This window comes from Terasakiella pusilla DSM 6293 (assembly GCF_000688235.1).
GTDB classification, from domain to species: Bacteria; Pseudomonadota; Alphaproteobacteria; order Rhodospirillales; family Terasakiellaceae; genus Terasakiella; species Terasakiella pusilla.
Genome location: NZ_JHYO01000033.1, coordinates 1 through 40,832, shown reverse-complemented (window position 1 = coordinate 40,832; position 40,832 = coordinate 1). Strand labels below are relative to the sequence as shown.

Sequence of the window (40,832 nt, the reverse complement as noted above, 5' to 3'; positions counted from 1 at the left end):
ACAATCCCCACATCCACATGAATGGTCTCAGGGCCACTCAAGGCCTTGTCACTATTCATGCTTTCTGTCGTTTCGCTATAGACGCGCAGGTCAAAGTCATCACTGACATTGTTGGGGGAGCGAACCTGTAAACCATCAAGGTCGTCCTTATCCATCACCCATGTGCCGGCAGGCAAGATGGTACCGTCATCCAGCGTGACCGGAGCGGTCAGTTTTTCCCCGGCGCTAAAGGTCACGCCGTCCGGTGCATCAGCAATATAGACTTTCAAGGATTCAGAGCCATCGGCATCAACCAAGGCAGATGTGATATCCACATCAATCCATGTATTTTCCATCCCCGCGCTGTCTTCAACGCTCAAGGGCGGCTTATCTGCGACCGCTTCAAAATGAACTTCGAGTGTTTCTGTCGTTGTTGCCGTATCACCGCTTGTGGTTTCCGTCACCACAACGCTGAACGTCCAATCCATATCCCCGCTATAATGTTCCCGCGGGACGGCGTAGAGGTCTTTTACCTCTTCCTCCGTAAAGGTCCAAATGCCACCGCTGAGCTGTCCGATGCTCTCGCCTGCGGCATTTTCAAACGTAAAGCCATCCGGCACATTCGTAATGGTCAGATTGACAGTTTCTGAACCGCCATCACCATCAGACCCCGTGATATCCAGATCAAGATACAGTCGATTGTCTTCAATGCCCGGCTGAATATCGATCTCAAGGCCGCGCGCCTGGGCTTCCAGAATAATTTCTTCTTCCGGCTCCGGCGTTGGCTCATCTTCTTCCGGCACCTCTTCTGGGAGCGGGGCATTAGCCGCGTTTTGCGGGCCGCGGCTCTCATCGCGTCCTTCAAACAACTCTTCTGGCAAATCACGTGGATCTTCCGGCAGCTCTGATGAACGTTCAATCTCGCCCTTCTGGCCTTCTTCCTCGTCCGCATTGCCTCCCTCGCCCGGGGCAAAGGCGGGTTGTACGTTATCAAATTCAACGCTCACACTGTCATCCAGACCTTCAACCTTGAAGTCGTCCTTCACAACATTGACGTCATCTTTAACAACGTCCTGCTCGCTATTTCCCGCATCATCACGACGATCCTCCATCTGACGATTGGAGCCCTGAACATTGGCGTTGTGCACCGCATCTTCCTGCATCGGATCCTGATTATTGATCAGGGTGTTATCTTCTGCATCACCAAGGGAAGAGAACCCTTTTCCATCCAGCGACAACTCATCGTAAGAGGTGTCTGTGTTCTGTCCAGAGTCCAATTTTTGGTCTTGATCTTGTTCAGCCATGTTTGCCTCGCCGGAACGTCTTAGCGTTCTCTGAATGATTGTTGAAGTGAGACGTAAATCGGTTTCAACAGATATTGAAACAGCGTTTTCTCCCCGGTCATGATGTCGGCTTGCACCGTCATCCCCGGAAGAATTTTATTGTGATTGGGATCATCCCCCACGTAAGGATGCTCCAAATTGACGATGCCCTTGTAATAAGGCGCACCGTTGGTTTCATCGATGTAGGTTGTCGCAGAAATATTTTCCAAAACCCCCTCAACCGAGCCATAACGGGCAAAATCGAAACTGGCGACTTTTACCGTAACTTCTTGGCCCTGATTAACATGCCCCACATCCTTGGTACTGATGCGGGTTTCCACACGTAGCTCATCATCGATTGGGACAACATCCATCACGACCCCACCTGCCGGGACAATGCTCCCCTTACTTTTCACCTTAATGTCTTTCACAAAACCTTTAACCGGTGAAACAATTTGCAAACGTTCAAAGCGGTCTTGCAATTGGTTGATTAGTTCCTGCACCTGCACGATTTCGGCTGTCACGACACCCAATTCCGCCAGCGCGTTTTTACGTTCGGTCTTTTCAAGATCCTCAACGCGGTCTTCAATTTCTTCCACAGCTTCCATGGCGGCCTGTTCCTGCCCGACCAATCGGCTGAGTTCACTTTGCATTGCCGCCATCGCGCGCTTAACTTCAAGGTAAGATACCTTGCTGCCATGTCCACGCTCAAACAGATTGCCGCGCATATCCACTTCTTCCTGAATCAGGACAAGTTGACGCTCGACCGCTTCGATCTGATTGCGTGTGGCGTTGATTTGTTCGTTTTTCTGATCAAGCTGTTGTTCAAAGACGTTGCGTTGCGACTGCATACGTTCAATTGTGGACGAATACATATCCACTTGATCCTGAATCAAACTGATCGGCATCTCCGACCAACCGGAGAAATCAAGCTCGCGCCCATACGAGGTCGCGCGCAATCGTTCTTCACGCAGTCTCAACGATAACAAACGGGCGTTGACCTGTTGCAGTTCCGCCCCGACTTGTGCGCCGTCTAGTTCAACCAGCAACTGACCTTCTTCGACGATCTGGCGTTCCTCGACCAGAACGGCTTTGACGATCCCGCCTTCTAAATGCTGCACGGACCTTACAGACCCTTTTGGCACCACTGACCCGAAAGTAACCGCGACTTCATCCACTTTCATAAAGTTGGACCAGACGACAAACGCCACCAGAATCAAGGTCACCAGCACGATAGCCGCACGTGACAGACCTGATACGCCCTGTTCTTCCAACTGGACATATTGCGCCATATACCGAATTTGGCGAGAGGCTTTTTTCTTTTGGATTGAGCCTGTTTCTATGTTTGTTGCGTTACTCATTTTAAAACCTAAAAACCACCCTGAGGAATACGATCCAGCACCTGTGCGGCAGGTCCAGCCATTCGAACAACCCCGCCGTCAAGGTACACAATTTTATCCGCTATACGCAAATGACTCGGCCTGTGGGAAATCATTAAGATCGTTGCATTGCCCTTAATCCGCTTCAATGTTTCCATGAAGACCTGATCGCTTTCAAAATCCAGCCCATTTACAGGCTCATCCAACAATAAAATCGGAGCGCGGCGCAGATAACCCCGCGCCAGGGCGATACGTTGGATCAAGTTATCCGGGATCAGGTCGGATCGCTGATCCCCCAGACGGGTCATCAGTTTTTCTGGCAATTCCTGGATATCATCCCACACGTCGGCCTGACGCAACGCCCATTCGACTTCCTCGTCCGTTGCGGTTGGGTCTGACAGACGAATATTCTGCGCGATGGTGCCAAAAAAGACTTCGTTGGTTTGCGGCACATAAGCCACCGACTGACGCAACTGGATAGGGTCCATCTGGCGGATATCTACATTATCAATCGTAATGGCACCCGCTTGGGGTAAATACATCCCCAATAACATCTTCATCAAAGTGGATTTACCACAGCCGTTCGGCCCGACCAGCGCGATCAATTCTCCCGGCTTGGCTTCAAAACTCACCCCGACCACAGCCGGATCCGTATCCGCCGTATAACGCATGGACACCCGGTTAAACGTCACATGACCTTTCAAGGGCTGGCTCAGGGTCGGGCTTTCCCCTTCTTCACGTTCGTTTCGGATTTCCATCAGACTATCAATCTGCATCACCGAAGAGCGCACCTGTTCAAGCTGCGTCATCCCGAGGAAAATCACCTGAATAGGTCGTAAAATCCACCAGACCATAATCATGGAAGCGAGCAAAGCCCCGACCGTCATCTCACCGGCAATCACTTTATGCACCCCGTATGTCAGGGTAGCAACGCCTGCAGCCATAATGACCCCTTGCGCCAAAGCCATACAAAGGGATGAAATCTGCGAAGATTTATACCCTTTCAGGCAGGTGTCTGCAGAAAGGTGACGATAGCGTTCCGCCCAGACAGACTGCACGCCCGCATCCTGCAAGGCTTCCTTTTTCGTGATGGCTTCGGTGACGAAGTCATGCCGCTTTGTCGAGGCCCGTGACGAAACGATGACGCTATCGCGCAAAACCGGCAAAAACAGCTTCAACAAAACCGTAAAGACAACCAGTGCCCCCAATGGTACGAGCACCAGCGGACCGCCCAGAATGGCCATCGCAATCACAAAGATAATAACAAAGGGCGCTTCAAAAACTGTGGAAGCAATCGGACCGGAGAAGAAATCACGTACTGTTTCAAAATCACGTAGGCGTGAAATTTGCGAACTGGTATTCGACATTTCCGTAAAGGACGGTGCCAAGAACAGCAACTGACGAAACACCGCACGCCCAATAATATGGTCCAAACGCCCGCCGATATATGCAATCATGCGCGACTTCAACCCTTTCAGGAAAAAATCTCCCAAAAGCGCAATCGACACGCCCGCAATCATCAAATAGAGCATCTCGTTTGAACCGGTCGCCACATATTTATCGTAAACCGCCATGATAAAGAGCGGCGTCGCCAGCGCGAGAATGTTGCAGATCATGCTGATCATCAGGGTACGCCAGACAAGCCCGCGAAAACGTCCAAAGATTTTGGAGACAAAGCCCACCTTTGGCGCCGTGGCAAGGTTTTCCGTGTCTGCCGGGATGAACACATAGGCCGTCCCCTGCAAAGACACCGCCTCAATTTCCCGAACAGACTGTTGCTCTGGATCGTAGATCTTGCACAAGTCCCCGTTGCGGCCCAACACCACAATCGCGTCGGCATATTTCGGCAAGAACAGACAGGGCATAATTCGCGGATCAATATCTTTCAAAGAAATATTGATTTTTTGACTTTTGAAGCCCAGCTTGCCAACGATATTGAGAAAATCCGTTAAATCCAGTTCATTGGCAAAATGGGGCAAAGCTTCGGACAGCGTGCGCTGCGAACCTTCCCATTCCAAGGCAGTCAACAACGGCAACAGGCAGGCGGCGATATCCGTAACCGCCTTAAAACCGCCCAGTTGACCGGACATAATCTGGTCCTGCGACAATTCTGCGCGCTGAACCCGTTGATCCCAGGAAATTTGTTGAACAGTCTCTGTCATTTTACCAATGCCCTACCCTGTTCGCTTAACGTCAGAAGATTTTTCATCACGCGACACTACTTTTTTTTTAGGATCAGTGGTGGTTGCCGGCACCGGTCCCAGTTGCTTCGGCACAAGCGTCGCCCCCTTTATTTCAAAGGCACGATCTGCAATGCGCAACAACGAAGGACGCGATGAAATCATAATCAGCGTGGTCCGCCCTTTCAGGCTTTCCAAATATTCACGCAAAAACACGTCACCGGGTCCGTCAATCGCGGCGTTGGCTTCGTCAAACAGCACGACCTTCGGCGTTTTAACCAGGGCGCGCGCAATCGAGATACGCTGGCGGATACCACGCGGCAGCGAGTCACTGCCACTATTCCCAATCACGGTTTCATAACCTTGTGACATTTTCGCCACCACCTCATTCAACCCCAGACCATCTGCAAGGGCCAGTGCTTTGTGACGGTAGCGCTTGTCAAACATCGTCAGGTTATCAAGGATCGTGCCGTTAAACACAGTCCCGCTTTGAGGGAGATAGGCGATCCCCTCCCCCCGCAAGGCTTCAACGCTATATTCCCCTAGGCTTACGCCATCGATTTTGATTTGCCCTTGCGTTAACGGATAAATGCCGCGCAACAAAGCCAACAAGGTTGTTTTCCCAACCCCGTTGCCGCCGACAATCCCGATACATTCTCCCGCTTTGATATCCAGCGACACATCTTCAAACAACGGCGCATGGCCATTATACTGAAAGGTCACATTTTCCAATGTGACACGCCCCTCATCAATTTTAGCTTTGGCGTTCGGCGCATCTTCGCGAACGGGTAAATCAAAGATGCCATTGATACGTTCGCGCGCAATCAAGACGTTTTGCAGGCGGCTCCATAACCCTGTGAGCCGTTGAAACGGCTGCATGGCACGACCAGACAGCAGGGTACAGGCCGCCAACACACCAACCGTGATCTGTTGATCTACAACAAACATACTGCCATACGCGGCCACCGCAACCATGGTAATCTGCGCGAAAACCGCGCTGATATGCTGGTTTGCCGTATCAAGCTGAACCATCTTTTGGTCTGCTTCCGCAACACTGTCTTGCAAGCGGGAGTAACGCTGCTCCATCTGGGCCTCAACCCCCAGCGCCTTGATGGTGTGAATACCTGACAGCGCCTCAATTTGGAAATTCAGGCGACGGTCGCGCCAGACGTTGTAATTGCGGATCGCTTTCCCCAAACGGGTGCCGTAAATAAAAGACACCAGACCAAACAGGGTCAAAATGCTAATCGGCACCCACACAATCGGGCCGCCCAAGATGTAAACCATCCCCAAAAATATAACGACAAAAGGAATATCGATTAAAGAGGCGACCATCTGCCCGCTATAATATTCACGGGAAGAACGCAGGCTGCCCAATCTTTCCAGAGTGTCGCCCACGGCTTCACGGCTGGAACTATCGCGCTCACTATTCAAGACACGTTCAAACGCGGCACATCCCAAACGATGCTCATACTTGGTCCCAAGCCAGCTAATCATATTGCCACGTGCAACACGTAAGACCGTTTCAAGCAAAATGGCGCACAACACCCCGGTCACCAGAACAATCAATGTTCCAAATGATGTATTTGGGATGATACGATCATAAACCTGAAGTAGAGATACCGGCAGAGCTAAAGAGAGGACGTTCATTGCGATTGAGGCAATGAGAATATCCGGTAAAGAGCGTTTGAAAGAGGAATATTGCGCTAATCTATCTTTCTTTTTCCGCATCCCGAATGATTACACCTTTCTATTCCAACATCTTATATTTGATTTTTTGTATGTAATATTATACACCGTAATCACGGATTCTTTAAGTAGGGGAGAATACCTAAGACCTGTTAATATTTGATTTAACCAATCTGTTAGAACTTCTTTTATAGTAATCAGCCCCCTGCCAACACACCCATTCAGGTGAATATTACTGAATTCAACCCAATGACATTCAATTACTTACAATACAGGTATGTTAGGTCATAAAAATCTATCTACGATAGAGCAAGCTTACAGATTCTTACAAGATAAACAAAAAAAGCCCCGCACAAAGCGGGGCTTGATCACCATGCAAATTCATTCTTAAACAGATTTGTCGCGAATCGCCTGAATATTTGTTTTATAATCACCACCAAAGACTGCAGAACCTGCCACGACCACAGTCGCCCCGGCGTCGACAACACTCTTGATTGTATCCGGATTTACCCCGCCATCGACCTGAATATCAATCTGGCGATCTCCAATCATGTCCCGTAGGCGACGGATTTTATCAAGCTGTGAGGGTATGAACTTTTGCCCGCCAAAACCGGGGTTCACACTCATGACCAAAATCAGATCAATATCGTCCAACACGTACTCAAGCGCGCTTTCCGGTGTCGCAGGGTTTAAAGATACGCCCGCTTTTTTGCCCAGACTTTTGATATATTGCACAGAACGGTGCAAATGCTTATCCGCTTCCGCATGGACCGTGATCAGGTCTGCCCCCGCATCGGCATAATCTTTCAGGTACGGTTGCGCCGGATCAATCATTAAATGCACATCAAACGGCTTGTCCGAATACTGACGGATCGCTTTAATCACGCACGGCCCGAAGGTCAGGTTTGGCACAAAATGACCGTCCATAACGTCAATATGGATCCAGTCGGCACCCGCTTTATCAACAGCGGCAACCTCTTCACCCAGTTTGGCAAAGTCAGCGGACAGAATGGAGGGGGCGATTTTTAACATGATATACTCGTCTTAAAACAACGGTCCCCGCATAAAGCGGGGACACATTTTAGGAATTAACCCAGAACCGGATCAAGCGAGCCGCTTTCATAACGGCTTGCCATATCGTTCAGAGAGATCGGCTTGATCTTGGAACCTTGACCCGCGCAGTTAAACAGCTCGTAACGCTGGATACATTCTTTCTCCATCGCTTCCATCGCCGGCTTCAGATAGAAGCGCGGGTCAAACTGTGTCGGATCAGACTGCAAGGCCTTACGGATCGCGCCTGTGATCGCCATACGGTTATCCGTATCAATGTTCACTTTGCGCACACCGTTTTTGATGCCAACCACGATCTCTTCCAGTGGCACACCGAACGTCTGCTTCATTTCCCCACCAAATTCATTGATGATGTCTTGCAGTTCTTGCGGCACAGAGGAAGAGCCGTGCATCACAAGATGGGTGTTCGGCAGTTTAGCATGGATCGCTTTGACAACGTCCATCGCCAAGATATCGCCATCAGGTTTACGGGTAAACTTGTACGCGCCATGGGATGTCCCCATCGCAATTGCCAACGCATCGACCTTTGTCTTTTTCACAAAATCAACAGCCTGTTCCGGGTCTGTCAGCAAAGCTTCTTTATCGAGCTTACCTTCAAAACCGTGGCCGTCTTCTTTTTCACCTTCGCCTGTTTCCAAGGAACCGAGGCACCCCAGCTCGCCTTCCACAGAGACACCGATCAGGTGAGCCGCACGTGTCACATCAGCCGTCACATCGACGTTATATTCGTAAGACGCTGGTGTTTTGCCGTCCGCTTCCAATGACCCGTCCATCATGACGGAGGAAAAGCCGTTTGCCATTGCTGACATACAGGTGCGCAGCTCGTTCCCGTGGTCGAGGTGCATACAAACCGGCACGTCCGGATAAATTTCAACAGCCGCCTGAATAAGGTGCTTCAACACAGCATCGTTGGCGTATTTACGCGCACCACGGCTTGCCTGCATGATAACCGGGCTGTCCGTCTTGGACGCGGCAGACATGATCGCCAGCATTTGTTCCATGTTGTTGATGTTAAAAGCCGGCAGGCCATAGTCATTTTCAGCTGCATGATCCAGTAGCTGACGCATGGAAACGAGTGCCATAGGAATTCCTCCAAATTAAATACGTCTATCTAAATCGTTGAGGCGGTCTGCTTGCGCAAACCGCCCCCTAAATTATTTATACTCTTGCTTTTACTGCAGCGACGACAGCTTCTGCCGTGATGCCAAAATGCTTATACAGGTCTTCCGCCGGTGCAGAGGCACCAAAGCCTGTCATGCCAATAAAGGCACCGTTGGACCCGATATAACGATCCCAGCCCATTTGCAGACCCGCTTCAACGGCCACACGGATGCCATCACCCAGTGTGTCATGTTTGTAGTCGTCGGACTGTTGTTCAAACAGTTCCCAACATGGCATGGACACAACAGCCGTCGGCACACCATCCGCTTGCAACGCATCACGCGCGGTCATGGCGATTTCCACTTCAGACCCTGTGGCGATGATGGTCGCTTTGCGCGCCCCTTCAGCTTCACGCAGAACGTAAGCACCGCGTGCACATTTGTTTTCTTCCGTATATTCCGTACGGACAGCCGGCAGACCTTGACGGGACAATGCCATCGCAGACGGTGTCTTTTCGTTTTGCAGGGCCAGCATCCAACATTCAAACGTTTCAACCGCATCGGCAGGGCGGAACACGTTTGTGTTCGGCATCGCACGCAGGGACGCAACCGTTTCAACAGGTTGGTGAGTCGGGCCATCTTCCCCCAGACCGATAGAATCGTGGGTCAATACGTACACAACGCGCTGTTCCATCAACGCAGACAGACGCATCGCAGCGCGCATGTAATCTGCAAAGACAAGGAATGTGCCGCCGTAAGGGATAAACCCGCCGTGCAGCGCAACGCCGTTCATAAACGCCGCCATCCCAAATTCGCGGATACCGTAATGCATGTAGTTGCCGGTGAAATCGTCTGGTGTGACAGATTTTTGGCTATCGGCTTTAGTCAGGTTAGACCCTGTCAAATCCGCAGAGCCGCCCAGCATTTCCGGGATGATTTCTGCCAATGTGTTGAGCGCCATTTGGGACGCCTGACGGGTCGCCTTTTTCGGGGCTTCTTCACAGAGTTGTTTTTTGAATGCGTTGGCTTTTGCTTCCCACCCATCCGGCAGGCCACCGTCGTTGGTGCGAACGAATGTTTCTTGCGTATCCAGGTCCAGATCGTTGAAACGCTCTTGCCAGGCTTCGCGTGTTTCTGCACCGCGTGCACCGGCTGTGCGCCATGCGTTCAGGATATCGTCGGGGATTTCAAACGGCGCTGCGGTCCAGCCCATTTGCTCGCGCATGGTTGCGATTTCTTGATCACCCAACGGCGCACCGTGGGTTTTGTGGGAGCCTTCAAGGGTCGGCGCGCCCTTACCGATCTTGGTTTTACACGCAATCAAAGACGGCTTGTCAGATTTTTGTGCTTTTTCAATCGCAGCCGCGATCTCTTCGGGGTTATGCCCGTCAATCGCTTGTGTGTCCCAGCCGCTGGCTTCAAAGCGTTTCAGCTGGTTGTCACTTGCCGCAACGTTCAGGTTACCGTCGATGGTGATTTCGTTATCGTCCCAGAAGACGATCAGTTTGTTCAGACCCAAGTGACCCGCTGTGGAAATTGCCTCATGGGAGATCCCTTCCATCAAGCAGCCATCGCCTGCGATCACATAAGTATAGTGGTTGACGATCTCTTCACCGTAGCGCGCATTTTGCAGTTTTTCTGCCAGCGCCATGCCAACAGCCGTGGTAACGCCTTGCCCCAACGGACCAGTTGTTGTCTCGATCCCGGTTGCATGACCATATTCAGGGTGGCCCGCGGTTTTAGCGCCCAGTTGACGGAAGTTTGACACTTCTTCAATGGTCATATCTTCATACCCAGTCAGGTAGAGATAGGAATACATCAACATGGAGCCATGACCGGCAGACAGCACGAAACGGTCACGATCGGCCCATTTCGGTTGCTTCGGGTCAAAGTTCATATATTTGGTGAACAAAACGGTTGCAACGTCAGCCATACCCATGGGCATCCCAGGGTGGCCGGATTTGGCTTTTTGAACGGCATCAGCGGAGAGAAAACGAATGGCGTTCGCCATATCCATATGCGAGGTCATCGACTAGTGATCCTTTGGCAAAATAAAAAGGCCTGTAAACGTGGGCGCACACTACCTGAGAGTCATTTTATAAGCAAGCAAAGAAACTGGCAAATAATCCGCATGTTTCCTTGCACTTTTTTGTAAAACAGTGCTTGATGGGACACACAAATAATTATGTATAAACGTTAGTATTTTTCTTATGCCTCTCGAAATCATTGAACTCAAAGCGGAAAAAGGCATCAAGAAAAAACGCCCTCTTCTGTTCGTCCACGGCTCCTTCTGTTGCGCAGCCATTTGGCGCTATCGCTTCATGCCCTATTTTGCCAGTCTGGGCCACGACTGTTATGCCGTCTCCCTCAGCGGTCATGGACAAAGCGGGTCCAGTTGGTCGCTGCATTTTTACGGACTTGCCGATTATGTGGAAGATGTCAAAAACGCCGTCGCACAGATTGACGGCAATCCGGTCCTGATTGGACACTCCCTTGGCGGCATGGTCGTGCAGAAATATATGGAAAAGCACACGCCTCCTGCCGCCGTGCTGATGAATTCCGTTCCGCCTAGCGGGACAAACGGTTCAGCCATGCATATGCTCAACACCGCACCGGACCTATACTGGGCGCTAAGTCAGGCCATCTTGTTCAGCAGCCCGGAAGTGGTCCAATTTGATCAGTTGCGCCGCCTGTTGATCACACAGGATACCCACCCCGCCAGCCTCGCAGATGCCCATGGATTTTTTCAGCCGGAATCGTTGCGCGCGATCATGGACATCGCCCTTTGGGACATCCCGCGCCTCCCCTCTGTCACCGCGACCCCGACCTTTGTCATTGGGGGCGATGTGGATGTGATGATCCCAACGTCTTCCCTGCAAGAAACGGCTGACTTTTATAAAGCCGACCTACATATTGTTAAAGATGGCCCCCACGCCCTCATGCTAGATAAATGTTGGCAGGACGTGGCCGACACCATCGAAGATTGGATCAACCGGAAGGCCCCATGACGAAACGCTGGTTTGTCTATGTCCTATTGAACGAGCGCGGGGAAGCCTATACCGGCGTCACCTATGACGAGACGCCGGATCGCCGCCTTGAAGAACATAACGGTCTGAAACCGGGCGGGGCCAAATACACCCGCGCGCGCCGCCCCTGGCAACTGATCTACGCCGAAACCGGCTTTGATGGTCGCAGCGATGCCCAAGTGCGCGAGTTACAAATCAAGAAAGATCGCAAATTTAAAGCGAAACTGAAAACGCCTTAAGCGCCTCTGTGCCTTTGTCTGTAAGGCTGACGTCCAGATTAAAGAAATCCATATAGTCCATGCCGTCTTGATAGGCGCTTTTAAATAAAGGATCGGGCGCTGCGAGATAGCCTTTGAGCAGATGATAAAAGGATAAATCCCCCATAAACTTGGCTTCTTCCGCCGCCTGCATGGCCCGAAACATCTCTTTGACCTTCATCGGCCCCTCAAGCAAGGGACGGGATGCATAATATAAAGACAGCGGGAAGTCTTGACGTTCGCCCTGTAGTCGCTTCAGCGCGCTTGGGACATAAGGTAGAGGCGCTTCGACTTGATCCGCGAAGGGCCAGTCTTCCGATACCACTGCCGCCCACGCTTTAACCGCATAGTCTTTCTGCGCCTTGCTCAACAAACGGGCATGTGATGGCAGGGCTGCAAACTCCATATCCGGCAGCTCACATAAATATGTGTCAGCTTGCACCACATACAGCGATGTATCCGGTAACTGCTTACAGGCCGCATCAATGATTTGCAGCAATTGCAACTGATCGTACAAATCCTGCTCAAACCACAGCTCCACACGCTCATAGCTGCCCGCCTGCAAAAAGACCTGATCGCGATGTTCAAAATCGCGCACCACATCTTCCGGCGCCATATCGGCAAATTCTGCGATAAAGGCGGCACGGTGGATCGACTGATCCTGCAAGCGATCAAAGTCCCCCAATGGCCCATCATGCAGCACATCACGCCACGGCAACACCGTCACTTCCGGCTGGAGGGTCTGTATACGTTCAGCCGCCATATCGCCGTTTGTGATAATCAGTCGGTTCACGACAACGCCTCATCCAGATCACGGATAATATCGTCTGCTGTTTCCAGACCAATAGACAGGCGCAACACATCCGGCCCTGCCCCTGCGGCGATCTGTTGATCTTCGGTTAATTGGCGGTGCGTGGTGCTGGCGGGGTGAATAATCAGACTGCGAGTATCCCCAATATTGGCAAGGTGAGAAATCAGGTTCACGCTTTCCACCAATTTTACCCCAGCTTCGTAGCCGCCTTTCACCCCAAAGGTGAAGACGGAGCCTGCCCCCTTCGGCATATATTTTTGCGCCAGTTCATAATAAGGGCTGGAAGGTAGGCCCGCATAAGAAACCCAGCTGACCTTAGGATGGTTTTCCAGAAAGTTCGCAACCTTCAGCGCATTTTGCACATGGCGTTCCATGCGCAGGTGCAACGTCTCAATCCCCGTGATGGTGTTAAAAGCGTTGGTCGGGCTCATGGCGGGGCCAAAATCGCGCAAGCCCACACAGCGGGTCTTCATAGAAAAACCGAAATCGCCAAAGGTTTCAAAAAACCTCATGCCGTGATAGGCGGGATCAGGTTCACAGAGCGTGGGATATTTACCCGCCGTTGCCCAATCAAACGTGCCTTTTTCCACAATCGCACCGCCCATGGACGTGCCATGCCCGGCCAAAAACTTGGTCGTGGAATGGGTAATAATATCCGCCCCATGGTCAAAAGGTTGAAACAGCATCGGGGTCGCCAGTGTATTGTCCACGACCAACGGCATGTTATTTTCGTGGGCGAGGTCTGCCAAGGCTTGCGTATCCAAGACCACTCCCCCCGGATTGGCCAGCGGTTCAATAAAAAAGGCTTTATGGTCCGGTGTGATGGCTTGCTTAACCGCCTCAAGGTCGGTGGCATCGACAAAATCCACATGCCAGCCCAACCGTTTAAAGCTGGTACCAAATTGCGTGATCGATCCACCATATAGGTTGCGTGACGCAAGGAAGCGATCCCCCGGTTCCATCAACGAAAAGAAAGCCAAAAACTGCGCGGAATGACCAGAGGCGCAACAGACCGCCGCGCGTCCATTTTCCAGATTGGCGATGCGTTCTTCCAACACTGCTACGGTCGGGTTGGTCAGGCGGGAATAGATAAAGCCAAACGTCTGGAGGTTAAATAAATCCGCTGCATGATCCGCATCATCAAAGACATAGGATGTGGTTTGATAGATCGGTGTATTGCGCGCCCCTGTCTCGCTATCCGGGCGGCTTCCGGCATGAATGGCGCGGGTTTCAATCCCGTAATTTTTGATCGTATGCTTGCTCATCGCTTCAACCTTTTTGACGAAATAATACCCGAATTGATGCCGCCCCAGCTCAATTCCCCAAACAAGCGCCCGTATTCTATCTTCGGGCAGCGGTCCATGATCACATCAAGTCCGGCATCTTCGGCCCGCACGCACGCTTCATCATTGCGCACAGTCAATTGCATCCAAATGACCTTGATGCCCTTTTCTTCCCGCAGGGCAATCGCTTCATCTGTGATTACGCCTGCGGCTTCGGAATTTCTAAAAATATCCACCATCTCAAACGTATGAGGAATATCGCTGAGGCTGCTATAGACCTTCTCCCCCAAAATCTCGCCGCCCGCCAGACCGGGATTCACCGGGATGACCCGATAGCCCTTACCTTGCAGATACTTCATCACAAAATAGCTTGGACGGTTGGTTTTTGCCGAAGCCCCGACCATGGCAACCGTCTTCACCGATTGCAAAAGGTCGGTCAGATATTCGTTTGCATAACTTAAAGCTGTCATAGCCTCACCAATGTCAATTTTTATTATTTTTCAATAACATAGAATCAAATCTTTTATCATAATTACTTAAAACATCCTCCATTTGGGTGATGTTTCTTGCGCCCTGCCCCTATACAGTTTTAGGACTTGAGGGAACTAGTCAGGAATGAACCATATCAAATGTCAGATCCACGTAAAACTGCATTTGAGCTCTATAAAGAACATGGCTTAAAAAATGCCAGCTTTATCGCGTTTCATAAAATGCAGATTACAAATCAAGAACATGATGCCAGCTTCTGGCTGAGTGTGGTCAACCAGCTGACCTTGTTGGATGTGATGGGTGACGACGCAGCACTGGCCCCCACCCAAAACACAGGCGAGTGATCAGCGCCCTTTCCAGGCAGGCATCGGCTGTTTTGCAATAAAGGCATCGACACCAGCTTGCGCATCTTCTGTCAACATATTGCACGTCATGGTTTCCGCCGCCATATCATAAGCCGCCGCCCGCGCGGCTTCCAACTGCTTGTAAAACAACTGCTTGCCATAAGCGATGGACACAGCCGGTTTTGAGGCGATCTTACGCGCCATATCCATGACCGTTTCATCCAGTTTTTCCGCAGGCACGACATGGTTAATCAAGCCATACTGCAAAGCCGTTTGCGCATCCAGAAAATCACCTGTTACCAGCATTTCAAACGCCTTCTTCGGCGTGACATTGCGGGTTAACGCCACCATCGGTGTGGAACAGAACAAACCCACATTAATGCCGGATGTGGCAAAGCGCGCTTCTTCCACCGCAATCGCCAGATCACAGGTCGCCACCAGCTGGCAACCTGCCGCCGTCGCGATCCCGTGGACACGCGCGATCACCGGCTGCGGAATCTGACTGATTTTCAACATCACTTCCGAACATTTACCAAACAGCGCTTGCATGGCTTCACGTGAGGTATCTTCGCGCATTTCCTTGAGGTCATGGCCTGCGCAAAAGGCTTTGCCTTCGCCCGCCAGCACAACCACGCGCACGGATCGGTCCTCTTCCAGCTTAGTCAGCTCTGACAGCAAAGCTTCCAACACCGCCATAGACAGCGCGTTAAATTTAGTCGGACGATTTAGAGTGATCGTCGCGATCCCGCCTTCGTCGTTTCGTGTCACCAGTGGCTGGTCTTCCAAATGGGCGGCTGCAGTCATTTTAAACTCCCTGTCTTATTGAATTCATGATTTCGCGCCATCTTATATAAAATTGACGTTTACGTAAACGTAATATAGAGTCAGATAAAAATTATGACAAACACAGGGTGCACCAATGGCAAAAATAAGCAAAGAAGATTTCGACCACATCATCAAAACAGAACTTCCCTGGGCAGAAGAGATCGGCATGAAGACCGATCGCATCGGTGACGGTAGCGCGGTTTTGCGCCTGCCCTTCAATGATGTGATGTTACGCCCCGGTGGCACGGTCTCCGGCCCGACCATGATGGCCCTTGCCGATGCCTGTATGTATGCAGTCATCCTGTCTGCCATTGGTCAAGTCAAGCTGGCCGTTACCACAAACCTGAACATCAACTTCATGCACCGCCCCGCCCCCGGTGATTTAATGGCAGAAGGTCGCATCCTCAAACTGGGTAAACGCCTTGCCGTGATGGAAGTAACGCTCCATTCAGACGGTCACGACGAACCCGTTGCGCACGCCACCGGCACCTACTCCATCCCACCTAATCGATAAAATCCTCCTCTTCCATCCATAGAGCCTAAAAGTTCCATCCCTCTATGGAGATCCCAAGATGACCATCACCAACGCGACCCCCACGGACGCGACAGCCCTTGTTGAGCTGCATCGGGCACTCGCAGATCAGCACCCCTTTGTATCCACCGACTTAATCGACGAGGACAAGCGGTCGTGCTGGATGTCTTATTATATAGAGACGCAAAACGACTGGCAGCAAATCTACCTTGCCAAACAAGCAGAAAGGCTAATCGGCAATCTCTGGATCATGCGCGAGAGGACATCATCAGGCCTGCACATCGCCCATCTTGGCCTTGCCGTCTTGCACATGCACTGCCGACAAGGGGTGGGGACCCGCTTGCTTTCTCAGGCAGAAAAATGGGCCAAATCACAGAACTGCCGCAAGGTTAGTCTGAATGTGGTTGCCGACAATCTCCCTGCCGTCCTTTTCTTCCTCAAACATAACTATCGTTTTGAAGCGCTTAAAAAAGAAAGCTATTGCGACGCAAATGCAGTATACGATGAATATGTTATGTCAAAATTTCTGACATGACCTCTTACTTAATTTACTGACATTTTTAAAGGCCAGAGTCTGCATGCAACAGGTTCTTACAATTATCTTTCCCGTCTTTGCCGTCATCGGCCTTGGCTATATTATGGTCAAGCGCGGGTTATTCAGCCAAAGCGGCGTTGATGACCTCACCCGCTTTATCTTTTATCTTGCTGTCCCCTGCCTGCTCTTTCGCACCTCTGCCAGCGGTGTCATGGCGCAGCGGCTCGAACTTTCCATTCTGTTCGCCTATTATGGCGTGGGCATCCTGATCCTGTTTTCGACCTTCTTTATCGCGAAACGGTTTGGGCAAGAACGCGCCATCGTCACCGGGATCTCTTCCTCCTTCTCAAACCTTGCCCTTATTGGCTTGCCGATTGTGCAGACCGCGTTTGAACCGGAAGCCCTCGTCCCCCTCATGACGATCATTACCTTCAACGCCATGATCCTTTTCACCATCCCGTGCGTGATGATGGAAACCGGGCGCAACCCCAACGCCAATCTGTTTGGCATTGTCCTTGGCTCCATCAAAAGTGTGGTCACAAACCCGCTGGTCATCGGACTGGTCGGTGGCTGGGCCTTCGCCACAAGCGGCCTTGAACTGCCAACCATGATTGATCGCACAACCGACCTCTTTGCCAAAGCAGCCCCCACTTGTGCGCTCTTTGCTGTGGGGGGTGGCATGGCGCGATATTCCCTAAGGCTGGAAGAAACCCGCGGCCCTGTCCTCATTGCCAGTTTCGCCAAGCTGATTGTGATGCCTACCCTCGTCTATCTGACGTGTCGCTATGTGCTCAATGCCTCCGCACTCTGGACTATGATCGCCACGTTGGGCGCGGCCATGCCAACCGGGGCCAATCCTTTTGTCTTTGCCACCCGTTATGGCGTTGGCGACAGAATTGCCGGGAACGCGATTCTCATCACCACAACGCTTTCCATTCTCACGTTGAGTATTTTGCTACTCGTTTTCCCCCACAAATAAACCATGTATCAGCGGGTTTGAATAAAGCTAACACATTGAAAATATGCATTTTTCAGACCCGTCGGAACACCGCAGTTTTATGCGGGATACAGAAACGGTATTCTGATACCGCAAAAATAAGATGCTGTTTTTAAACGTTTTTTTGCTGTTGACTTATCCTCAAAAATACACATAATGCGCCCTCATTCTTGGTAGCGCGATTTACCTCGCAAAACCGGAACCCAGTTTTAATCCGTATGCAAGTGGACTGAAATGAAAACTTACACTGCTAAGCCGAGCGAAATTGAACGCAAATGGTTCGTGATCGACGCCGAAGGCGTTGTTCTGGGCCGTTTGGCTGCAATCGTCTCGCAATATCTGCGCGGCAAACACAAGCCGACTTACACACCGAACATCGACACTGGTGATAACATCATCATCATCAATGCTGAGAAAGTTCAACTGACTGGCCGTAAGCGCACTGACAAAGTGTACTACTGGCACACAGGTCACCCGGGCGGTATCAAACAACGCACAGCTGAACAAATTTTGGATGGCGATCATCCGGAACGCGTGATCGAAAAAGCTGTTCAGCGTATGATCACACGCAGCCCGCTGGGCCGTCAGCAAATGAAAAAGCTGCACATCTATGCTGGTGGCGAACACCCGCATGACGCCCAAAAGCCGGAAGTCCTCGACGTGGCTTCTATGAACGACAAGAATAAACGGAGCGCATAAGCCATGGCTGAAGAAAAGAAGACTTTGGAAGATTTGGCTGCAGTTTCCACAACTGAAGCAGTTGCTCAAGAAGCAGCAGCTCCTGCTGAACCGAAAATCGACGCACAAGGCCGTTCTTACGGTACAGGTCGTCGTAAAAATGCCATCGCTCGTGTATGGATCAAGCCGGGTTCCGGTAAAATCACCGTAAACGGTCGTGACATTGCTGATTACTTCGTACGTCCGGTTCTGCGCATGATCCTGAACCAGGTATTTGAAGTAACAGAACGCGAAGGTCAGTTTGACGTTGTTGCAACAGTTACTGGCGGTGGCCTTTCCGGCCAAGCTGGTGCGGTTCGCCACGGCCTGTCCCGCGCCCTGAACAACTACGAGCCAGCCCTGCGCCCGGCTCTGAAGAAAGCTGGCTTCCTTACTCGTGACTCTCGCGTTGTTGAACGTAAGAAATACGGTAAAGCAAAAGCCCGTCGTTCTTTCCAGTTCTCCAAGCGTTAATCACAACGATTACTGCTTTCCGAGACATACGGATACGAAAAACCCGCAGCCAATTGGTTGCGGGCTTTTTGTTGTTTATTCCATAGCTCGCATTAATTTATATCCGTTCGAGATAGATACTGCCAATGGACTAATAATTGATAAAAGGAAATAAGTTTCTAAAAAGTTATGAAATATCAGATGGTTGGCGATTTTCTTAGATGGTTTATTGCTGACACTTTTTAGTCAAATCCTCTGCGAGCATCAGCGGATTGCCATCAAGATCATAAAATGTGGCGGTCTTGGCCATTCCTTCAATGACTTCCGTTTCGCCATCAAATTTGACATTGGCCTGTTCTAGTTTATGCCGCGCAGAATCAAGGTCAGCAATCTCAAAGACTGGAACGCAACTACCAGGTATCGGTTTTGTATGATCACCAAGACCAATTACAACACCAGACGTATTCGTCTGAATTTCGGACCAACCTGCTTCATCGGCATGATAGATCAGATCAAAACCTAAAATCGTTTTGTACCAATTTGCACTTGCATGGCGATCTTTAACAGACATTGCGATTGTAATCGTTTTTTCTACAGAAATTACCGACATAATTTTTACCTCCCTTAATTTTAAGAAAATTATTGTAATTTTGCCCCGTTATCACGTCAACAAACTCAATCAGTCCAACAAAAGACGAAGACCAAGCTTCATCTTTCGGCTTAAGTCCTAGATGACACACAAAACCCGCTCCTTTTCAGCAACGGGTTTCGTTCTTTGCAACAGGCCTCAAAGTAGACGCAACATATCAAAGCGAGCGCTACTTCTTACCCTTATTCCCTTTGTCTTTGGACTTCTCTTTATCCTTAGACTTCTTATCCTTCATCTTATCTTTGGATTTTTCTTTTCCGTCTTGGGCTTTTTCGCCCAGCGCCCCTTTGCCATCATCTTGGCGATGATCTGCATCTTTGCGCTTACCTTCACTCTTGCCCTGTGCAAAAGCCGGAACACTGAGTGCGGACACAGCGGCCACACCCAAGAGAGTTTGAATAAATTGGCGGCGATTTACTGTTTTCATGACAACCTCCTCTTCTACACTGCGTTTAGTATGACAAATATTAGCGTCACTGTAAATTTGCCGAAACAGATACCCCGCTCTTCTTCATGCCCCCCAAAAAAAATATGAAGAAAGAAAACGCAATTTAAACAGATGCATCGCTCACGGCTTTCAGGCTATAGTCCGACCAACGATCACCTACTCAAGAGTTTGTTTTATGGATTGGTTTCTTCTCGTCCCCGTTTTTGTTATTGGCGTGTTCTTGTTTATTATCTGGAACAGCATTTCTCCCATACACTTTATCCAACAACTTTGTGGTGATCGCCAAAAACGTAAAGACCAATGGCGCGCCCAACAAGAAGCGTTGATCAAAGAAGAAGAAGAAACACTCAAAGCGCTTAAAAAATAAGATAATCACCTGATTACCCTTACCAAGACGGCGAAATCCAACCTAAAGTTAAGATTTGACAACAATAACTTGACCCTCTCAATACTTATTGGTATCGCAAACTCAGTCCAAACAGGGTCTCTCTTTCTCCACCATTTAGTGTCGTAAAATGATTACAAACATTGACAAGCTCCATAATTGGAAACTGCGTGATGGCAGCACAATTGGCTTACAGAAATTTGCCATCCAAGAAGCCATGAGCCACTTTGCGTCTTTTGACGCACCGATCCTGCATATCGGCAGTAAAGCCAGCATTCTGGATACGGACGGCGGCAAATGGCGCAAACATTTTGTTGGGAAAGAGTTTATCGGTGTTGACTTGGAAATGGGCGACAATGTGGATCATGTCTTCGACATCACCAAAAACATCAGTACCTTGCGCAAAAAGACCGGCATCAAACAATTTTCCACCATCATCTGCCCGCATGTATTAGAGCATGTAAAAAACCCGTTTGAAGTTGCCTCAAATATCGAAAAGCTTTTGAAAAAAGGCGGACGCGCAATCATCAGCGTGCCTTGGGTACAGGGCTTCCACGAGTTTCCCAACGACTACTGGCGGATTTCCTTTGAAGGGCTGAAGCAGCTTTTCCAAAACTGCGACTTTGAGCTGGAATACTATAGCGATGCCAAGGAAGAAACGGCCTATCAACTCACCTATGACGGTATGGTCGAACATAGCGTGCGCACCTGCCGGATTGAGCGCAATATCTTTCAGTTCCTGATGGATGACATGCCCTCCCAACCCATGTTCAGTGACCATGAAGGAGAAAAAATCCACCTCTCCAGCATGTACATGCCCGCCATGTCGGTCAATGTGGTTGTTGTTAAAAGGTAAAGAGCGGCCTAGCGATACTTTGCGTGAATATCATCAAGCCGGCCGCTTTCCTTTAACTCGAGCATAACAGCATTGAAGCGGTCTAGCTGAGTCAAAAGGGCGGATTTGTTCGAAATGGCGAAATAGAGGGGTATTTTGTTATCCGGCATATACGCCGCGATTTCAAACTTTCCCTTATGCCGATATTTCTTGATCTGATATTCCAAATTCGGGCTGGTGCCGATGATGGCATCCACCCGGCCTTTCTCCAATAACGTGAAGAGCATTTCTTCTTTCGGGACCGCGATTTTCTTGATCCTGTCATCCGAATTAAATGGCTCAAAATAATGTGACGCCGTGACCATACCCACCCTGATCTTGTGCAAGTCATCATAGGATTTCAAACGGTATCCTTCGCCTTTTCGCACATAAAACCGCGCCGAAACTTCCCCATAAGGGGTGGACAGATAGGTCATAAATTGTGCGCGCTGTTCGTTAAAAGCGATACCGCTTTGAAGGTCAAGGCCGCCACGTTCAATCTCCGTCAGGCACCGTTTAAAGGGGCAGTGACGCATGGTCAAAATAAAACCCATCTGCTCTGACAGCAGACGGGCAATCTCGTAATCAATGCCTTTTTGCACGTCCCCTTCCAAAAACATAAAGGGCTCCCACGTGGTTGCCGCCATACGCGCCACATACTCTTCTGCGGCCTGTGCTGAATTCGGCGTGAGCGAAAAACAAAAGATCACGCCAATCAGTACTCGCAAACATGATCTAAAACCATACGTCATGATTTTAGAGTATATCAAAAAACTAAAAGTTTCAATTTACTGATAATTTTTCTTAAAATTTTCTATATCCTCTAAACTTCTTAGATGGAAAAACTTTTTCACCTTCGCTTGCTCCGCGACATAGGCCCGGTAACGCGGTGTCAGTTTTTGATGACACAGCCACAAGACCCGATAGCTTGTCCATGTGCTTCGCCAGATCGGACTGCCTGCGGGCCAGCCTTGCGGTGTTTAAAAATGCCCTTTGATAAAGCGTTTCAGGATCCACCACGCCATTTGGCTCAGCGATAAATCCAGATACACCAATGTATCCGCGGCCTCAAAACGCTGCCACGCGGACGTGACACATCCAAACCCGTCAATGACCCAGCAAGACGTTTCCAGCAACTTTTTATGTGCTGTCAGATAATCTGCGTGGTCAACCTCTTCCCCGCCGGGACGATATTTCATCTGATCAATGGAATGTAAGGGCAGACCTGTGGCCTCTGCCAACTGTTTGGCGAGAGTTGATTTCCCCGCACCTGCATTGCCGAAGACGGCGACTTTCTTCATTTTCAGTCTCCTTGGATCTTTAAAAATTGCCCAAGAAGCCAAAAAAAACCGCCTTCTCAGGCGGGTTACATTCTCGACACGACAAATCCCACCATTCCTATGGAATGATGATAATAATCTGAGACAGTTGATTTATGACGTGTACCTTCATATCTCTTGGATACAGACCCTCTCGGCAAAAATCAACCCTGTTTGACAGTTCATGCTCAATAGCCTCGAAAAACACAAAAACAAACTCCTAGAAGACCTCTACCAACTCATCATCGATAAAGTCGATCCTGCCACCGAGTTTACGGATGCCCAACCCCTGCTGGAAGCCCTCTTTCCAGAAGCCGAACCGGCTGTCCTCTCCACACAGGAAGTGCACTATATATTCCAGCATTCGCTAGACTTGATCCAAATCTATCGCACCGATGAGGGTAAAGCCATGTTATGCCTCACCCCACCAGATAAATCCCACACCATCGCGGAACTCGTCCCCCTGCTGCAAGAGCTAAAGCACAGGCTGGAAAAGACAGATTAAATCCACTTCTTCCATTTAAAATACATAAACTCGGCAATCCCGATCACCAGAATAATCAAGGAGACCAGCCAGAACGCGTTCTGATCCTCAACCCCCGGCATGCCGCCAACATTGATCCCCAAAAGCCCGGTCAAAAAGCCCAGCGGCAAGAAAATCCCTGCCACGACTGACAGGACATACATTGTATGTTCAATCCGGCCATTCGATTGCTTTTGCAGCTGGTCATTGAGGATTTCCATACGTTCTTTCAACTCTTTGATTTCGTCGAGATAGAGCATCACACTGTCTAAGGCCTGGCGAATACTCGTCTTATGTCCATCTGACAGCCAATCGGCCTCCAGCGTGCTGAGTTTCAACAACGCCTGCTGTTGTGGGGTGATGTAACGGTTTAGACGCGCGGCATTCTGACGCTGTTCGATCAGTTCGTCATCCACGCCCCGCTTTAGATAATCCATATCTTCAAAGCTGGTGATTTGGTCATCGATCGCTTCCAAAACCGGTAACATCCGCACCGTCAACAAATTGGACACCCGCGCCACAAAATCACCCTGCCCTGTTGGCCCTTTTCCCCGCGCCAACTGTTCACGCAAATCATTAAACGCCATCATACGCTGCCTGCGCAGCGAGATAATCATATTGCCGGAAATCCACAACCGCGCTGAAATCATGTCAACCGGGTCTTTGCCTTCATTGACATTGACGCCGCGCAGGTTGATTAGACAGCCATCCTCAAATTCGTCCGCACGGGGGCGTGTGTTGCTGGCAAACAAGCTGGCCTCCACATGCACATCCAGCTCGCAAAACTCTTTCAACAACGGCTTTGCCTCAGGGTCCATGGCATCCAAATGAACCCAGACGATTTTGTCCTCTTTCAATTTGGAGGCAATCTGATCTTCCCTTAGCTCTTCACCACCGCCCGATGCGTTTAATTGCCATGCTGTGACGAGTGCACTCATGATCTATTTCTTTCCAGTCTAGAATTATTCAACACCTTATACTATCCGGTCAAACCTTACGAAAAGCAACGAATTTGAAGCCCTCTTCGCGCACATATTCAAGGTGTTATACATTCCCATACAGCTGTGATAGCATCCCTTTAAGAAAACAGGAAAGGGGCGTCTCATGTTTGCATATGTTGAAGATGGTAAATTAATCAAAATTGCCAAACACCCCACCCACCCTGAGACTGGGGAACCACTCAATCATTCAGCACAGGGAACCTTGCGAAATCTTGGATGGTTGCCCGTCCTGGTTCAGACCTGTGAGATCGGAGAAGAAGAAGCGCGCAGCGACGACATTATCTATATTGACGGGGATATCGTGCGCGTCATTCAAACTGTGCGGCCCTTAAGTGATGAAGAAGTTTTTCATAAGATCAAAGACAATATCATCGCCATGATCGAGGGGCTGGAAAGCGGGCAATCCGACCGCGCTGAACGAGAACTTTTGCTGGAAGTCTCTGAACATCTGGGCCTGACCAAAAGCAAAGCCTATGACATTTTGAAAAATATCGACAACACGATTGCCGCCAAACGCGATTTGATGAAGTCCTGAGCCCAAGACACAAAAAAGGGCGATGCCTGTAACGCTCGCCCTTGCCTGTCTTCATCAGAAAAAAACGCGTCGTTAGACCACGTGAATTTCCACCTGATCGCCATAGCCGCCTTGCAGCAGTTTTTTTGCATGGGCGATCATGTTGTCGCGTTCTGACTTACGGATATAAAACACGTTCTTGCCGCCTTCTAGGGCACAGCTGACGAAGTTATGGATACCGTATTTAATCAGGAAGTTTTGTTCTTTACTCATAATCTTTCTCTCACATCTTTCGTACATTTCATCCCCTACAGATTAAAGGATGAAGATTAAGGATACCCTAAAGATTTATGACGTTTTTGTTTTATCTCAACCCGTGCATTCACAAAAAGAGTGGATTTCTTGCTTAAAAGTGATAAAAACGTAGTCACTAATATCTTATTCTTTAGGAAAGACAGAGCCATGCGACGATTCACCTCCCCAGTTTACTAACTACGGAACGGGTGTTTTTGGACTCAGTCATGAGGACCCGTTCGGGTCCTTTTTTATTTTCAAGCCACAATAGAGAAAAACATGAACAAGATTAATGCAGCAATTGTCGGTGCCAGCGGCTACACAGGGGCAGAACTGGTCCGTCTACTCATCAACCATCCCAACGTTGCAATCACGGCGATGACCGCAGACCGAAAAGCCGGCATGCGCATGGCTGATGTTTTTCCCCATCTTGGCGGTCTCGACCTGCCTGACCTTGTGACGATGGAAGAGGTTGACTGGTCCGCAATCGATATCTGCTTTTGCTGTCTGCCCCACGGCACCACGCAAGCCTTTATCGCAAGCCTACCGCAGAATGTGCGCATCGTGGACCTGTCCGCCGACTTCCGCCTGAAAGATATTGAAGAATACGCAAAATGGTACGGTGATGAACACCGCGCACCGGAACTGCAAAAAGAAGCCGTCTACGGCCTGACAGAACTGAAACGTGCCGAAATCGCCAAAGCGCGTTTGGTCGCCAACCCCGGTTGCTACCCGACCTCGGCACAACTGCCTTTGATCCCACTGATCAAAAATGCCCAAATCAGCCCGAACGGAATCATCATTGACTCCAAATCCGGCGTCACAGGGGCGGGTCGTTCGCCAAAAGAAGGCAGCCTGTTCTGCGAAGTTTCAGATGCGATCCATGCGTATGGTGTGGGCACCCATCGCCACGGGCCGGAAATTGAACAAGGCCTCAGCGAAGCATACGGTGAACCGGTTACAGTCACCTTCACCCCGCACCTTATGCCCATGAACCGGGGAATCCTGTCCACAATCTACGTCAAAATGGACAATGGGGCGAGCGTGGACGATCTGCGTGCAACCCTGAAGGAAACCTACAAAAATGATCCGTTCGTACGCGTTGTCGAAGAAGGACAAAGCCCCGCAACCCGTCATGTTCGTGGGTCTAACTATTGCCTGATCGGTGTCTTTGCCGACCGTGTAGAAGGCCGTGCGATCCTGATTTGCGTTGAAGATAACGTGGTCAAAGGCGCATCTGGTCAAGCCGTGCAGAACATGAACGTCATGTTCGGTTTCGATGAAACCGCAGGCCTGATGCAACAGCCGATGTTCCCATAAATCCGCTAAAGATCAAAAAAGGCTCCCTTCTTGACCGAGGGAGCCTTTTTTATTTCTTAACAAGGTGGCTTGCGACAACTGCTACCCCATTCCTGACGTTCATATGTTGGATCAGTCAACAAACGATAGGCGGCGCGATAAAAAGCGTCGAAAGCTTGCGTCCCGCGAACTAAGGGATTTTCCAAAGAAGTTGCACTTACATATCCATAGCTCAGATCATTATAGCAAAGAGACAGGGTAATTTTTGTATCTTGGCGTCCCGCCGGCGCAAACCCTTTCTCGCTGAGCTGGCACAACTTATCACCAAAGACCTTAGGCTGCGGGTCCTTATACAGCACGACCCGTGCCCCCTTCTCTTGCGGCATTTGCGCTTTCAGGGAAACCACCGGACCATAATTATGCCCATCCATCGCCGCAACAATGGCTGCGCGTTCTAACGCATCCGGCACGTTATGAAATTCAATGCCCAACTGGCCTTCAGCCGCCGCCCCGCGCATCCATCCTTGCATACCAAGTCGTATTTGATCGCGTTGCATAATGGATGGCACGCAAGCACTAACCGATAGAGCAATCGTAAGAGGGAACAGATATTTCACGCAACCTCACTTTCCGCCACATTTAAACGTCAAGGTCTTCCACAAACTTCGCGCGTTCCTGAATAAACTGAAAACGCAGTTCCGGCTTTTTACCCATCAACTGATTGACCAGATCCTTGGTTTCTTTAGCAGCATCTTCGCCTTCATCCCCATGGCCCTGAATGGTGACGCGCAACAGCGTGCGTTTCTTCGGGTCCATGGTGGTTTCCTTCAACTGAGCCGGTGGCATCTCCCCCAGACCCTTAAATCGGCTGATATCCACCTTTTTGTTTTTAAACTCGGTTTCCATCAATTTATCTTTTTCCAGATCATCCATGGCATAGATGCTCTTGGCCCCATTGGCCAGACGATAAAGCGGCGGCTGAGCCAGATAAAGGCGACCGGACTCGATCAGCCCCGGCATTTCCTGATAAAAGAAGGTCATCAGCAAGGAGGCAATATGCGCCCCGTCCACGTCCGCATCGGTCATAATAATGACTTTTTCATAACGCAAATCATCCAGCTCAAAGCCTTCGCGGGTGCCGCAGCCTAGGGCTTCCCCCAAATCATTCAGTTCTTGGTTGGCGTTGATTTTATCGATGGAGGCAGACGCCACATTCAGCACTTTACCGCGCAACGGCAAGATCGCCTGATTTTCCCGGTTACGCGCCTGCTTTGCAGACCCGCCTGCTGAGTCCCCTTCCACCAGAAAGATTTCAGTCCCGTCGGAGACGGAACGGGTGCAATCCGTTAACTTACCCGGCAAGCGCAAGCGTTTCGTTGCGGACTGACGTTTCATCTGTTTTGCATTTTTGCGGCGCAGACGCACTTCGGCGCGTTCTACCAAATATTCGACCAACTGCGACCCGATCTCGGGATTACCCGCAAGCCAGTGATCAAAATTGTCACGGATCGCTGTTTCTACCAGCTTCGCTGCTTCTTGAGTGCCCAGCTTTTCCTTGGTTTGGCCCTGAAACTGTGGATCGCGAATAAAGGCGGACAGCATAATACAGGCCCCATTAATCACATCATCTGCCGTGATCTTGGAGGCGGCTTTGTTGTTGATCAACTCACCGTAGGCACGTACGCCTTTCGTCAGGGCATTCCGAAACCCCTGTTCGTGTGTTCCACCCAACGGGGTCGGAACTGTATTACAGTAAGAATTAAAGAAGGCTTCTTCATCTTCCGGCCAGGCGATGGCCCATTCGACCTTGCCTTGCTCGTCCGGGAATTTTACATCCCCCGCAAAAGGCTGATCAGTCTTGGCTTCACGCCCTTCCAGCATATGAGACAGATAATCAGACAAACCACCGGGGAAATGCAGCACACCTTGCGCCGGGGTCTTGTCACCGTCCTTCAACAGGCTTTCCGCACATTTCCAGCGGATTTCCACGCCCTTGAACAAATAGGCTTTTGAACGCGCCATCTTATAGAGTAACGCAGGCTTAAAATAAAGGCGGGAGCCGAAAATCTGCGGGTCAGGATGGAAAGAGATGGTCGTGCCACGGCGGTTATTCACCTGCCCTTCGTTGGTCAATGTCGTCTGGGCAAGGCCGCGGCTAAACACCTGACGCCATAGCGTGCGATCACGCGCGACCTCTACGGTCAAATCATCGGACAAGGCGTTCACCACCGACATCCCCACCCCATGCAAACCGCCGGAGGTCTGATAGGCCTTGCCGGAGAATTTACCACCGGAGTGCAGAGTCGTCATGATCACTTCAAGGGCGGATTTATCTTTAAACTTGGGGTGCGGGTCGATCGGAATGCCCCGCCCGTTATCACGGATCGTGACATAGCCGTTCTCATCCAGCTCCAATTCAATGCGGCTGGCGTGTCCGGCAACCGCTTCATCCATGGAGTTATCGAGAATCTCGGCAACAAGGTGGTGATAAGCCCTTTCGTCCGTCCCGCCGATATACATACCGGGTCGCTTACGAACAGGCTCCAAACCTTCCAGGACTTCGATGTCCTGTGCGGTGTAGTCACCCTCAACTTTTGGCGTGTTGTTCTCAAATAAATCCGTAGACAATTTACTTTATACCCCTGATAAACACATTGCTTGGCGATGATAGGAAGGATGCAGCCTTCGGGCAAGCATGATATTATCCCTGTCATCCGCTTTTTTTAAAAACAAATAAAATCTGGACCCGATATGAACGAGAACGGAACCTCCCCCCAAGGCACCCCCGCAATCCGTACACTGGCGATGCCCGGTGACACAAACCCCAACGGCGACATTTTCGGCGGCTGGGTCATGTCCCAAATGGATTTGGCTGGCGGCATTACCGCAGGATGGCGCGCCCAAGGTCGCGTTGCCACGGTTGGCGTTGAAGCGATGTCGTTTCTGAAACCCGTCAAGGTCGGTGACGTTGTGTGCGTTTATACCGACATTGTGCGCGAAGGCAACACCTCCATGTCCATCAAGGTCGAATTATGGGCCTTGCGCCGTGCCACATTAGTGCGTGAGAAAGTAACCGAAGGGATTTTCACCTTCGTCGCCATAGACGAAAATGGTCAAAAACGCGCCCTGCCACCTGTGCCGGACGCCGCCCTCTCCCTGAACTAAGATAAAAAGGCGAAACGATGCCACGCGCGGGCTGCGTACTGGCGGCATCGTTTCGCCCACAATCAAACAAGGCAGTGCACCGATAACTATCGGGCCGTCACACAAGCCGGTTTGACATGCTGTAAAAACTGCGTAGTCGCTTGACCTAAAGATTGCCAATCTTCCTTCGTCGCCTTCGGCACCACCGGGCGGCGGGCGGGGGCAAGATAGTCGCTTTTGTTATAGCGTTTGAGGATACGGGCCTCACCCAATTCACGGTAACTCATTTTTAAATTCCCGTTTTGTTCTCATAAAAAACTATAAAATGAAAGACCACGCATAACCCGCAACAAAGATGCTGCCCAGCGCGAGGAACTCTTTTGCAAAAGTTGGAATATACATTTTCACTCTCCAGATCATCGACTCGTTAAAAGAACATTAGCGGAACATATCTATCTTGTCAATAAATGTTCTTTCTATGTTCCTTTCGTTCTTTTTTTTGATGGTTGAAAGAGTTTCCGGTTTGTCGCACTCTGTTTAAAAAACAGGGACTTCCAAGATGACAAAAAAACAAGATCAAATAAAAGACTTCACCTCAGCCGAACTCGGCGCCCTTGCCCACCTTTATCGGGGCGAGGTCTATCGATCGACCACCTGGCGCACGCGATTGGACAACACCACCAACTGGGCGGTTGTCACCACCGGGATCGCCTTTTCCATCACCTTTAGTGGACAGAACGCCTCCCCCTTGCCCTTGGTGCTTGTGGGCTTGCTGGTGATCGTCTTTTTGGTGTTTGAAGCGCGGCGCTATCGTTACTTTAACGTCTGGCGGGCACGCGCACGACATATAGAGACCGAACTCTACGCCCCCATGCTGTTGGGGAAAGACTATGAACGTCATGGCGATTGGCACACCATCCTTGCCAACGATTATATAAACCCTCGCCATCATATCAGTATGCTGCGCGCCATTGGTCGACGGCTGCGGCGCAGTTATGCGTGGCTGTTAAGTATTCAGGCGATCGCCTATTACGGCAAGCTGACCATTCACCCCACCCCTGCCCTTGGGATGACAGAGATTTTCCAGCGGGCCTCCATCGGGCCAATTTCTGGGGAACTGGTGATCTTTATGCATGTGGCGTTTCATGCCTCATGGGTCATCGTTGCCATCGCAACGCTGTATCACGACAAAATTTCACGACTTAACCGACGCTACAAAGGCGTTGGCATGGGCTAATTTATATGTGTTAGGGAGAAAGTGGGGGTCTCTGTTGCTAGGTACCCCCGAACCCCACCTACATAGACTCACCCATGCAGGAATTGAATTTGGTCAAGCGACTGCGTTACGCAGCAGCTGCAACCGGAGCCATACGATTGTCGTTGGCATTTAGTAATGTTTGCACCGATGTCGGTGGTAGCTCACCGAGCGCAACCGCGTATCTTTACTACCGCTGTCGATCCTATTTCGCCCCCCTCACAAACCGACCAATCTGATCGGCTTATGGTGGAGGCGCCGGGTACCGCCCCCGGGTCCAGTCAGCTTATTCCATACAGGCCTCTAGCGCCATAGTCCGCCCGAAAGCGAACACCCTAGATGTAAGGCGATTTCCCCCGCAGGTCAAGGGGCGTGATGGGGGATGTTGAATTGGGATCTGAGTGTACGAACTGTAAGAGCCTCTCACCTTGGTCGTTGCGAGTTCTTTTAGACAGACGTGAAAGATAATTTCGTGTGCGTCCCCGTTATTCGCTAAAAACAGACCTCAAAGTTTGGTACAAAGCCTCCCTCTCTCCTTTCCTCATTGGATAAGAAGGATGGTATGTTGAAACAGCGCGATATTTGTGGCCCTCTAATTTCACGTCAGCTACAGAAATACTAAGCCTCCTATCAGACGTACCAATTTTCTCTACCCTACCATTTAGGTACTTCATTGATACTTGCGTATCCAAAATGCGATTAAGATATAAGTTCTCGGCGATACTTTTAGGTAATATCACCAAGTTAGGTTTTAAGTTTTTAATCATAAGCTGATGAATATCATTGCAAAAGACGAGTACTTTACGGAGCAATTCCGAGTCATACTCTGAAACCTTTTTTAAGAACTCATTAAAATCAGTGCTACCCCACGGCACGAAATTGGCCATTAGTATTTTATTTCTATCATATTTTTCGCAAACCAGATTCCCAAGATAACGCCATTGCCAAGAAACCTTATTATCAGGATTAACTGGGTCCCAAGTTGGCTGCAATGTATCTAAATTTATTTCGGAAAAATAACCAGTTTCTATTTGCTGTATGTATTCAGCATATGAAGTGAAATCACCTTTTTGAGCCAGCACAGCAGCAAGCGAATTTGAGACATTAGGGTTAGAACCCAACCATAAAACATCAACCCCAGACTCACCCAACCGTTTTTCCGCTTCATTACTTTTTCCCGTCCCCATAATAGTTCCGCGAAAAAAAGAACTGTATCGACCGGTCCCCATCTTCAAAGAAGGGTTTTCATTCAAAAACACATTAGTTTTCTGATAAACCTCATCAAAAAATGTCAATATTCTCTCCGCTCTTCAAGGTGCGTTACCTAACACTTTCAACCATAAACAAGCATGCTATAATTGATATTACCCTCAATTAAACGACTTTAAAGAAGGACAAAATCGCAGGCAATAAAAAAGCCCGCTGAACTTAATCAGCAGGCTTTTTAAAATGGCGAGAGTGACGGGACTCGAACCCGCGGCCTTCGGCGTGACAGGCCGACGCTCTAACCAACTGAGCTACACCCCCACAATATGTTTATATCACCTGTCACCGTGATATAATGTGGTTCTTCGAAACATGTCCGAAGTCTAAATGAAGTGGCGAGAGTGACGGGACTCGAACCCGCGGCCTTCGGCGTGACAGGCCGACGCTCTAACCAACTGAGCTACACCCCCATCTTCATTTATACACCTGATACCAGCGTGAGAGTGGTGGAGGGAGTTGGATTCGAACCAACGTAGGCGTAGCCAGCGGATTTACAGTCCGCCCCTTTTAGCCGCTCAGGCATCCCTCCAACGAGATCCCTTAACACCGGTGTATCTTGGTGTGGGGCGGGTTATAACAGTGGCTTAGGAGGAGCGCAATAGGATTTTTCATTTTTTTTACATTTTTTTCAAAACCGCAGAAAACTGCCAAAAATAAAAGCCCCCCGACCTGCGTCACCGCTGATCGAGGGGCTTTTCTTACATGGGGCGATTGAGGGGACTCGAACCCCCGACCACCGGTACCACAAACCGGTGCTCTAACCAACTGAGCTACAATCGCCATCGCTGTGGGCGCTTATGTACGCCATGCGCCCACCCCCGTCAAGCCACTATTTCAAAAAAATTAATCTGAAAAGTGATCCTTCAGGCGACGCACCGCTTCCTCTAACAAAGACGGCTGTTTACAGAAGCAAAAACGCACAAAATGGCTCGGCCCATCCTGCTGGTAAAACGCCCCTGTCGGGACCGCTGTCACCCCTGCCTTTTCGGTAATATAGCGACAGAAGGCCGCATCATCGCCGTCAAAGCCTAAGGGAGAGAAGTCACAGGTCAGGAAGTAGGTGCCGTGGGTATCCAACACCTTAAAGCCAACCTCGCGCAAGCCCGCTGCCAATTGGTCGCGTTGATCCTGCATTTCTTGGGTAAAGGTTTTGTAATAGTCATCCCCAAATTCCAAGCCATGAGCGATCCCCAGCTGCAAAGCAGGCGGAATCGTAAAGGTCAGGAACTGATGCGCCTTCATAATCGCCTTCATCAAGGCAGGGGCAGCGGTGATATAACCAATTTTCCACCCCGTCAGGGAGAACGTTTTCCCCGCCGAGCCGATTTTCATGCAGCGATCACGCATGCCGGGATAGGTCATCAAGGGACGATGTTCATGACCTTCAAAGACCAGATGCTCGTAAACCTCGTCACAGACCGCATAGGCATCGTATTTTTCGACCAATCCCGCCAAAAACGCCAATTCATCGTCGTTAAAAACTTTGCCCGACGGATTCATGGGGGAGTTCAGCACCAGCATTTTTGTTTTTTCGCTAAAGGCGGCTTCCAACTCTTCGCGCGGCAACTCCCAATGCGGCGGCTCCACGCGCACCAGTTTAGGAATCGCCCCAATATGGCGGATAATCGGCAAGTAGGAATCGTAAAGCGGCTCAATCAAAACCACTTCATCACCCGGATTCAACAGCCCCATAAAACAGGCGCACAGAGCCTCTGTCGCACCAGAGGTAATCACCACTTCGCTGTTAGGGTCCACATCCAAGCCATAAAAACGTTTATTGTGGCGTGCAACGGCCTTGAGCAGTTCCGGCACACCGATCATGCTGGGATACTGATTGGGGCCGTCTATCAGCGCCTTGGCGGCAACCTCGCGAATTTCCTTCGGGCCATCCACGTCCGGCGCCCCCTGCCCCAGATTGATGCTGTTATGTTCCTGCGCCAAGGCCGACATGGTCGCAAAAATCGTGGTGCCATATTCGGCGAGAATGGTGTTACTGTTTTTCATATTTTCTTTGCCTATGAATTAAGGTGAGGCCGCAAGCACGGGCCAGATAACGTGCCAATAAAAAGAAGCCAAGACAACCATAAAACTGTCTTGGCTTCTCTCATACGCTTCTAGCTGATGGGAAGTTTACTGGAGTTTTTCCACTTCTTGCAGGAAGGTGCTGATATCATTTCTCAGCTCCTCATTGCTGCGGCTCAGTTCTTCCACAATATCGCGCTGACCGTTGGCAAGGGACCCGGTCTCGTCGGCGGCATGCGCCACGGACCCGACCACGTCGGCAACCTGATTTGCACCTTGGGCGGCTTCGTCAACGTTGCGGGCAATCTCGCTTGTTGCCGCGCCTTGTTCTTCCACCGCACTGGCGACAAGTGCCGTCAACTCGTCAATGGTGCGGATGGTATTGCCGATCCCCAGCACGGCACTGGCGGCGGTGCCGGTTTCCTGCTGAATTTCGTTGACCTTCAGGCGGATTTCCTCGGTTGCGCGGCTGGTCTGGTTGGCGAGATTTTTCACCTCGCTTGCCACAACTGCAAACCCTTTACCCGCTTCCCCCGCACGCGCGGACTCGATAGTGGCGTTCAAGGCCAACAGGTTGGTTTGATCCGCAATGTCGTTAATAATCTGCACGACCTGCCCGATACTGTTTGCAGCTTCGTTCAACGCTTCCACACGGGCGTTAGTTTCTTCAATATCCTGCACAGCAGCGCGCGATACTTCAGACGCTTTAGAAATCTGGCTGGAAATTTCACGAATGGAGGCTGACAGCTCGGTTGACGCGGCCGACACCGTATTGATATTCGCACTGGCAACCCTGATCGCGCCAGACGCATCTTGTGACAGCGTGCCCGTCTCTGTGGCATTCCCCGCCATTTTGGACGCAGACTCGCGGACCTGCTGAACGGAATCGGAGACGACCATCAAGCCCTTTTTCATTTTGGCATCAAAGTCCTGAGCCAAGCGTTCCATCGCATGGTGACGCTGACGTTCCAACTCCTGCATTTCGGCATCACGTTCCAGCATTTCCTTTTGCTGGATTGCATTTTGTCGGAAGACTTCCACTGCACGAGCCATCCCGCCAATCTCATCCTTACGATCATTGCCACGAATCTCCACGTCCAGCTGGCCATCTGCCAACTGATCCATGACACCCGTGATGCGCGAGATCGGATTTGCGATCACCCGTGTCAACATCACACCCAGCACAACTGCCGTAACGATCAACAATCCAATCGATACGACAATCGCGATCACAAACCGGTCAAGCGCGGCTTGTTTATCTTTTAAGGACTGCGCAATAATGGCCAGCAATTCTTTATCCAACGCGTGCGCGGTTTGATCAAATTTACTCAGCACTTCCTGCGGCAGGCCTGTCACCTCGATTGCGCGGGCCTGATTTGTCGTCAGATAATTGCGCATCAGACGGATTTGCTCCTCCGCAAACCGCGACGTCCATTCATCTTTATAGATCGCCAACTGCATCACAATTTTATTCAGCGTCTCATTATCGGCCGACGTTCTTTTTAGTTCAGCGAAGCGCTCCATAGATTCTGCAGCCAGACGATTATATTCCTCCAATCCCTCACGATCCCCGGTCAAGAGGTAATAGACCAGTCCCTGACGTTGATCCGCGTAGGTTTTTTGATAGAGGTTATTTGCTGTTTCCGTTTCGCGTGCTGCTTCACTGGCGAGATCGGCTGTCTTGATATCGTTGATCGACAGATAGGCAACCAAAGCCATAAAAACTGTAAAAGAAATCAGGATGACGAACACAAGCGTCAGCTTATGGGCGATTTTCATATGTCTTAGAAACTTCATGACGTTTTGATCCTTCTTTCTTACAACATGCCGCGACGACGAGCGAGTTCGGTCAGATTATACTCTACCGTCACCGCGCCAATCGGCGTGTTGTTCTGGTCATTGACCGTCAGGTTGACTTGTGCGCGCCATGTTTTGGTTTCGTCATTCAACTCGGCTTCATCAATAAAGATAGCATCTGCCCCGTTTGGAAATGTCTTTTGAAACTTGGCTTCATCGCCTTGCCAGAAGTCACCTGTAATCGCGCTCTGCCCGACGTTCAGGCCATTGGCATCCATAACAAAAATTTCTGTAAACAGCCCCCCGGAGGCCGCTTGAATTTGAGTCAGATAATTTGAGAGAGGATTGCTCAGGATCGCAGCAACCAGCGGCTGATCCTCGCTTTTGCGTTCTTCACGCCACTGCTTGTCCAGCTTGTCGATTTCTTCCTGCGCAAGCTGTTTGTACTTTTTATTTTGTGCCGCAATCGACATTTCAACGACCGGGTTTTTAAGCCAGTCTCTAATTTCCTGAATTGCTTTCGCGTCGATAATAGACACGGATGGCGCGTCTTGCTGCGCTCTCGCTTCACTTGATAAAACGACGCACACTAGCGCCAAAAACAAGGAAACCCATTGTTTGCCCAAAACCATTTTATACCCTCCCAACCGAGTCTTCCACTACTTTAGCGTTTAAGGGAAGTAAGGACCATTCCGTAGCAACCCTTAAGTGCTACCCATATAGATAAGACTCTTACAGACATGACATGGGTTAGGCAAACATAATATTCAAGAGAAACCTTTAACCTTCAATAACTTAAAATAATTTGCAGTTGCAAACACAACCTCAAATATCAGCCCATCACATCCAGATAGCCACGGTCAATTGCCGCCTCTAACGCTTGTGACGCTTTGAGCAATTCTTCGTAAGTTTCGCGCGCGTCTTGCAGGCGTTCCACCTGCGCTGCGGATGGCAAATGAACCCCCGCACCTTGCGTCACGGCAAAAAGCTCTTTCAAATAAGCTGCGCGCGTTCGGGCTACCAGACGCAAAACAGGCTCCAGATCTTCCAGTTTCACTTCTGGGATTTCAGGGTTAATAATCTCCTGATTCAATTCACGAATAGTTTTATCCAGCCGTAATTTAAGACGGCTGCGTACGATATCTTGCCCGGACATATATTTTCACCCTATAGTGCCTGAAAGTGCGCTAACCTAACACACTCCTTTAAAGATAGAAAAGGATTCAGAAACCTAAAATGAACTATCTTTCATTTGGTAAAATTGCCGTAAAACCAGACCAGATCGACGCCTTTATCCAAGAGGGGCAGTGCAAGGGCCTAAAAATCACCCATGTCTCTGCCAACATTTATGAATTTGGCATCCAACTCCCCACCCTGATGGATCAAAACCACCTGCGCAAAACCGCAGGTCTTCTGGGCCTGAAATACAGCACTGATTAATTTTTGAGCAGGTCTTCCAAGGCCGCCAGCGCCGACGCGGCGTCCTTATATTTAGATAAGTCCAAGGCATATCTGATTTCTGGCAGAGGACCGAGTTTTTCTAAAAACGCTTGTGTATCCAGATCATGTTCCTGAACATACTCAAATTGCGCGGATGTCATTTCATAAGGGCGACACAACAAGGTAAAGGCGGGATTGGGCTGGAACATATAAGTGGTGCTGATTAACGTGTTAAACGTCTTTTCACATGGTCCGGTATTCAGCCCGTAATCATCACCATCCCCTTGCGCATCCCTCCAACCAAACAGAAATAATTCCAGCTTTTCCTCCGCTGGGGTTGCGCGTTTGTGATATTGGGCGATGTGATCCATATTTTCCTCATGCGCCCAACTGTTGGGCATTTTTTTTGATAACACTGCTGTCTTTTTATTCAGTTCGCACACGTGATGCAACTTCTCACGTTCTGCGAAAACCGAGTCGGCGAACTAAGTCAGCCACGCACCTCCCAGGCGGCCGCGATTATCTTAAAAATTAACCCTTATTTTCAAGAGATTAAATGAATCCGCACGGTTCTTATTTTTTTAATTTTGGCTTTATCTTTTTAAGCCTTACCATACCCTGGTCGCGTCAGAAAGCAGGAAAGGGAGAGACTTTCAGCACGAAATCTTAAGTGGCCTTCTGCATATTTAATGAACATGTGATTAAATTTTAATCACGGAGATTGTCTGAAATTGAGGCAACTTTTACCCCTTAAATCTGCGACTCCTTATTATTCCTTGTTTTTCTCCCTATTCTAAAATCTGGCACGATACATGCTTTATAAACGGCGAAGGCGGCGAGAGCGATGAACGCGGCTCCTGTCCTCCTTCATCTGGGAAGTTAGACTTTTAACAACAAGAGGCGCCACTGATGAAAAAGATCGAGGCCATTATCAAACCGTTCAAACTGGACGAAGTAAAAGAAGCACTCCATGAAGTTGGATTGCAAGGCATTACGGTTGTCGAAGCTAAAGGTTTCGGTCGTCAGAAAGGTCACACCGAATTGTATCGCGGTGCCGAATATGTTGTTGATTTTCTACCCAAAGTAAAAATTGAACTCGTCGTTGACGATGCCATGGTCGAAGGCGCCGTTGAAGCCATTCAACAGGCAGCCCACACAGGCCGCATCGGCGACGGTAAAATTTTCATCTCCACAATCGAAGAAGCGATCCGCATCCGTACCGGCGAAACCGGTGCTGAGGCCGTATAAGCCGCTTCGACACACTCATCTTTTTTCACCACACTCTCAAATAAGGGAAGGCAAATATCATGGCCTTGGATTGTAAAACTCCTGCAGATATCTTCAAAGTCTGTAAAGAAAACGAAATTGACTACATCGACCTGCGCTTCACCGACCCGCGCGGCAAGTGGCAGCACCTGACCATGTGTGCCGATGTCATGTCTGAAGACGACTTCGAAGACGGCATCATGTTTGATGGCTCCTCCATCGAAGGTTGGAAAGAGATCAACGAGTCAGACATGGCTTTGATCCCTGACCCGACCTCTGCGACGATCGATCCGTTCTCTGCACAACCTTGCCTGATCATCAACTGCGACGTTTACGAACCGTCTACAGGTGAGCGTTACAACCGTTGCCCACGTGGTATCGCGAAAAAAGCAATGGCATACCTGTCCACAACAGGTATCGGTGACTCCGCTTACTTTGGTGCTGAGCCAGAATTCTTCGTCTTTGACGACGTGCGCTACACCAACGAAATGAACGACACTGGCTTCAAAATCGACTCTGACGAAGGTCCGTACGTAACGGGTAAAGAGTTCGACGAAGGCAACACAGGCCACCGTCCGGGCGTCAAAGGTGGTTACTTCCCGGTACCGCCAGTTGACTCTGCTCAAGACATGCGTGCAGAAATGGTTACCATTGCGAAAGAAATGGGCCTGCCGATGGACAAACACCACCACGAAGTGGCACCGTCTCAGCACGAACTGGGCATGATGTTTGGCGATCTGATTTCTACAGCCGACAACGTTCAAACTTACAAATACGTTGTTCACATGGTTGCTCACGGCTTCGGCAAAACAGCAACATTTATGCCGAAACCGATCTCTGGCGACAACGGCTCTGGTATGCACGTTCACCAGTCTATCTGGAAAGATGGCAAGCCTCTGTTCGCTGGTAACGGCTATGCAGATCTGTCCGATATGTGCCTGTACTACATCGGCGGTATCATCAAGCATGCTAAAGCGCTGAACGCCTTCACAAACCCATCTACAAACTCTTACAAGCGTTTGATCCCGGGCTTCGAAGCACCCGTTCTGTTGGCTTACTCTGCCCGTAACCGTTCTGCATCTTGCCGTATCCCGTTCTCTCCGTCACCAAAAGGTAAACGTGTTGAAATCCGCTTCCCGGATCCGACCGCTAACCCATACCTGGCCTTCGCAGCAATGATGATGGCTGGTCTTGACGGTATCAAAAACAAAATCCACCCGGGCGATGCTATGGACAAAAACCTGTACGACCTTCCGCCGGAAGAGTTGGCAGAAGTCCCGACAGTTGCTGGTTCCCTGCGCGAAGCTCTGGAAGCTCTGGATGCTGACCGTGAATTCCTCAAAGGCGGCAGTGTATTCGACGACGACATGATCGACGGCTACCTCGACCTCAAGTGGGAAGAAGTTTACAACTTCGAACACGCTCCGCACCCGATCGAATTCAAGATGTACTATTCTTCTTAATCGTTATTCTGCTTTATTATCAATAAGATAAAGCAGAAAACGTTAGACAGGATTGTCTACATTTAAAAGGATTAGGGCGTAAGCTATTACAATAGCTTACGCCCTTTTTCTTTGCCTGAGTCTAACGTTTTTTATGTTTGCCATACGAACAGAGTCTAACGCTGTCTAACGCAACATATAGTTTTTTAAAAAAAAGTTGTGTGCACGGCTCTGCCGCAGATCGTGCCAGTGAATACTTGCATCAAGCTAAACCACCAAAAACAAAACTTCTTCTTCGAAGTAAATCAACTGTTTTGATTTGCCCTTCTCCATACTCTCTCAAGTAAAACGTCTTAATTGATGGATCATTCAGACACGTGCGATAACCCTTTCAGTAATTAATTTCCAAAAAGGATAAACGTATGCCAGACATTCACATCTACCACACTGACCATACCGTTTGGCCAGAGGGTCTATTCGAGGTGGACTTGGAGTTCGAAACTCGCGGACACCTTAACATCAGCATCCATGCCGATATGCTTTTAGACTTCCTTCGCGTCATGTACGGCACAAAGTGCAAAGCTGAAATTGAAAAAGAGATTAGGCCCTAGACTCATAAATTTTTTATCCAAATGCGAACTGATGCCAGTTTAACAGCAGCGAGGAAATTCTCAGGGTTCTTATCATAACGTGTGGCAATGCCTCTGAATTGCTTGAGTTTGTTGAAGAAGCGCTCAACCAAGTTTCTGTAGCGGTAAAGGAATTTGCTAAAGGCAAAAGACTTTCGTCGATTGCTTTTAGGTGGGATATTTGCCCATGCTTTTTTATTTTCAGCCAATTGCCGAATAGCATCGCTGTCGTAGGCTTTATCGGCCAAAAGAATTGTGCCTTCCCGCATAGCTTCC

General features: G+C 49.8%; 45 protein-coding genes, 4 tRNA genes and 1 other RNA gene. 18 read left to right on the top strand and 32 right to left on the bottom strand.

Annotation, left to right across the window (positions count from 1 at the left end):
• The 7 genes from Q397_RS0117445 to tkt form a co-directional block, all read right to left on the bottom strand.
• Positions 1-1,283: hypothetical protein (locus tag Q397_RS0117445; protein WP_028880510.1), on the bottom strand; the 1,283-nt coding region annotated here is incomplete at its 3' end.
• A 20-nt stretch (positions 1,284-1,303) separates the two neighbouring features.
• Positions 1,304-2,662 carry an HlyD family type I secretion periplasmic adaptor subunit gene (locus Q397_RS0117440; RefSeq protein ID WP_028880509.1) on the bottom strand — a complete coding sequence of 453 codons (1,359 nt, stop codon included), beginning with the start codon at positions 2,660-2,662 and terminating at the stop codon, positions 1,304-1,306.
• Between the two features lie 8 nt (positions 2,663-2,670).
• The gene (locus tag Q397_RS0117435) at positions 2,671-4,842 is read right to left on the bottom strand and encodes a peptidase domain-containing ABC transporter (protein WP_051610256.1); all 2,172 of its coding nucleotides are present in this window, start codon (positions 4,840-4,842) and stop codon (positions 2,671-2,673) included.
• Positions 4,843-4,854: 12 nt separating this feature from the next.
• Positions 4,855-6,591: a peptidase domain-containing ABC transporter gene (locus Q397_RS23180; RefSeq protein ID WP_051610254.1), complete on the bottom strand. Its 1,737-nt coding sequence runs from the start codon at positions 6,589-6,591 to the stop codon at positions 4,855-4,857.
• Positions 6,592-6,936: 345 nt separating this feature from the next.
• Positions 6,937-7,581: a ribulose-phosphate 3-epimerase gene (gene rpe, locus Q397_RS0117425; RefSeq protein ID WP_084149107.1), complete on the bottom strand. Its 645-nt coding sequence runs from the start codon at positions 7,579-7,581 to the stop codon at positions 6,937-6,939.
• A 56-nt stretch (positions 7,582-7,637) separates the two neighbouring features.
• On the bottom strand, positions 7,638-8,702 hold the full coding sequence (gene fba / locus Q397_RS0117420) for a class II fructose-bisphosphate aldolase (RefSeq protein ID WP_028880506.1): 1,065 nt from the start codon (positions 8,700-8,702) through the stop codon (positions 7,638-7,640).
• Between the two features lie 76 nt (positions 8,703-8,778).
• Positions 8,779-10,749: a transketolase gene (gene tkt / locus Q397_RS0117415; protein ID WP_028880505.1), complete on the bottom strand. Its 1,971-nt coding sequence runs from the start codon at positions 10,747-10,749 to the stop codon at positions 8,779-8,781.
• A 181-nt stretch (positions 10,750-10,930) separates the two neighbouring features.
• Here tkt and Q397_RS0117410 point away from each other — a divergent pair, with 181 nt between their 5' ends.
• Both Q397_RS0117410 and Q397_RS0117405 read left to right on the top strand, forming a co-directional pair.
• The gene (locus tag Q397_RS0117410; protein WP_038014586.1) at positions 10,931-11,728 is read left to right on the top strand and encodes an alpha/beta fold hydrolase; all 798 of its coding nucleotides are present in this window, start codon (positions 10,931-10,933) and stop codon (positions 11,726-11,728) included.
• Complete coding sequence (locus Q397_RS0117405) at positions 11,725-11,985, top strand: GIY-YIG nuclease family protein (protein ID WP_028880503.1); 261 nt, start codon at positions 11,725-11,727, stop codon at positions 11,983-11,985. Before Q397_RS0117410 ends, Q397_RS0117405 begins: the two co-directional genes overlap by 4 nt.
• Here the strand turns inward: Q397_RS0117405 and Q397_RS0117400 are convergent.
• Genes Q397_RS0117400 through Q397_RS25220 form a run of 3 tightly spaced genes read right to left on the bottom strand, consistent with a single transcriptional unit; the run spans position 11,960 to position 14,567 of the window.
• Complete coding sequence (locus Q397_RS0117400) at positions 11,960-12,796, bottom strand: hypothetical protein (protein ID WP_028880502.1); 837 nt, start codon at positions 12,794-12,796, stop codon at positions 11,960-11,962. The two genes, Q397_RS0117405 and Q397_RS0117400, sit on opposite strands and share 26 nt — an antisense overlap.
• Positions 12,793-14,079, bottom strand: coding sequence for an O-acetylhomoserine aminocarboxypropyltransferase (locus tag Q397_RS0117395; RefSeq protein WP_028880501.1), 1,287 nt, complete (start codon positions 14,077-14,079; stop codon positions 12,793-12,795). The genes Q397_RS0117400 and Q397_RS0117395 overlap by 4 nt, the downstream gene beginning before the upstream one ends.
• The gene (locus Q397_RS25220) at positions 14,076-14,567 is read right to left on the bottom strand and encodes a CoA-binding protein (protein ID WP_028880500.1); all 492 of its coding nucleotides are present in this window, start codon (positions 14,565-14,567) and stop codon (positions 14,076-14,078) included. Before Q397_RS25220 ends, Q397_RS0117395 begins: the two co-directional genes overlap by 4 nt.
• Before the next feature lie 159 nt (positions 14,568-14,726).
• Between Q397_RS25220 and Q397_RS0117385 the strand changes: the two genes are divergently transcribed.
• A complete protein-coding gene (locus Q397_RS0117385; protein ID WP_028880499.1) occupies positions 14,727-14,930 on the top strand; it encodes a hypothetical protein in 204 nt (67 codons plus the stop codon).
• On the opposite strand, the gene Q397_RS0117380 is transcribed toward Q397_RS0117385, so the two are convergent.
• The gene (locus tag Q397_RS0117380; protein ID WP_028880498.1) at positions 14,931-15,734 is read right to left on the bottom strand and encodes an enoyl-CoA hydratase; all 804 of its coding nucleotides are present in this window, start codon (positions 15,732-15,734) and stop codon (positions 14,931-14,933) included.
• A 115-nt stretch (positions 15,735-15,849) separates the two neighbouring features.
• On the opposite strand from Q397_RS0117380, the gene Q397_RS0117375 reads away from it, so the two are divergent.
• The 5 genes from Q397_RS0117375 to rpsI all read left to right on the top strand — a co-directional run bounded on the left by Q397_RS0117375 (position 15,850) and on the right by rpsI (position 19,010).
• Entirely contained in the window at positions 15,850-16,269 is a 420-nt protein-coding gene (locus Q397_RS0117375; protein ID WP_028880497.1) for a PaaI family thioesterase, read from the top strand.
• Positions 16,270-16,327: 58 nt separating this feature from the next.
• Positions 16,328-16,822, top strand: coding sequence for a GNAT family N-acetyltransferase (locus tag Q397_RS0117370; protein ID WP_028880496.1), 495 nt, complete (start codon positions 16,328-16,330; stop codon positions 16,820-16,822).
• A 43-nt stretch (positions 16,823-16,865) separates the two neighbouring features.
• A complete protein-coding gene (locus tag Q397_RS0117365) occupies positions 16,866-17,801 on the top strand; it encodes an AEC family transporter (protein WP_028880495.1) in 936 nt (311 codons plus the stop codon).
• 252 nt (positions 17,802-18,053) lie between these two features.
• A complete protein-coding gene (gene rplM / locus Q397_RS0117360) occupies positions 18,054-18,518 on the top strand; it encodes a 50S ribosomal protein L13 (protein ID WP_028880494.1) in 465 nt (154 codons plus the stop codon).
• A 3-nt stretch (positions 18,519-18,521) separates the two neighbouring features.
• A complete protein-coding gene (rpsI, locus tag Q397_RS0117355; protein WP_038014579.1) occupies positions 18,522-19,010 on the top strand; it encodes a 30S ribosomal protein S9 in 489 nt (162 codons plus the stop codon).
• 205 nt (positions 19,011-19,215) lie between these two features.
• On the opposite strand, the gene Q397_RS0117350 is transcribed toward rpsI, so the two are convergent.
• Positions 19,216-19,599 carry a VOC family protein gene (locus tag Q397_RS0117350; protein WP_028880492.1) on the bottom strand — a complete coding sequence of 128 codons (384 nt, stop codon included), beginning with the start codon at positions 19,597-19,599 and terminating at the stop codon, positions 19,216-19,218.
• Between the two features lie 208 nt (positions 19,600-19,807).
• A complete protein-coding gene (locus Q397_RS0117345) occupies positions 19,808-20,065 on the bottom strand; it encodes a hypothetical protein (RefSeq protein WP_028880491.1) in 258 nt (85 codons plus the stop codon).
• Positions 20,066-20,261: 196 nt separating this feature from the next.
• Here Q397_RS0117345 and Q397_RS0117340 point away from each other — a divergent pair, with 196 nt between their 5' ends.
• Positions 20,262-20,453 (top strand): hypothetical protein, encoded by a 192-nt coding sequence (locus tag Q397_RS0117340; RefSeq protein WP_028880490.1) that lies wholly within the window; start codon positions 20,262-20,264, stop codon positions 20,451-20,453.
• Between the two features lie 148 nt (positions 20,454-20,601).
• Positions 20,602-21,327 (top strand): methyltransferase domain-containing protein, encoded by a 726-nt coding sequence (locus Q397_RS0117335; RefSeq protein ID WP_028880489.1) that lies wholly within the window; start codon positions 20,602-20,604, stop codon positions 21,325-21,327.
• Between the two features lie 8 nt (positions 21,328-21,335).
• Here the strand turns inward: Q397_RS0117335 and Q397_RS23175 are convergent, their stop codons facing one another.
• Positions 21,336-22,073 carry a substrate-binding periplasmic protein gene (locus Q397_RS23175; protein ID WP_169738012.1) on the bottom strand — a complete coding sequence of 246 codons (738 nt, stop codon included), beginning with the start codon at positions 22,071-22,073 and terminating at the stop codon, positions 21,336-21,338.
• Positions 22,074-22,325: 252 nt separating this feature from the next.
• Positions 22,326-22,646: a P-loop NTPase family protein gene (locus Q397_RS25295; RefSeq protein ID WP_205618858.1), complete on the bottom strand. Its 321-nt coding sequence runs from the start codon at positions 22,644-22,646 to the stop codon at positions 22,326-22,328.
• 202 nt (positions 22,647-22,848) lie between these two features.
• Here Q397_RS25295 and Q397_RS0117320 point away from each other — a divergent pair, with 202 nt between their 5' ends.
• Entirely contained in the window at positions 22,849-23,169 is a 321-nt protein-coding gene (locus Q397_RS0117320) for a hypothetical protein (RefSeq protein ID WP_028880488.1), read from the top strand.
• Here the strand turns inward: Q397_RS0117320 and Q397_RS0117315 are convergent.
• Positions 23,166-24,125, bottom strand: a complete 960-nt coding sequence (locus Q397_RS0117315) for a zinc transporter ZntB (RefSeq protein WP_028880487.1) — start codon at positions 24,123-24,125, stop codon at positions 23,166-23,168. The two genes, Q397_RS0117320 and Q397_RS0117315, sit on opposite strands and share 4 nt — an antisense overlap.
• Before the next feature lie 166 nt (positions 24,126-24,291).
• On the opposite strand from Q397_RS0117315, the gene Q397_RS0117310 reads away from it, so the two are divergent.
• Positions 24,292-24,723, top strand: coding sequence for a hypothetical protein (locus Q397_RS0117310; RefSeq protein WP_028880486.1), 432 nt, complete (start codon positions 24,292-24,294; stop codon positions 24,721-24,723).
• Between the two features lie 72 nt (positions 24,724-24,795).
• Here Q397_RS0117310 and Q397_RS0117305 read toward each other — a convergent pair whose 3' ends face one another.
• Positions 24,796-24,975 (bottom strand): hypothetical protein, encoded by a 180-nt coding sequence (locus tag Q397_RS0117305; protein ID WP_028880485.1) that lies wholly within the window; start codon positions 24,973-24,975, stop codon positions 24,796-24,798.
• A gap of 300 nt (positions 24,976-25,275) precedes the next feature.
• Here Q397_RS0117305 and argC point away from each other — a divergent pair, with 300 nt between their 5' ends.
• Positions 25,276-26,316 carry an N-acetyl-gamma-glutamyl-phosphate reductase gene (gene argC / locus Q397_RS0117300; protein WP_028880484.1) on the top strand — a complete coding sequence of 347 codons (1,041 nt, stop codon included), beginning with the start codon at positions 25,276-25,278 and terminating at the stop codon, positions 26,314-26,316.
• 56 nt (positions 26,317-26,372) lie between these two features.
• On the opposite strand, the gene Q397_RS0117295 is transcribed toward argC, so the two are convergent.
• Both Q397_RS0117295 and parE read right to left on the bottom strand, forming a co-directional pair.
• A complete protein-coding gene (locus Q397_RS0117295; RefSeq protein WP_156950767.1) occupies positions 26,373-26,912 on the bottom strand; it encodes a hypothetical protein in 540 nt (179 codons plus the stop codon).
• 22 nt (positions 26,913-26,934) lie between these two features.
• A complete protein-coding gene (gene parE, locus Q397_RS0117290) occupies positions 26,935-28,923 on the bottom strand; it encodes a DNA topoisomerase IV subunit B (RefSeq protein WP_028880482.1) in 1,989 nt (662 codons plus the stop codon).
• 123 nt (positions 28,924-29,046) lie between these two features.
• Here parE and Q397_RS0117285 point away from each other — a divergent pair, with 123 nt between their 5' ends.
• Positions 29,047-29,460 (top strand): acyl-CoA thioesterase, encoded by a 414-nt coding sequence (locus Q397_RS0117285; protein ID WP_028880481.1) that lies wholly within the window; start codon positions 29,047-29,049, stop codon positions 29,458-29,460.
• An 86-nt stretch (positions 29,461-29,546) separates the two neighbouring features.
• On the opposite strand, the gene Q397_RS0117280 is transcribed toward Q397_RS0117285, so the two are convergent.
• Positions 29,547-29,726, bottom strand: coding sequence for a hypothetical protein (locus Q397_RS0117280; RefSeq protein ID WP_028880480.1), 180 nt, complete (start codon positions 29,724-29,726; stop codon positions 29,547-29,549).
• Positions 29,727-29,998: 272 nt separating this feature from the next.
• On the opposite strand from Q397_RS0117280, the gene Q397_RS0117270 reads away from it, so the two are divergent.
• Entirely contained in the window at positions 29,999-30,676 is a 678-nt protein-coding gene (locus Q397_RS0117270) for a DUF2270 domain-containing protein (protein WP_028880479.1), read from the top strand.
• Between the two features lie 20 nt (positions 30,677-30,696).
• On the opposite strand, the gene ssrA is transcribed toward Q397_RS0117270, so the two are convergent.
• The 10 genes from ssrA to Q397_RS0117225 all read right to left on the bottom strand — a co-directional run bounded on the left by ssrA (position 30,697) and on the right by Q397_RS0117225 (position 36,935).
• Positions 30,697-31,065, bottom strand: a transfer-messenger RNA (tmRNA) gene (gene ssrA / locus Q397_RS24790).
• Between the two features lie 114 nt (positions 31,066-31,179).
• On the bottom strand, positions 31,180-31,989 hold the full coding sequence (locus Q397_RS0117265; protein ID WP_038014572.1) for a hypothetical protein: 810 nt from the start codon (positions 31,987-31,989) through the stop codon (positions 31,180-31,182).
• Positions 31,990-32,144: 155 nt separating this feature from the next.
• Positions 32,145-32,221: transfer RNA gene (locus Q397_RS0117260), tRNA-Asp, on the bottom strand.
• 72 nt (positions 32,222-32,293) lie between these two features.
• Positions 32,294-32,370, bottom strand: a tRNA-Asp gene (locus Q397_RS0117255).
• Between the two features lie 34 nt (positions 32,371-32,404).
• A tRNA-Tyr gene (locus Q397_RS0117250) sits at positions 32,405-32,489 on the bottom strand.
• A gap of 174 nt (positions 32,490-32,663) precedes the next feature.
• Positions 32,664-32,740: transfer RNA gene (locus Q397_RS0117245), tRNA-His, on the bottom strand.
• 63 nt (positions 32,741-32,803) lie between these two features.
• Positions 32,804-33,964 (bottom strand): aminotransferase, encoded by a 1,161-nt coding sequence (locus Q397_RS0117240; protein WP_028880477.1) that lies wholly within the window; start codon positions 33,962-33,964, stop codon positions 32,804-32,806.
• Positions 33,965-34,090: 126 nt separating this feature from the next.
• On the bottom strand, positions 34,091-35,779 hold the full coding sequence (locus Q397_RS0117235; protein ID WP_028880476.1) for a methyl-accepting chemotaxis protein: 1,689 nt from the start codon (positions 35,777-35,779) through the stop codon (positions 34,091-34,093).
• 20 nt (positions 35,780-35,799) lie between these two features.
• Positions 35,800-36,318, bottom strand: a complete 519-nt coding sequence (locus tag Q397_RS0117230) for a hypothetical protein (RefSeq protein ID WP_205618857.1) — start codon at positions 36,316-36,318, stop codon at positions 35,800-35,802.
• A gap of 293 nt (positions 36,319-36,611) precedes the next feature.
• The gene (locus Q397_RS0117225; RefSeq protein WP_028880474.1) at positions 36,612-36,935 is read right to left on the bottom strand and encodes a hypothetical protein; all 324 of its coding nucleotides are present in this window, start codon (positions 36,933-36,935) and stop codon (positions 36,612-36,614) included.
• A gap of 80 nt (positions 36,936-37,015) precedes the next feature.
• On the opposite strand from Q397_RS0117225, the gene Q397_RS0117220 reads away from it, so the two are divergent.
• The gene (locus Q397_RS0117220; protein ID WP_028880473.1) at positions 37,016-37,219 is read left to right on the top strand and encodes a hypothetical protein; all 204 of its coding nucleotides are present in this window, start codon (positions 37,016-37,018) and stop codon (positions 37,217-37,219) included.
• Here the strand turns inward: Q397_RS0117220 and Q397_RS0117215 are convergent.
• Complete coding sequence (locus Q397_RS0117215) at positions 37,216-37,590, bottom strand: hypothetical protein (protein ID WP_156950766.1); 375 nt, start codon at positions 37,588-37,590, stop codon at positions 37,216-37,218. The genes Q397_RS0117220 and Q397_RS0117215 overlap by 4 nt on opposite strands.
• A gap of 538 nt (positions 37,591-38,128) precedes the next feature.
• Here Q397_RS0117215 and Q397_RS0117210 point away from each other — a divergent pair.
• Entirely contained in the window at positions 38,129-38,467 is a 339-nt protein-coding gene (locus Q397_RS0117210) for a P-II family nitrogen regulator (RefSeq protein WP_028880471.1), read from the top strand.
• A 59-nt stretch (positions 38,468-38,526) separates the two neighbouring features.
• Entirely contained in the window at positions 38,527-39,948 is a 1,422-nt protein-coding gene (gene glnA / locus Q397_RS0117205) for a type I glutamate--ammonia ligase (RefSeq protein WP_038014568.1), read from the top strand.
• A gap of 592 nt (positions 39,949-40,540) precedes the next feature.
• Here glnA and Q397_RS0117195 read toward each other — a convergent pair.
• A partial coding sequence (locus Q397_RS0117195) for an IS5/IS1182 family transposase (RefSeq protein ID WP_028879534.1) occupies positions 40,541-40,832 on the bottom strand: 292 nt, incomplete at its 5' end.

What these genes read in the sequence shown, in the direction of transcription:
- Q397_RS0117240 (WP_028880477.1), bottom strand. Translation starts at nt 33,964, where the DNA reads ATGAAAAACAGTAACACCATTCTCGCCGAATATGGCACCACGATTTTT.
- rpe (WP_084149107.1), bottom strand. Translation starts at nt 7,581, where the DNA reads ATGTTAAAAATCGCCCCCTCCATTCTGTCCGCTGACTTTGCCAAACTG.
- Q397_RS0117375 (WP_028880497.1), top strand. Translation starts at nt 15,850, where the DNA reads ATGGCAAAAATAAGCAAAGAAGATTTCGACCACATCATCAAAACAGAA.
- glnA (WP_038014568.1), top strand. Translation starts at nt 38,527, where the DNA reads ATGGCCTTGGATTGTAAAACTCCTGCAGATATCTTCAAAGTCTGTAAA.
- Q397_RS0117320 (WP_028880488.1), top strand. Translation starts at nt 22,849, where the DNA reads ATGCTCAATAGCCTCGAAAAACACAAAAACAAACTCCTAGAAGACCTC.
- Q397_RS0117210 (WP_028880471.1), top strand. Translation starts at nt 38,129, where the DNA reads ATGAAAAAGATCGAGGCCATTATCAAACCGTTCAAACTGGACGAAGTA.
- Q397_RS0117280 (WP_028880480.1), bottom strand. Translation starts at nt 29,726, where the DNA reads ATGAGTTACCGTGAATTGGGTGAGGCCCGTATCCTCAAACGCTATAAC.
- rplM (WP_028880494.1), top strand. Translation starts at nt 18,054, where the DNA reads ATGAAAACTTACACTGCTAAGCCGAGCGAAATTGAACGCAAATGGTTC.
- Q397_RS0117315 (WP_028880487.1), bottom strand. Translation starts at nt 24,125, where the DNA reads ATGAGTGCACTCGTCACAGCATGGCAATTAAACGCATCGGGCGGTGGT.
- rpsI (WP_038014579.1), top strand. Translation starts at nt 18,522, where the DNA reads ATGGCTGAAGAAAAGAAGACTTTGGAAGATTTGGCTGCAGTTTCCACA.
- Q397_RS0117350 (WP_028880492.1), bottom strand. Translation starts at nt 19,599, where the DNA reads ATGTCGGTAATTTCTGTAGAAAAAACGATTACAATCGCAATGTCTGTT.
- Q397_RS25220 (WP_028880500.1), bottom strand. Translation starts at nt 14,567, where the DNA reads ATGACAGCTTTAAGTTATGCAAACGAATATCTGACCGACCTTTTGCAA.
- Q397_RS0117340 (WP_028880490.1), top strand. Translation starts at nt 20,262, where the DNA reads ATGGATTGGTTTCTTCTCGTCCCCGTTTTTGTTATTGGCGTGTTCTTG.
- Q397_RS0117235 (WP_028880476.1), bottom strand. Translation starts at nt 35,779, where the DNA reads ATGAAGTTTCTAAGACATATGAAAATCGCCCATAAGCTGACGCTTGTG.
- Q397_RS0117370 (WP_028880496.1), top strand. Translation starts at nt 16,328, where the DNA reads ATGACCATCACCAACGCGACCCCCACGGACGCGACAGCCCTTGTTGAG.
- Q397_RS0117305 (WP_028880485.1), bottom strand. Translation starts at nt 24,975, where the DNA reads ATGAGTAAAGAACAAAACTTCCTGATTAAATACGGTATCCATAACTTC.
- Q397_RS0117385 (WP_028880499.1), top strand. Translation starts at nt 14,727, where the DNA reads ATGTCAGATCCACGTAAAACTGCATTTGAGCTCTATAAAGAACATGGC.
- argC (WP_028880484.1), top strand. Translation starts at nt 25,276, where the DNA reads ATGAACAAGATTAATGCAGCAATTGTCGGTGCCAGCGGCTACACAGGG.
- Q397_RS0117220 (WP_028880473.1), top strand. Translation starts at nt 37,016, where the DNA reads ATGAACTATCTTTCATTTGGTAAAATTGCCGTAAAACCAGACCAGATC.
- Q397_RS0117365 (WP_028880495.1), top strand. Translation starts at nt 16,866, where the DNA reads ATGCAACAGGTTCTTACAATTATCTTTCCCGTCTTTGCCGTCATCGGC.
- Q397_RS0117215 (WP_156950766.1), bottom strand. Translation starts at nt 37,590, where the DNA reads ATGGATCACATCGCCCAATATCACAAACGCGCAACCCCAGCGGAGGAA.
- Q397_RS0117345 (WP_028880491.1), bottom strand. Translation starts at nt 20,065, where the DNA reads ATGAAAACAGTAAATCGCCGCCAATTTATTCAAACTCTCTTGGGTGTG.
- Q397_RS25295 (WP_205618858.1), bottom strand. Translation starts at nt 22,646, where the DNA reads ATGAAGAAAGTCGCCGTCTTCGGCAATGCAGGTGCGGGGAAATCAACT.
- Q397_RS0117410 (WP_038014586.1), top strand. Translation starts at nt 10,931, where the DNA reads ATGCCTCTCGAAATCATTGAACTCAAAGCGGAAAAAGGCATCAAGAAA.
- Q397_RS0117285 (WP_028880481.1), top strand. Translation starts at nt 29,047, where the DNA reads ATGAACGAGAACGGAACCTCCCCCCAAGGCACCCCCGCAATCCGTACA.
- Q397_RS23180 (WP_051610254.1), bottom strand. Translation starts at nt 6,591, where the DNA reads ATGCGGAAAAAGAAAGATAGATTAGCGCAATATTCCTCTTTCAAACGC.
- Q397_RS0117435 (WP_051610256.1), bottom strand. Translation starts at nt 4,842, where the DNA reads ATGACAGAGACTGTTCAACAAATTTCCTGGGATCAACGGGTTCAGCGC.
- Q397_RS0117395 (WP_028880501.1), bottom strand. Translation starts at nt 14,079, where the DNA reads ATGAGCAAGCATACGATCAAAAATTACGGGATTGAAACCCGCGCCATT.
- Q397_RS0117335 (WP_028880489.1), top strand. Translation starts at nt 20,602, where the DNA reads ATGATTACAAACATTGACAAGCTCCATAATTGGAAACTGCGTGATGGC.
- Q397_RS0117270 (WP_028880479.1), top strand. Translation starts at nt 29,999, where the DNA reads ATGACAAAAAAACAAGATCAAATAAAAGACTTCACCTCAGCCGAACTC.
- Q397_RS0117405 (WP_028880503.1), top strand. Translation starts at nt 11,725, where the DNA reads ATGACGAAACGCTGGTTTGTCTATGTCCTATTGAACGAGCGCGGGGAA.
- Q397_RS0117225 (WP_028880474.1), bottom strand. Translation starts at nt 36,935, where the DNA reads ATGTCCGGGCAAGATATCGTACGCAGCCGTCTTAAATTACGGCTGGAT.
- Q397_RS0117440 (WP_028880509.1), bottom strand. Translation starts at nt 2,662, where the DNA reads ATGAGTAACGCAACAAACATAGAAACAGGCTCAATCCAAAAGAAAAAA.
- fba (WP_028880506.1), bottom strand. Translation starts at nt 8,702, where the DNA reads ATGGCACTCGTTTCCATGCGTCAGCTACTGGATCATGCAGCTGAAAAT.
- tkt (WP_028880505.1), bottom strand. Translation starts at nt 10,749, where the DNA reads ATGACCTCGCATATGGATATGGCGAACGCCATTCGTTTTCTCTCCGCT.
- Q397_RS0117310 (WP_028880486.1), top strand. Translation starts at nt 24,292, where the DNA reads ATGTTTGCATATGTTGAAGATGGTAAATTAATCAAAATTGCCAAACAC.
- Q397_RS0117380 (WP_028880498.1), bottom strand. Translation starts at nt 15,734, where the DNA reads ATGACTGCAGCCGCCCATTTGGAAGACCAGCCACTGGTGACACGAAAC.